This is a genomic window from Acinetobacter sp. YH12208 (assembly GCF_013418055.1).
Classification (GTDB): Bacteria; Pseudomonadota; Gammaproteobacteria; order Pseudomonadales; family Moraxellaceae; genus Acinetobacter; species Acinetobacter pseudolwoffii.
In genome coordinates, this window is the sequence record NZ_VPCT01000011.1 from 1 (window position 1) to 57,671 (window position 57,671).

At 42.8% G+C, this 57,671-nt stretch carries 53 protein-coding genes and 1 pseudogene (1 of these 54 running past the window's edge); 30 read left to right on the forward strand and 24 right to left on the reverse strand.

The window, feature by feature from the left end:
* Nucleotides 1-129: 129 nt before the first annotated feature.
* Nucleotides 130-1,152 carry an AraC family transcriptional regulator gene (locus FTU95_RS10940; RefSeq protein WP_180078523.1) on the reverse strand — a complete coding sequence of 341 codons (1,023 nt, stop codon included), beginning with the start codon at nucleotides 1,150-1,152 and terminating at the stop codon, nucleotides 130-132.
* 137 nt (nucleotides 1,153-1,289) lie between these two features.
* Between FTU95_RS10940 and FTU95_RS10945 the strand changes: the two genes are divergently transcribed.
* The 3 genes from FTU95_RS10945 (at nucleotide 1,290) to FTU95_RS10955 (ending at nucleotide 5,358) form a co-directional block, all read left to right on the forward strand.
* Nucleotides 1,290-2,060, forward strand: coding sequence for a 3-hydroxyacyl-CoA dehydrogenase (locus tag FTU95_RS10945; protein WP_005097220.1), 771 nt, complete (start codon nucleotides 1,290-1,292; stop codon nucleotides 2,058-2,060).
* Nucleotides 2,061-2,307: 247 nt separating this feature from the next.
* Entirely contained in the window at nucleotides 2,308-3,444 is a 1,137-nt protein-coding gene (locus FTU95_RS10950; protein ID WP_100355343.1) for an acyl-CoA dehydrogenase family protein, read from the forward strand.
* Nucleotides 3,445-3,711: 267 nt separating this feature from the next.
* Nucleotides 3,712-5,358, forward strand: coding sequence for an AMP-binding protein (locus FTU95_RS10955; RefSeq protein WP_180078526.1), 1,647 nt, complete (start codon nucleotides 3,712-3,714; stop codon nucleotides 5,356-5,358).
* Nucleotides 5,359-5,613: 255 nt separating this feature from the next.
* Here FTU95_RS10955 and FTU95_RS10960 read toward each other — a convergent pair whose 3' ends face one another.
* A complete protein-coding gene (locus FTU95_RS10960) occupies nucleotides 5,614-6,144 on the reverse strand; it encodes a pyridoxamine 5'-phosphate oxidase family protein (protein WP_005097216.1) in 531 nt (176 codons plus the stop codon).
* Between the two features lie 481 nt (nucleotides 6,145-6,625).
* On the opposite strand from FTU95_RS10960, the gene FTU95_RS10965 reads away from it, so the two are divergent.
* The 4 genes from FTU95_RS10965 (at nucleotide 6,626) to FTU95_RS10980 (ending at nucleotide 9,664) form a co-directional block, all read left to right on the forward strand.
* Nucleotides 6,626-7,396 carry a HesA/MoeB/ThiF family protein gene (locus tag FTU95_RS10965; RefSeq protein ID WP_035337718.1) on the forward strand — a complete coding sequence of 257 codons (771 nt, stop codon included), beginning with the start codon at nucleotides 6,626-6,628 and terminating at the stop codon, nucleotides 7,394-7,396.
* Nucleotides 7,397-7,454: 58 nt separating this feature from the next.
* Nucleotides 7,455-8,753: an AarF/ABC1/UbiB kinase family protein gene (locus FTU95_RS10970; protein WP_100355340.1), complete on the forward strand. Its 1,299-nt coding sequence runs from the start codon at nucleotides 7,455-7,457 to the stop codon at nucleotides 8,751-8,753.
* Nucleotides 8,754-8,889: 136 nt separating this feature from the next.
* Nucleotides 8,890-9,270 (forward strand): dihydroneopterin aldolase, encoded by a 381-nt coding sequence (gene folB / locus FTU95_RS10975; RefSeq protein WP_180078528.1) that lies wholly within the window; start codon nucleotides 8,890-8,892, stop codon nucleotides 9,268-9,270.
* Entirely contained in the window at nucleotides 9,227-9,664 is a 438-nt protein-coding gene (locus FTU95_RS10980) for a 2-amino-4-hydroxy-6-hydroxymethyldihydropteridine diphosphokinase (RefSeq protein WP_100355339.1), read from the forward strand. Before folB ends, FTU95_RS10980 begins: the two co-directional genes overlap by 44 nt.
* Before the next feature lie 593 nt (nucleotides 9,665-10,257).
* Here FTU95_RS10980 and FTU95_RS10985 read toward each other — a convergent pair.
* On the reverse strand, nucleotides 10,258-10,959 hold the full coding sequence (locus FTU95_RS10985) for a VIT family protein (protein ID WP_005097209.1): 702 nt from the start codon (nucleotides 10,957-10,959) through the stop codon (nucleotides 10,258-10,260).
* Nucleotides 10,960-11,236: 277 nt separating this feature from the next.
* Between FTU95_RS10985 and FTU95_RS10990 the strand changes: the two genes are divergently transcribed.
* Complete coding sequence (locus tag FTU95_RS10990; RefSeq protein WP_180078530.1) at nucleotides 11,237-11,938, forward strand: DUF1003 domain-containing protein; 702 nt, start codon at nucleotides 11,237-11,239, stop codon at nucleotides 11,936-11,938.
* A gap of 142 nt (nucleotides 11,939-12,080) precedes the next feature.
* Here the strand turns inward: FTU95_RS10990 and coq7 are convergent, their stop codons facing one another.
* Both coq7 and FTU95_RS11000 read right to left on the reverse strand, forming a co-directional pair.
* Nucleotides 12,081-12,716, reverse strand: a complete 636-nt coding sequence (gene coq7, locus FTU95_RS10995) for a 2-polyprenyl-3-methyl-6-methoxy-1,4-benzoquinone monooxygenase (RefSeq protein WP_074383217.1) — start codon at nucleotides 12,714-12,716, stop codon at nucleotides 12,081-12,083.
* 3 nt (nucleotides 12,717-12,719) lie between these two features.
* A complete protein-coding gene (locus tag FTU95_RS11000) occupies nucleotides 12,720-14,039 on the reverse strand; it encodes an MFS transporter (protein ID WP_180078532.1) in 1,320 nt (439 codons plus the stop codon).
* Between the two features lie 174 nt (nucleotides 14,040-14,213).
* On the opposite strand from FTU95_RS11000, the gene FTU95_RS11005 reads away from it, so the two are divergent.
* The 4 genes from FTU95_RS11005 to FTU95_RS11020 all read left to right on the forward strand — a co-directional run bounded on the left by FTU95_RS11005 (nucleotide 14,214) and on the right by FTU95_RS11020 (nucleotide 22,583).
* A complete protein-coding gene (locus FTU95_RS11005) occupies nucleotides 14,214-16,970 on the forward strand; it encodes an autotransporter assembly complex family protein (protein ID WP_180078534.1) in 2,757 nt (918 codons plus the stop codon).
* A 36-nt stretch (nucleotides 16,971-17,006) separates the two neighbouring features.
* Nucleotides 17,007-21,530: a translocation/assembly module TamB domain-containing protein gene (locus tag FTU95_RS11010; protein ID WP_159515993.1), complete on the forward strand. Its 4,524-nt coding sequence runs from the start codon at nucleotides 17,007-17,009 to the stop codon at nucleotides 21,528-21,530.
* A gap of 335 nt (nucleotides 21,531-21,865) precedes the next feature.
* Nucleotides 21,866-22,066, forward strand: a complete 201-nt coding sequence (locus FTU95_RS11015; protein WP_180078536.1) for a hypothetical protein — start codon at nucleotides 21,866-21,868, stop codon at nucleotides 22,064-22,066.
* Nucleotides 22,067-22,379: 313 nt separating this feature from the next.
* Entirely contained in the window at nucleotides 22,380-22,583 is a 204-nt protein-coding gene (locus tag FTU95_RS11020; protein WP_005097198.1) for a hypothetical protein, read from the forward strand.
* 88 nt (nucleotides 22,584-22,671) lie between these two features.
* On the opposite strand, the gene xseB is transcribed toward FTU95_RS11020, so the two are convergent.
* Entirely contained in the window at nucleotides 22,672-22,866 is a 195-nt protein-coding gene (gene xseB, locus FTU95_RS11025; RefSeq protein WP_005170556.1) for an exodeoxyribonuclease VII small subunit, read from the reverse strand.
* Nucleotides 22,856-24,127 (reverse strand): exodeoxyribonuclease VII large subunit, encoded by a 1,272-nt coding sequence (gene xseA / locus FTU95_RS11030; RefSeq protein WP_180078538.1) that lies wholly within the window; start codon nucleotides 24,125-24,127, stop codon nucleotides 22,856-22,858. The genes xseB and xseA overlap by 11 nt, the downstream gene beginning before the upstream one ends.
* Before the next feature lie 350 nt (nucleotides 24,128-24,477).
* Here xseA and FTU95_RS11035 point away from each other — a divergent pair, with 350 nt between their 5' ends.
* From FTU95_RS11035 to gltS, 6 genes are all read left to right on the forward strand, one after another.
* On the forward strand, nucleotides 24,478-24,912 hold the full coding sequence (locus FTU95_RS11035; protein ID WP_005170565.1) for an I78 family peptidase inhibitor: 435 nt from the start codon (nucleotides 24,478-24,480) through the stop codon (nucleotides 24,910-24,912).
* A gap of 112 nt (nucleotides 24,913-25,024) precedes the next feature.
* Complete coding sequence (locus FTU95_RS11040) at nucleotides 25,025-25,384, forward strand: hypothetical protein (protein WP_004278748.1); 360 nt, start codon at nucleotides 25,025-25,027, stop codon at nucleotides 25,382-25,384.
* A 208-nt stretch (nucleotides 25,385-25,592) separates the two neighbouring features.
* Nucleotides 25,593-25,862 (forward strand): hypothetical protein, encoded by a 270-nt coding sequence (locus tag FTU95_RS11045; protein WP_005097192.1) that lies wholly within the window; start codon nucleotides 25,593-25,595, stop codon nucleotides 25,860-25,862.
* 297 nt (nucleotides 25,863-26,159) lie between these two features.
* Complete coding sequence (locus FTU95_RS11050) at nucleotides 26,160-28,799, forward strand: bifunctional aconitate hydratase 2/2-methylisocitrate dehydratase (RefSeq protein ID WP_074383209.1); 2,640 nt, start codon at nucleotides 26,160-26,162, stop codon at nucleotides 28,797-28,799.
* Nucleotides 28,800-29,261: 462 nt separating this feature from the next.
* Nucleotides 29,262-29,483, forward strand: coding sequence for a hypothetical protein (locus FTU95_RS11055; RefSeq protein WP_159138305.1), 222 nt, complete (start codon nucleotides 29,262-29,264; stop codon nucleotides 29,481-29,483).
* 124 nt (nucleotides 29,484-29,607) lie between these two features.
* Entirely contained in the window at nucleotides 29,608-30,831 is a 1,224-nt protein-coding gene (gene gltS / locus FTU95_RS11060; RefSeq protein WP_159138304.1) for a sodium/glutamate symporter, read from the forward strand.
* Between the two features lie 152 nt (nucleotides 30,832-30,983).
* On the opposite strand, the gene FTU95_RS11065 is transcribed toward gltS, so the two are convergent.
* Complete coding sequence (locus tag FTU95_RS11065; RefSeq protein WP_100355333.1) at nucleotides 30,984-31,847, reverse strand: alpha/beta fold hydrolase; 864 nt, start codon at nucleotides 31,845-31,847, stop codon at nucleotides 30,984-30,986.
* Between the two features lie 117 nt (nucleotides 31,848-31,964).
* Between FTU95_RS11065 and FTU95_RS11070 the strand changes: the two genes are divergently transcribed.
* The gene (locus FTU95_RS11070; protein WP_005097113.1) at nucleotides 31,965-32,423 is read left to right on the forward strand and encodes a hypothetical protein; all 459 of its coding nucleotides are present in this window, start codon (nucleotides 31,965-31,967) and stop codon (nucleotides 32,421-32,423) included.
* A gap of 82 nt (nucleotides 32,424-32,505) precedes the next feature.
* On the opposite strand, the gene FTU95_RS11075 is transcribed toward FTU95_RS11070, so the two are convergent.
* Nucleotides 32,506-32,724, reverse strand: coding sequence for a hypothetical protein (locus FTU95_RS11075; protein WP_005097112.1), 219 nt, complete (start codon nucleotides 32,722-32,724; stop codon nucleotides 32,506-32,508).
* 584 nt (nucleotides 32,725-33,308) lie between these two features.
* On the reverse strand, nucleotides 33,309-34,595 hold the full coding sequence (gene brnQ / locus FTU95_RS11080; RefSeq protein WP_180078541.1) for a branched-chain amino acid transport system II carrier protein: 1,287 nt from the start codon (nucleotides 34,593-34,595) through the stop codon (nucleotides 33,309-33,311).
* 350 nt (nucleotides 34,596-34,945) lie between these two features.
* Between brnQ and map the strand changes: the two genes are divergently transcribed.
* Entirely contained in the window at nucleotides 34,946-35,740 is a 795-nt protein-coding gene (map, locus tag FTU95_RS11085; protein ID WP_180078543.1) for a type I methionyl aminopeptidase, read from the forward strand.
* 248 nt (nucleotides 35,741-35,988) lie between these two features.
* On the opposite strand, the gene FTU95_RS11090 is transcribed toward map, so the two are convergent.
* Nucleotides 35,989-36,888 (reverse strand): LysR family transcriptional regulator, encoded by a 900-nt coding sequence (locus FTU95_RS11090; protein WP_180078545.1) that lies wholly within the window; start codon nucleotides 36,886-36,888, stop codon nucleotides 35,989-35,991.
* Between the two features lie 312 nt (nucleotides 36,889-37,200).
* Between FTU95_RS11090 and FTU95_RS11095 the strand changes: the two are divergent.
* Nucleotides 37,201-38,110, forward strand: a pseudogene (locus FTU95_RS11095) (polysaccharide deacetylase family protein).
* A gap of 159 nt (nucleotides 38,111-38,269) precedes the next feature.
* On the opposite strand, the gene FTU95_RS11100 reads toward FTU95_RS11095, so the two are convergent.
* The 3 genes from FTU95_RS11100 to FTU95_RS11110 are packed head-to-tail and all read right to left on the reverse strand — an operon-like array spanning nucleotide 38,270 to nucleotide 40,486.
* The gene (locus FTU95_RS11100) at nucleotides 38,270-38,968 is read right to left on the reverse strand and encodes an NAD-dependent deacylase (protein WP_180078547.1); all 699 of its coding nucleotides are present in this window, start codon (nucleotides 38,966-38,968) and stop codon (nucleotides 38,270-38,272) included.
* An 18-nt stretch (nucleotides 38,969-38,986) separates the two neighbouring features.
* Nucleotides 38,987-39,919 carry an alpha/beta fold hydrolase gene (locus FTU95_RS11105; RefSeq protein ID WP_180078549.1) on the reverse strand — a complete coding sequence of 311 codons (933 nt, stop codon included), beginning with the start codon at nucleotides 39,917-39,919 and terminating at the stop codon, nucleotides 38,987-38,989.
* Nucleotides 39,920-39,949: 30 nt separating this feature from the next.
* Nucleotides 39,950-40,486: a PadR family transcriptional regulator gene (locus FTU95_RS11110; protein WP_100329579.1), complete on the reverse strand. Its 537-nt coding sequence runs from the start codon at nucleotides 40,484-40,486 to the stop codon at nucleotides 39,950-39,952.
* A gap of 164 nt (nucleotides 40,487-40,650) precedes the next feature.
* Here FTU95_RS11110 and FTU95_RS11115 point away from each other — a divergent pair, with 164 nt between their 5' ends.
* From FTU95_RS11115 to FTU95_RS11125, 3 genes are all read left to right on the forward strand, one after another.
* On the forward strand, nucleotides 40,651-42,675 hold the full coding sequence (locus FTU95_RS11115; protein WP_005097099.1) for an NADPH-dependent 2,4-dienoyl-CoA reductase: 2,025 nt from the start codon (nucleotides 40,651-40,653) through the stop codon (nucleotides 42,673-42,675).
* 146 nt (nucleotides 42,676-42,821) lie between these two features.
* The gene (locus tag FTU95_RS11120) at nucleotides 42,822-43,232 is read left to right on the forward strand and encodes a nuclear transport factor 2 family protein (protein ID WP_005097098.1); all 411 of its coding nucleotides are present in this window, start codon (nucleotides 42,822-42,824) and stop codon (nucleotides 43,230-43,232) included.
* Between the two features lie 69 nt (nucleotides 43,233-43,301).
* Nucleotides 43,302-44,414, forward strand: a complete 1,113-nt coding sequence (locus tag FTU95_RS11125) for a YheT family hydrolase (RefSeq protein WP_005097097.1) — start codon at nucleotides 43,302-43,304, stop codon at nucleotides 44,412-44,414.
* A gap of 56 nt (nucleotides 44,415-44,470) precedes the next feature.
* Here the strand turns inward: FTU95_RS11125 and FTU95_RS11130 are convergent, their stop codons facing one another.
* Nucleotides 44,471-44,905, reverse strand: coding sequence for a hypothetical protein (locus FTU95_RS11130; protein ID WP_005097096.1), 435 nt, complete (start codon nucleotides 44,903-44,905; stop codon nucleotides 44,471-44,473).
* Nucleotides 44,906-45,131: 226 nt separating this feature from the next.
* Between FTU95_RS11130 and FTU95_RS11135 the strand changes: the two genes are divergently transcribed.
* The 6 genes from FTU95_RS11135 to rodA all read left to right on the forward strand — a co-directional run bounded on the left by FTU95_RS11135 (nucleotide 45,132) and on the right by rodA (nucleotide 51,343).
* The gene (locus tag FTU95_RS11135; RefSeq protein ID WP_005097095.1) at nucleotides 45,132-46,772 is read left to right on the forward strand and encodes a CTP synthase; all 1,641 of its coding nucleotides are present in this window, start codon (nucleotides 45,132-45,134) and stop codon (nucleotides 46,770-46,772) included.
* 31 nt (nucleotides 46,773-46,803) lie between these two features.
* On the forward strand, nucleotides 46,804-47,661 hold the full coding sequence (kdsA, locus tag FTU95_RS11140; protein ID WP_005106657.1) for a 3-deoxy-8-phosphooctulonate synthase: 858 nt from the start codon (nucleotides 46,804-46,806) through the stop codon (nucleotides 47,659-47,661).
* Nucleotides 47,662-47,720: 59 nt separating this feature from the next.
* Nucleotides 47,721-49,010: a phosphopyruvate hydratase gene (gene eno / locus FTU95_RS11145; RefSeq protein WP_005097093.1), complete on the forward strand. Its 1,290-nt coding sequence runs from the start codon at nucleotides 47,721-47,723 to the stop codon at nucleotides 49,008-49,010.
* Between the two features lie 7 nt (nucleotides 49,011-49,017).
* Nucleotides 49,018-49,410 (forward strand): septum formation initiator family protein, encoded by a 393-nt coding sequence (locus tag FTU95_RS11150; protein WP_005097092.1) that lies wholly within the window; start codon nucleotides 49,018-49,020, stop codon nucleotides 49,408-49,410.
* Nucleotides 49,379-50,092 (forward strand): 2-C-methyl-D-erythritol 4-phosphate cytidylyltransferase, encoded by a 714-nt coding sequence (ispD, locus tag FTU95_RS11155; RefSeq protein WP_005097091.1) that lies wholly within the window; start codon nucleotides 49,379-49,381, stop codon nucleotides 50,090-50,092. Before FTU95_RS11150 ends, ispD begins: the two co-directional genes overlap by 32 nt.
* A 111-nt stretch (nucleotides 50,093-50,203) precedes the next feature.
* Entirely contained in the window at nucleotides 50,204-51,343 is a 1,140-nt protein-coding gene (rodA, locus tag FTU95_RS11160; RefSeq protein ID WP_074383200.1) for a rod shape-determining protein RodA, read from the forward strand.
* Nucleotides 51,344-51,541: 198 nt separating this feature from the next.
* Here rodA and FTU95_RS11165 read toward each other — a convergent pair whose 3' ends face one another.
* From FTU95_RS11165 to FTU95_RS11205, 9 genes are all read right to left on the reverse strand, one after another.
* Nucleotides 51,542-51,844 carry a cyd operon YbgE family protein gene (locus FTU95_RS11165; RefSeq protein ID WP_005170606.1) on the reverse strand — a complete coding sequence of 101 codons (303 nt, stop codon included), beginning with the start codon at nucleotides 51,842-51,844 and terminating at the stop codon, nucleotides 51,542-51,544.
* Nucleotides 51,845-51,847: 3 nt separating this feature from the next.
* Nucleotides 51,848-51,949 (reverse strand): cytochrome bd-I oxidase subunit CydX, encoded by a 102-nt coding sequence (gene cydX / locus FTU95_RS11170; RefSeq protein WP_004278713.1) that lies wholly within the window; start codon nucleotides 51,947-51,949, stop codon nucleotides 51,848-51,850.
* 25 nt (nucleotides 51,950-51,974) lie between these two features.
* Nucleotides 51,975-53,120: a cytochrome d ubiquinol oxidase subunit II gene (gene cydB / locus FTU95_RS11175; RefSeq protein WP_159138296.1), complete on the reverse strand. Its 1,146-nt coding sequence runs from the start codon at nucleotides 53,118-53,120 to the stop codon at nucleotides 51,975-51,977.
* Nucleotides 53,117-54,700: a cytochrome ubiquinol oxidase subunit I gene (locus tag FTU95_RS11180; RefSeq protein WP_100535321.1), complete on the reverse strand. Its 1,584-nt coding sequence runs from the start codon at nucleotides 54,698-54,700 to the stop codon at nucleotides 53,117-53,119. Before FTU95_RS11180 ends, cydB begins: the two co-directional genes overlap by 4 nt.
* Nucleotides 54,700-54,891, reverse strand: a complete 192-nt coding sequence (gene cydP, locus FTU95_RS11185; protein WP_004645265.1) for a cytochrome oxidase putative small subunit CydP — start codon at nucleotides 54,889-54,891, stop codon at nucleotides 54,700-54,702. Before cydP ends, FTU95_RS11180 begins: the two co-directional genes overlap by 1 nt.
* 435 nt (nucleotides 54,892-55,326) lie before the next feature.
* A complete protein-coding gene (locus FTU95_RS11190) occupies nucleotides 55,327-56,460 on the reverse strand; it encodes a porin (RefSeq protein WP_100329573.1) in 1,134 nt (377 codons plus the stop codon).
* Between the two features lie 303 nt (nucleotides 56,461-56,763).
* Nucleotides 56,764-57,177: an HIT family protein gene (locus tag FTU95_RS11195; protein ID WP_005170623.1), complete on the reverse strand. Its 414-nt coding sequence runs from the start codon at nucleotides 57,175-57,177 to the stop codon at nucleotides 56,764-56,766.
* 31 nt (nucleotides 57,178-57,208) lie between these two features.
* Entirely contained in the window at nucleotides 57,209-57,478 is a 270-nt protein-coding gene (locus FTU95_RS11200; RefSeq protein WP_005170626.1) for a YARHG domain-containing protein, read from the reverse strand.
* Nucleotides 57,479-57,564: 86 nt separating this feature from the next.
* Nucleotides 57,565-57,671 carry the end of an NAD(P)-dependent oxidoreductase gene (locus FTU95_RS11205; RefSeq protein ID WP_005097081.1) on the reverse strand. The gene runs 766 nt beyond the window's last position, so the window shows 107 of its 873 coding nt (coding positions 767-873); its start codon lies off the right edge, out of view; the stop codon is at nucleotides 57,565-57,567.

The window sequence follows — 57,671 nt, forward strand, 5'->3', positions numbered from 1 at the left end:
TATAATTAAATAGACAAAGATGATAAATTCTTCAATGGACATAACTGTAATTTTATTTTCTTGGTCGAAATTAAAGTGAGGTTATGTCCTTCTCATTTCAATGACTTAAAAAGTTGAGATTGGCGTAAATTATCTAATATTGTTTTGACGATAAGCTCCCGGACTGACTCCAGTCCATTTCTTAAAGGCACGATGAAAGGCGCTGGATTCCTGGAAGTTGAGCTGGTCACTGATGTCTTGCAAGCTTTGCTCAGTACGCGTCAATAATTCGATTGCGGTATCCCGGCGTATTTCATTTTTTAATTGCTGGTAGCTGACCCCTTCGCTTTTTAAACGCCGTTGCATGGTCGCCTCGGACATATTCATTTTTGAGGCAAGATCATTCAGTTCTAGCCATTCTGACGGTGAAACTTGCAGAAGCTGTCTGCGAATCTGGGTGCTGAGTGCATAAGGATTTTTAAAACGCACCAATAAATTGTGAGGCGTTTGTTGAATAAACTGATACCAGGATTGAGCATCCTGCTTAATCGGCAGTTGCAGATAGCTTGCATCAAACTGCACATAGTTTTCACTGGCCTGATATTCAATCTGTTCACAAAAACGGACTTTATAATCAAAATCATCGACTGGTGCAGTACATTTTAATTGAATCTGATTCAGTAAGATCCGTTGTCCACTTAACCAGCAGATCAAGGTATGAATCAGCATCAGATAGGTCGCATAACTAAACATGCGTTTTGTAGATTTTAAATCATAAATCACGATATAGGCATAGTGTTCCTCAACGAGAAGCGTGCTTTGCAGATCGTCCAGAATCAAGTTGAGAAATTGCAAAATGTGTTGTAGCGCCTTTTCCAATGTATCTGCCTGCATAAGCATTTTTGAAAGCAATTTAAAGCTGCCACGGCGCATGGCATGACTGTCCATGCCAAAAAATTCGTCATTCATGCTGTCTGCAAGCACTGTCCATAATTGGGCAAACTGGCTTACCGACACGCGCGCTTGAGGTGCATTGAGTACTTCGGCTGGAATATTGGCTTTTTTCAGAATAGTAGAGATATCAAATTCTAATCGTTTGGCATCGAGCAAGGCTTCCTTGACCAAGTCGATCGAAATAGTCCCTTTGCTATATTCCAGTGCAGGCTTATGCATGTTCAGTGTGACATCCTCATTTTTATTGTCCAAATACCTCAGGCAAGATGCAATATTTGGAAATTGTACAGAATAAAAACTCTGTTTACTCTGCATATTAAGTCGTATCTCAAATAGAAAATTATCAGGGAAGAAATATGAAAATTCAGGGAAAAGTCGTTGTGATTACCGGGGGAGCATCGGGTTTGGGTGCAGCGACAGCCACGCATCTGGTTGCACACGGTGCCAAAGTGATTCTGGTCGATATGAATCAAGAGCAGGGTGAGGCATTACAGCAACAACTGGGTGAGCAGGCTGAATTTGTACAGCTAGATGTCACCGATGAGCAGGCCGTAGAAACGTTCTTTGCACATGTCGAAAATGCGTATGCTCAACTGAATGGTTTGATCAACTGCGCAGGTATTGCACCTTCTGCCAAAGTGCTGGGGCGTAACGGTATTCATGAATTGGCGATGTTCCAAAAAGTGCTGAATATTAACGTGAATGGCACATTTAATATGCTACGTCATGCAGCGGCGTTAATTGCAAAATATGAACTGCAATCTGGTGAAGAAGAGCGTGGCGTGATTGTAAATACCGCTTCGGTCGCCGCTTATGATGGTCAAATTGGCCAGACCGCTTATGCTGCTTCCAAAGGTGCAGTGGTGGCGATGACTTTACCTTTGGCTCGTGAACTGGCACGTGAAGCCATTCGAGTGATGACCATCGCCCCGGGCATTATGGAAACCCCGATGCTAAAAGGTATGCCGCAAAATGTTCAGGATGCTTTGGGACAAATGGTGCCATTTCCATCACGTTTGGCTAAACCTCAGGAATTTGCCCAGCTGGTGGGGCATATTTTTGAAAATAGCTATTTAAATGGTGAAGTGATTCGTCTGGATGGCGCGATTCGCATGCAGCCTAAATAAGTCTTCGATTTATATAGGACATGATGATTTGCACAGCTGCCAGTTTCTCATTGAATTTAAATGACTTTGTTTAAGCATGCATTTTCTTTTGAAGGATCAAAAGAAACAAAAATCCTTTGCGAAACTGAAGATACATCCCTGTATCTCAGTTTCGCAGGCGACATCCATGCCGCCTTAACTGACGTTCCAACGATCTCAATAGTAAAAAGCTTGAAGTAAATAAAATAGATATAGAAAGGGAAGTTCAATGATTTTAAATGATGAACAAAAAATGATTCAGGACATGATGCGCAATTATTCGCAGCAGAAACTGAAACCAACAGCGGCCTTACGCGATAAAACAGCACAATTTCCTGCACAAGAACTCAAAGAACTGGGTGAGCTTGGCGCACTGGGTATGACCGTTGCTGAAGAATGGGGCGGTGCAGGTCTGGATTATGTTTCTCTGGTTTTGGCACTTGAGGAAATTGCCGCAGGAGATGGGGCAATTTCGACTATTATTAGTGTGCAGAATTCTTTGCCTTGTGGGATTACCCAGCGTTATGGCACCGAAGCACAGAAACAGCAGTATTTAACTAAACTGGCCACCGGTGAATGGCTGGGTTGTTTCTGCTTGACAGAACCTCAGGCCGGTTCAGATGCCAGTTCTTTAGAATGTAGGGCCGAACGTGATGGCGATGAATGGGTACTTAATGGCACCAAGCAGTTTATTACCACGGGCAAACATGCACAGATCGCATTAGTCTTTGCTGTGACAGATAAATTGGCAGGGAAAAAAGGCATTTCATGTTTTCTGGTACCGACCGATGCACCGGGTTATATCGTGTCACGCCTAGAGGAGAAAATGGGTCAGCATTGTTCCGATACCGCGACGATTGTTCTGGATAACTGCCGGATTCCGGTGGAAAACCTGCTGGGTCAGGAAGGTGAAGGCTACAAAATTGCCTTGTCCAATCTTGAATCTGGTCGTATTGGTATTGCAGCACAATCAGTCGGGATGGCTCGGGCTGCGCTGGATGCAGCGGTGGAATATGCCAATGAACGTAAAGCCTTTGGTGTAGAAATTGTGCAGCATCAGGCAGTGGCTTTCAGGCTGGCAGATATGGCGACACAAATTGAAGCGGCACGTCAGCTGACCTTGCATGCGGCAACTTTAAAAGATGCTGGTTTAGCCTGCTTAAAAGAAGCCTCAATGGCAAAACTGTTTGCATCAACCATTGCAGAACGGGTCTGTTCCGATGCGATTCAGATTCATGGTGGCTACGGTTATGTCTCTGATTTTCCAGTAGAGCGTATTTACCGTGATGTGCGCGTGAGCCAAATTTATGAAGGTGCATCGGATATTCAACGTTTGGTGATTGCGCGTGAAGTCTGTCAACGTTGATTTTGATTAAAAAATAGATTTTGGTCGATATTCAAATCTGGCATTTCGGTTGATGGATATGGAAATTGCCAGGATCAAGCAACCCTGATTAGCTAAAGACAGACAGTACGCAGAAGATAAATAAAGCAGCATGATTCATGTCTTAGTCATCAGGCATGAATTAGATGTGAAGAAACTATGCTGATGGAATCAGCAGGAACAACAACGATAAGTGGACACACTCAGGCAAGGTCGCCTGAAAAATACAACAGGATAGAGGTTGTCGTCATGAAGACACTAGAACAAGCATATGTTGATTTCAATTTTGAAAATATGGTTCAGGAACATCTGGCTGGAAATGCAGAGTCCATCAATGCCTATACTGAATGTTGTGGACGTTACCTTGGCCAAAACCGAACCGCACTGATCTGGGAAGGCAAAAATGGTCAAACAGAGCAGTGGACATTTGAACAATTGGCAACTGCTTCAGGACAGCTGGCCAATTATATGCATTCTCTGGGTTTAAAAGCAGGAGATTGTATAGCTGGACTACTGCCAAGAACACCTGCACTCTTAATTACTATTTTGGCCACCTGGCGGATCGGTGCTATCTATCAGCCTTTGTTCACTGCCTTTGAAAGTAAAGCAATTGAGCATCGTATGAGTACAGCCGCTACTCAACTGATTGTCACCGATCAAGAGCAGCGCTTGAAACTGCATGATCTGAATATTCCAAATATTCTGACCGTACATCAGGCAGTGGCAGATCATTATCCGGATGCTGACTTTTGGACCGAGTTAAAGCAGCAGTCAGAAGAGTTTGAGCCAGTGAGTGGCCAATTTAATGATATTTTTCTGATGATGTTTACTTCAGGCACCACAGGCTTGGCAAAATCGGTTCCTGTACCTTTAAAAGCGTTGTTGGCCTTTAAAGGCTATATGCTGCACGCCGTAGATCTGCGAGAAGAAGATTCCTTCTGGAATCTGGCCGACCCAGGCTGGGCGTATGGACTGTATTATGGCATTGCAGGGCCGTTGAGTTTAGGGCACAGCATTATCATGGATGAACGTGGCTTTAGTGTCGATAACGCCGTACAAATCATTCAAAAATATCAGGTCAGCAACCTGACTGGCTCGCCAACTGCATTCCGGATGTTCTTTGGCTTTAAAGAAAAATTTGATGCAGGCATCAGTTCGCATTTGCGTGTGGTCAGTAGTGCAGGTGAACCGCTTACGCCTGAAGTGATCCAGTGGTTCAATCATGATTTAAATGTGAATATTTATGATCAATATGGACAGACTGAACTCGGTATGGTGATCGCCAATCATCATGGCTTGGAGCATCATAAAAAAGTGGGTTCAGCTGGATTTGCGATTCCGGGGCATCGCTTTGCGGTATTGAACGCAGAACATCAGGAAGTCGAAAAAGGCGGGATTGGAATCTTGGCAATTGACTGTTCGGCTTCACCCTTGATGTGGTTTAAAGGCTATGCCGGTCATAATCGAAAGTCTTTTGTCGGGCAGTATTATTTAACCGGTGACACTGTAAAACTGAATGAATATGGCGGTATTGATTTTATTGGGCGTGCGGACGATGTCATTACAACTTCGGGCTATCGTGTAGGGCCTTTTGATGTGGAAAGTACCTTGCTGGAATGTGAAGAAGTGCTTGAATCTGCAGTCGTCGGTAAACCAGATCCAGAACGAACAGAAATTGTAAAAGCCTTTGTGGTACTTAAATTAGCCTATCCAGCCACTGAGGAACTCATGCTGAAGCTGCAAAGCTATGTGCGTTCACGCCTATCCAAGCATGCCTACCCAAAAGAGATTGAATTTGTCGAGTGTTTACCTAAAACGTCGAGTGGAAAAATTCAGCGAAATTTACTCAAACAGCAGGAAATTGCCAAACTTCAAGAAATCAAACAAGTTAGTTAGTTTTTAAAATTAATCTGTTAAGTAAGTGCCAAAAGGCTGCCATGGCAGCCTGTGGTTTTTTGACAAAATACAGCATTTTCTAGTTAAATTTTAAATTAGAGATAGGACTGATTTTTACAAGATTTTATTTTCAAAAGTACGAATTAAATTAAGCGAAATACATGGTTGATGTAATTACATTGAAATTATGACAAGGTTTAAGATTAAATATATCAAAAATTTAGCCTCTTAATCTTAAGAGGCTAAATGTATCCATTACCAAATATTGGTTTGTAAATTTACTTTTTGGTGTTCCGCATGTGGCTCACCCGCTTCACCGGTAACGCCACCTTTTAAAGCTTTAAAGAGCTGGGTGACTTTGTTGTCGGTCACATTCCAGTATTCAGCGCTGACCGCTTCAGCAATCAGTACCCGTACAGTCGGATCATCCTTGCCATCAAACCAGTTTTCTGCCCATGGATTCCACAACTGTTCAATCAGAATACGATCGGTACTAATCTGGGCATGGGCACTGATTGACACATAAATACCATCTGATGGTTTTGCAAAAGACAATCCAATTTGACCACGGCCTGTTTCTGCTGCTTTGACCAGATCATTGGTATTACGCAGGATGAAATATAAATTTTGACGTTCATTCATCTGTTCGGAGTTCAGCATGGTCATTGGCTGGGAATGGATTTCATGGGTGTCAGTTAAATGGCTGATCATGGTGTAACGGACATCCTTGATCAATTCCCATAATTTTTCACGATTATCATGTTGAGTATTGTTATGCTCGGTCATGTATGTTCTCCATACGATTTTATGAAAACTTGAAAAGATTGCTTGGTATTTTCAGATTAATCATATTTAGAGACAGATGCCTGAGGTCTCACTGAACTCATACATTTTTATACGCAAATGCAGGCAGAGACTACAGAATCGCTAAACAAGACAACTTAATGTACAGGGTAATTTAATAGCAAAGATTTTAATAACAGCAGGTCTGACGCCTTTTATAAACTGGAGAGCCATTTGCCGGAACTGTTTAATTGAGGTGATTCAAAAAAATCATGCCAAGCCCTAGTGGCTGCAGCTTGATACCGAGCGTTTAGCTGATATGCTATTTGGCTCAGCGATGGCCAAACCATTTATTGATGTGCTGTGAATTGACTGTGAAATTGATCTTCCAAAGATTTTTAGCCTTTAGAAACATCAGTAAAGCCAATTTTGCGATCATTGTTAAAAATTTTCGAAACAAGGAAAGACGTTGTCTACATTTAATATGGATGCCATATCCCCAGAATTCGAACTCACCGATGCTGAATTACATTTGTATAGCCGTCAGATTCTCTTAGATGACTGGGATATTGACGCTCAAGAACGGTTAAAATTTTCTAATGTCTGCATTGTTGGTTGTGGTGGAATTGGCTGTGCACTGGCAGAACTTTTGGCACGTGCCGGTGTAGGAAAAATTACCCTAATCGATCCAGATACGATCGAGATGAGCAATTTACAGCGACAACTTGCATTTACACCGCAGGATCTTGGACTTTACAAAGCAGAAATTCTGGCGAAACGACTGGGCCAAATTAATCCAAACGTACAGGTTGAATATATTAATCAGGCCTTAACGGCTGAAAATGCAGTCAGTGTGATTCGGCATCAGGACTTGGTGCTGGATGGTTGCGACCAGTTTGCGACACGTTATCTGGTTAATCAGCGCTGTGTAGAACTGAATGTACCTTTGTTGAGTGCCTCGGCGATTGGCCTGCAAGGGCAACTTTTTATGCTCGAAGGGGATTCGGCCTGCTATGCCTGCCTGTTCCCACCCGAGAATCAGGCCGATGAAAGTCTGCGCTGTGCAGATTCCGGAGTACTGGCGACCACGCCTAACGTGATGGCCAGCTTGCAAGCCCATCATGCCTTGTTATATCTGGGTTTGGGATTGATGCCACTCAGACAAAAACTGCTGTTATGGGATGGATTGAGTTTTAAGCAGCGGATTCTCACTTTCGAAAAAGATACAGATTGTCCGATCTGTCAGGCAAGATAAGCCTGCAAATTAATATTTTTTTGCTACACTGCATGTAATTAATTTTTCCTAAGACATTATGAAAAACAATATCTGGTTAGATGGAATACGTTCAGTTGCCCGCATGGGAGAAACAGCGGTCGTTGCGGCAAAGGCGGGCTTTAAATATGCTACTGAAAAGCCAAGCAATGCCAAACTCATGCGGGAGACTTTTGAATCTCTGGGTTCAACTTATATCAAGCTGGGGCAGTTTATTGCCAGTACGCCGTCTCTATTTCCGCGTGAATATGTAGAAGAATTTCAGGGCTGTCTGGATCAGACTCCACGCTTGCCGTTCAGTTATATCCAGCAAGTGTTGGCCTCTGAATTTGAAGGGCGTAATCTGGATGAGATCTTTGCCTCGATTGATGAAACGCCATTGGCCTCTGCGTCTATTGCACAGGTGCATGCGGCCAAGCTGGTGTCTGGCGAAGATGTCGTGATTAAGGTACAAAAACCGGGTGTGGAAACCATTTTATACACCGATTTAAATGTACTGCACTGGGCGACCAAAGTGCTGGAAAAAGCCGTGCCCAAAGTCAAATTCGCTTCGCTGGCCGATATTGTTGATGAAATCAAAACCCGGATGGTACGTGAAGTTGATTTTATCGAAGAAGCACAGAATCTGGATGATTTTGTCAATTATCTGAATATCACCAATAATAAGGCAGCGACTGCACCTAAGGTTTATCATCAGTATTCGACCCGTCGTGTGCTGACCATGCAACGCTTGTATGGTGTGCCATTGACCGATTTTGAAGTGGTCAAAAAAGTATCCAAAGATCCATCTCAAGTACTCATTACCGCAATGAACACCTGGTTTGGCAGCCTGATGATGTGTAACAGTTTCCATGCCGATCTGCATGCAGGCAACCTGATGCTGCTCGAAGATGGCCGTGTCGGTTTTATCGATTTTGGCATTGTTGGCCAGCTCAAACCTGAGGTATGGACGGCATGTATGGCATTTATGGATTCATTGCAACATACCAATTATGAGTTGATGGCACAGAACATGCTGAAAATGGGTATGACTGCTGTGCAGATTGATACCAAAGTTCTGGCAGCGGATCTTGAGCGTTTATTCAGTGGCGTATTGATGGCAGACCCTCAGGAGCTGTTAACATCAAATCCGGCTGATCTGAACGATATCATGATGGATATGGTGGCTGTGGGTGAGCGTCACGGGATCCGGTTCCCGCGTGACTTTGCCTTGTTGTTCAAGCAAATGCTGTATTTCGACCGTTTCATGCGTATTCTGGCGCCATATACCGATATCTATGCCGATCAGCGTTTGCAGATGGTGCAGAGCATGGATCCGAATCTGCTGTTAAAGCATTAATTTAATCCCTCCCGACCTCCCTTTCTAAAGGGAGGAGTTTCTCATTGCTTGATAAAGTAGAAGCGATAAAAGTCCCTCTTTATAAAAGAGGGATTTAGGGAGATTAGTTGTAAATATCATATTCTCGAGCAATCCAATGGACGCCATTATTATTGAAGGTTTAAAAGTTGAGACAGTCGTTGGCTGCTTTAACTGGGAGCGTCAAATTATTCAGCCTTTAATGCTGGATTTGATCATTCAAACCGATTTAGAACAGGCATCAAATTCAGATGCTCTTGCAGATACGCTGAATTATGCAGAAATTTGTGAGATTTCAGCCAAGGTCATTCAAGAAGCTCAGCCTGAATTGATTGAACATGCAGCAAAGTTAGTGCTGAATGCACTTTTTACTACCTTTACAGCAATTGAATCGATTAATATTACGATCCGTAAGCCTGCCATTATCGCGCAAGCCAATTCTGTAGGGATACGTCTTGAACGCCACCGAAACGATTTTCGCTCTAGCATTAGCGAGTAATTGTCATCCTCAGCAACATTTTCAAGCTGCACAGCAAGGTATTTCTGAATGGGGAGAAGTCCAGTTCTCTCCCATTTATAGGATTCCTTGCCGGGATGGCATTGGAGCTGACTACTGGAATGCGGCATGTCTATTAAAAAGTTCGGTGTCGAGTGCAGAAATTATTGAGCTGCTTAAACAGCTGGAACAGGCATCAGGGCGGACACGTCCATCGCATCAAATTACCCTGGATGTAGATCTGATTGCCTGGGGATCAGATCTTCGACATATGCAGTTTAATGAAAAAAAATTGCCCCTGGCTTTGGATGTAAAAGTTCCCATGTTTGATATCTGGCAAGACCCTGTATTCGAGCATGAGTTACATTGTTTCCCAAGAGTTGAACAGCTGATTTAAATCAAATCACCTAATTTTTTGCTGATGTAATTTATGCAATACGAATGTTTAAAAGCCTGATCAAGCAAGATCAGGCTTTGTTATGATTTAGTTTTTGTATTTAGATCAAAAGAAAAATTCAGCGAAGATGGGGCAGATGAGATTAGAAAAAATTTAAACATAAAAATATGAGAAATCTTGGCTTATGTCATTTTAATCCTCGTGATTCTTTATATCATCCAATGGGGATTTCATGGTTTTCCGACAGGTAATTCATATGTGATTGATTTGAAGCCATAGAATTTATTTTAAGTTCGGTAAAAATCCTCAAAGCAGTAAAAATGCATCATCGCGCTTTTACTTTTTCTTGTTATAAAAAATAATCAGCAATACGATAATGATCACCAAGATGGCAAGAATGATCGCAGTTTCCATAACAATACCTCTCAGACATAGATCTTAAGGTTTAAGCGTCTAAATTAAAACTGAACGTAAATTAAAATAAACTCAAGTTTTGTTAGAGCCGTTAGTTTTTCGAAAAAACATTTTTCAGTGATGTTAATAGAAGAACCACTCAATCCTATTCTGTATTTAACTAAAAAATAAACCCATATTTAGGCAACAGACACATTAAATAATGATCCGATCCAGGCGCTAAATAACATGGCGATAATTCCCCACAGCATCACCCGGACTGCACCTCTCCAGACACTTACTCCACCGGCATAGCTCGCCAGTGCACCCATCATCCCCAAACTTAAAACGCCAATCAGCATGACGCCTTTATCCAGATAGTGTTCCGGTAGAATCATGATTGAAATTAAAGGAAATAATGAACCTACCGTAAATGCCATAGCCGAAGAAAATGCAGCGAGAAAGGGCTGAGCCGAGGTATGTGCTGAAATACCAATTTCATCCCGGGCATGGGCATCCAAGGCATTATGGTCGGTCAGCTGTTCAGCGACCTGTTGTGCCAAAGCGGGTTCCAGACCTCGTTGTATATAAATCGTTTTGAGTTCATTTAATTCATGGGTGGGATGGCGTTGCAGTTCGCGCTCTTCCATGAGTAGATCATTGGTTTCAATATCTTGCTGGGATTTTACTGAAATATATTCACCGGCCGCCATTGATGCGGCGCCAGAAATCAATCCGGCAACACAGGTCACCAATAAAATTTCAGTGGATGCTCCACTGGCTGCGATACCCACCACCAGACTGGTGACCGAAATAATCCCGTCATTTGCCCCCAGTACAGCTGCACGAAGCCAGCCCGCACGTTCGATATAATGTTTTTCAAGATGGTATGAATGGCGCACAATGAAGCCCTTTTTTATTATCATTATGATTATAGTAAATTTAAGTCATGTATAGATAGTAGGATTGAATCGATCTGAAAATTACCTTGAATGATCAGATCATAGTGCGCTTGGTTAAGTATTTTATCAATCCAAAATAAAACCGAGGTGAAATTCATTTATTCAAAAGACCAGACGGACTTGATATATAATTGATATCCAAGGGATCAAACTTATTTAATAAAAACAATTATATAAAAATTATAGCTGAGTGAGCTGGTTTAAAAAGAGAATTATCATGAAAGAAAAAAATGAGAGCCATAAATGTTTGGTGTGCGGCAAGCACTTTCTTCTGAAAGATCTTACTCCGATGGGAACGGTCAGAAAAGTCATTACTGAAGAGATTGCCAAGGATATTCCAGTCTGGACGCCGCAAGATTATATTTGTCAGACAGATCTAACCCGCTATCGCATGCAGTATGTACATTCATTATTAAGTTTGGAAAAGGGTGAGGTCACAGATCTTGAATTTGAAGTCATTAAAAGTATGCATCAGCATGAACTGATTACTAAAAATGTGGAAACAGCATTAGAGCAAAAGTGGACTCTGGGCGAAAAGCTCGCCGATAAAATTGCAACTTTTGGCGGAAGCTGGACATTCTTAATTTGCTTTGCAATTTTTCTGGGTCTGTGGATTACGATTAATACGGTTGTTTTGGTAACTCAGCCTGCCGATCCTTATCCCTTTATCCTGTTAAATTTAATTCTGTCCTGTCTCGCGGCAATTCAGGCACCGGTCATTATGATGAGTCAGAATAGACAAGAGGCAAAAGACCGTCTACGTTCTCAAAATGATTATCAGATCAATTTAAAAGCCGAACTGGAAATCCAGCATTTACATGAAAAACTCGATCATCTATTAATGCATCAATGGGAAAGGCTGGCGCAAATACAGGAAATCCAGCTGGATTTACTCTCGGAAATGAGCAAGAAGTATTGAAATGAAAAGCTGTGGTATTTCTCATATTTTATATGGATTGTAAATAAAGGATGATCGCATATCTTTAGCGAATAAATTTAGATCAAAATTTGAGACACATTAAAAAGCCCACAATGCGTGGGCTGAGATCGGATCGATCTTTTTAAATAAAATAACTGGTCTTGGTCATGAGTTTGGAAATAGCTGTCATGGTGATTTTGACCGGAGCAGGCAGATCTACACCGCCTGCCTTCAAGGCTGTATCCCGATGATGCAGCTCATCTTCATTCATCTGTTCCAGAATGCGCCGAGAACGCTCATCTTGCGGCGGCAACTGACTGATATGATGCTGCAAATGCATGCTCACCTGACGTTCAGTTTCTGCGACAAAACCCAGACTGTATTTATCACCGGCAATTCCGGCCAGCGCGCCCATACCAAAGGACAGGCCGTACCAGACCGGATTGAGCAGACTGGTATGGCTATCCAGTTCTTTCAAGCGGTCTTCACACCAGGCCAGATGATCCTGCTCCTCAATCGCTGCCTGTTCCATTTCACGACGCACATTCGGAAGTTTTGCCGTCATGGCCTGACCATGATAGAGCGCCTGTGCACACACTTCACCACTATGGTTGACCCGCATCAAACCTGCCACATGACGGGCATCGCTCACCGTCAATTGTGTTTCTACCGGTTGGGCTGGATTTTCACGTTGTGCCGATGTCGTGCCCGGGACGAGACTGCGTAATGCCTGATCAAAAGAATGAATCAGCTTGTCGACACCTGTATATTGACGCATGAATTAATCCTCCAAGGGTGTTTTCGCGGTTTTGATCATGGGTTTGAGTCGGAAAAGCAGCCATAGGGTAAACAGGCCGCTCAACACTGCGGTAATACAAAAAAGTACTTTAAGATCAAGCTCTAAAATACTTAAAATAATAATCGAAAATATAGCAGAAGATACCATGAAAACGGCATTCAGAATGTTATTTGCTGCAACCACACGCGCACGATGTGAGCGGGGAGAATGCGCCTGCATCATGGCATACAACGGTACGATATAAAAACCGCCGCTAATTCCGAGTAAGGTAACGGCCAGCATTACATGGTAATAGCTCCAGCCTTGCCGAAAGACATCTGCCAGGCCGATTAATGCACCTGTACGTTCTGGAACAAAGGCCAGACTCGCGGCCAGATATAAGGCAAACACTACTAGACCGATTGCTCCAAAAGGCACCATCTTGATATTGACCTGGCTGCCACCAATTTTACGGCATAAGTATGAGCCTAACCCAATCCCGACAGAAAAAAAGGTTAAGAGCAGACTGGCGACATTTTCAGATGCATGCAGATTTTGTAACGTCAGCTGAGGAATCTGGGTCAGATAGGTTGCACCATAAAACCAGTACCATGAGTTGCCCAGTAAAATGGTAAAAATCAAAGGTAAGCTTTTGGCATATTTCAAGGTCTGCAAGCTGGTGCGAAAAAAATTCCAGTCAACTTGCAGCTCAGGCGCGGGAATACTTTGTTTCAGGATATAGCGACTGGATATATAACCAATCAAGGCGATGCTGATGACGGTTAAACTGATCCAGATCAGGTTGCCGGCGGAAGCTGCAATGACTGCACCGCCCAGAATCATACCGAATAGGATTGCCAGAGAAGTTCCGGACTGAAACAGGGCATTGCCGGACATCAGTTCATTCGGTTTCAGGACTTCAGGTAAAATCGCATATTTGATCGGGCCAAAGAAAGTGGAATGGGTGCCCATCAGGAACAGGGCAAATAACAGAATCCATAAATTGCCCATGAGGAAACCGACAGTTCCCAGCAACATAATGGCAATTTCCAGAAGCTTGAGATAGCGAATCAGCTGTGAACGTTCGTATTTGTCGGCAATTTGTCCGGCGGTGGCTGAAAAAATAAAATAAGGCAGGATAAACAGCAAAGCAGCCAGATTATTCAAGGTGCTGATGCTGGCCGATTGTTGCTGAATCCAGCCGTAGGTGATGACTAGGAGTAACGCTTGTTTAAATACATTATCGTTTAATGCACCAAAAAACTGCGTCAGAAACATCGGTAAAAAGCGCCGAGAAGCTAACAAATGTTCATTTTTGTTCATATAGAGCGTGCTACATTAAGTTTTATTAAGAAATGTCAGTTATGCGTAAACATTGAGAAAAATCATGTAAGATACTTTCAGCCATGTAAAGGTAAAAACCAATCAATTAAGCTCTTTAGCTTATATTTTTCGGTCAAATAATCAATTAAAGAATGTATTCGTTTCGAGTTTGCCATGCCTGCAAAGAAAAAATTTAAAAAAACGATGCTTCATCGCAGTATGGGGTCGCTTATACCACTTCAGAGTGGGGCACAGCTGTGTATGAGCATTTTTTTTATGATGTTATCCCATCAGAGCATGGCACAAACCGAACAGCCTGAAACACCTGTGGCCATTTCTCAGGCAGAAATGGTAGATGAACTGTCCAAAGAAGCGATGCGACAGGGACTGGTCACATCTGAAAATGAAGCCACCGAAAAAATTGAAGAAGCGATACAGCCGGAAGCATCTGTCGACAGCATGTTGATGCTGGAACAACAGCAAAATGCAGGCTCCGGTCTGGACGTATTTACACCGATCCAGTTCGATGATCTGGAAGAGCTGCCGATCCAGTCCATTGACCAGAACATGGCGAATGAAATTTATCGTGAGGCCGAGCAAGCCAAGCAGGAAGCACAAAATTATCGCAATACCCAGACCGCTGAAACAGTCGTAGCAGATATCAGTCAGCAAGAGTTACTTGAAATCAATCAGGCACCTGTAAATGTCGACCAGTTGATGCAATCGATTCAGGCAGACAGCCAGATTATTGTACAAAATAATGAAGCCGGCATGACTTTGCCAGAAGTAACGGGGCCACTTGTTGCTGAAGATGAGAAACGTCCCAATATTTTTAAACGACTATTTTATAAAATCCGTCCGCCACGTCAGATCATGACCGCGAGAGTTCCGCGAATTAGTGCGGATGTGGTGATTATGAACGGCGAAGGTATTGCGCAAAGCAATGGTATGCTGAATCGTAGAGCTGAGCCTGAAGGCTATCTGAATTTAAGAAATAATGTCAAAGCCAAACTGTCCAGTTTTACCCAGGAGTCTTTTGGCGACTTTAATTCCGCTTTGCCACAACTGCGAACCTTGTCCCGACAGGCGGCACAGGCAGTCGGTTATTACAATGCCCAGTTCAGGTTTGAAAAAATCTCTGATAGTCGCGTTCGGGTTTTTGTCACCCCGAATGAACCTGTGCTGATCACTACACAAAATCTGGAATTTAGCGGAGCGGGTGCGGAACAGCCACAATTCCAGGTCATCAGTCTTTTGCCTGAGCAGGAAGAGGGCGATATTTTCAATCACGGCAATTATGAACAGACCAAACAACGGATTAATACTGCCGCCAATAACAACGGTTATTTTGATTCATACTGGCGCTTGCATGATGTCAAGATTGCACAGCCACAAAATACGGCCGATGTAAATCTACGTTTCGAGACAGGCGAGCGTTACAAGCTGGGCAATGTCGAGTTTAGAATGAGTGATCCTGAAAAGGAATTTCCGCTGGATCGTGATGTACTCGAAAGTCTGGTCACCTGGAAAGATGGTGCAGACTATACCTTCTGGCGAGTGAATAGCCTGGCCAATAACCTGACCAACTCGCGCTATTTTAACTATACCCTGGTGGACGTAATTCGCCCTGATCCGGTTGACAGGGAGCTGGAGCTGGCACCGGATATTCAAAGCCTGATAGAAGAACAGAAACTTTCTGAAGATCAGGCGACTGCGACACAGCCTGATCGCTCAGTGGCATCTGCTAAAGAAGTCACTCAAAATGTCGTCGATGAAGACCAGTTTGCCGGTAGCCGCGATCAGGAAAATCCAAATTTAAGAAGCTTGCGGGTCGAGCAGCAGACCAAAGAAAATGAGCAGGAGCGTTTAAAGGCACAAGCGCGGGAAGAGAAGAAAGTTCCAGTGATTGTGACTTTAAATGCAGACCGTTTAAACAGTGCTGAACTGGGTCTGGGTTATGGAACAGATACCAATATCCGTCTACGTGGTCAGTACCGCCGCGCCATTGTAAATAAGCGCGGACATTCTTTTGATGCCAACCTCGAGTTGTCCGGTATCCGGCAGTCCATCGATGGTCGTTATAACATTCCTTATCACCATCCGCTGAATGATTATGTCAGTATTGTCGGTGGTTATGAGCGCGAAGAACGTGATGGCGTGGCTCAAGGTGAAGGTCTGCAAATTGAATCGGCAGTGCTGGGTGTAGACCGGATTATTAAAAACCCGCTGGGTAACTGGCAGCGTACTTTTGGAGCGCGTTACCGTCTGGATCGCTTGAAGCAGAATGGTTCTGTTGATTTTAACCAGATTCCGGAAGCGTTTCGCTTTAATACCGAAGATGAACAGCAGTCGTTACTGGTCGGTTATGAAGTTTCACGTACCGATACCGATCGTCGGGTCAATCCTACCAAGGGTTTCAAGCAGACCTACAAAGTCGAGCTGGGTAGTGAGGCGTTATTGTCTGATGCAGATATGGCGATTGTAAATGCAGGCTGGCGTTTTATCTATTCATTGGGTGAAAATGCAGATCATCAGTTTGTTGGACGTGCCGATGCCGGTTATATCTTCACTGAAGATTTTGCCAAAGTGCCGTATAACCTGAGATATTTCACCGGTGGTGACCAGAGCATTCGTGGTTTTGATTACAAGAGTCTTTCTCCGGAAATTGAAGGCTTTAAAGTCGGTGGTCAGGCCTTAGGGGTTGCTTCCTTAGAGTATAACTATCAGTTTAGGGAAGGCTGGCGTGCTGCGGTTTTTGCAGATGCCGGAAATGCTTATAATAAAGAGTTCAGTAATCCGACCGAATATGGTGCGGGTGTGGGGATACGTTGGGCCTCACCGATTGGACCGATTCGTATCGATGTGGCGACTGGATTGTCTGATGACAATCACCCAATTCGTCTGCATTTCTTTATTGGTTCGCAGTTATAAAACATCATTTTTTAAAAATAGTTATTTGGGTACATCATGGTCGAGAACCAACCACAGCCAGAACAACAACCACAAGATAGCGTTGTGCCGAAAAAGCGCCGTATATTGAGAAGTATCCTGTTGTCGGTACTTTTCTCACTCATTTTCCTGCTCTCTGTGCTGGCGCTGCTGTTTTCGACCAATCAGGGCAGTAAGTTCCTGCTAGATCAGGTATTACAACGCCAGCAAATTATTCATTATGAATATGAAGGCGGAAATTTATGGCGTGGAATTATTCTTAAAAATGTGCTGGTCAGCCTGAAACCGGTCGATGTCAAAATTGATCGTGCTGATGTAAAACTGGGCTGGCGGGCGATCATCAAAAAAGAAATTCATCTGAATGAAGCAGATGTCCGTAACCTGCAAATTATTAATAAAACTCCGTCTAGCAGCGAACCTTTCAAGTTCAATGCCATCCGTTTGCCTTTTGTGCTGCGCGTCGATCATCTGCTGCTTGATCATCTGGTGATTAAAACCCAAACCACGGCAGTTGATTTTTATAATATCGAATTAAATGATGCGCTCTGGTCTGGTACCGAATTAAACTTTGAAGATTCCCGCATGGATATGGGTTATCTCTCGGTGCGTGAAGCGACGGGTAAAATGCAGTTTGAAGGCAAATATCCACTGGATGCCCGCGCAATCGTCAATCTGCCTTCTTTAAGAGACAGCTTGAATATTCATGATATTCAGGTTCGGGCGCGTGGCACGCTGGATACGATTCAGGCAGGCGTAGCGACCAATACACCCGATTTATTAACCGGTTGGGCCATCGTACATCCAATGCGGCCCCAGGTGCCGATGCGTGGCGAGTTAAAATTTAAAGATTATAACTGGCCGATTCTGACTGAGCAGAAACTGTTTACGAAAGACGGGATTGCCGAGTTCAATGGAGATATCGATCGTCTGGACTTGAACGTCCGTACCGACCTGATCGGTGAAAATATTCCACAAGGCCAGTATAACGCGGTGATGTATACCGATCTGGTCAATCAGCTCAATATTACCGATCTGAATGGCCAGCTGATGAAAGGTGCGGTTAGCCTTGCCGGGACAGTGGGCTGGAACGAACAGGTAAGCTGGGATCTGAACGGACGATTAAACGGAATTGATCCTAAGCATGAACGTATCCCGCAAGTCGTACAAGACTTTTTACCACCTAGCCTGGATGGCAATATTGCCTCAAAAGGCAATCTGGAAAATGGCCTGCATCTGACGGCGCTGGTAGATTTTGACCGTTATGAAACTTGGAATATCAAACTGGATCAGAATCCGGTTAAAGACAATAAAGCACAACCGATTCTTCTGGATGTTGCCTGGCAAAATATCGACCGCGCCGTACCCTATGTCGGCTGGCTCAGCAGTCAGTCTGGCGATGTGAAACTGGCACTGGTCGAAGGCCAGCAGAATATTCATGTGGCAACCAAAGTCGAACAGCACGAACAAGGTCTTCTGCCAGCAGGCATGTATCAGGCCAAACTGGATCTGAAAAATAATATTCTAAATGTGCCGAGCTTCAATTATAGCGCCAATGCACAGGCAGGTAGCTTAAGCGGTCATGCGCGAATTGAACTGCCACAAGAAAAACGCCAGTTGAAATGGACTGCATTATTAAACGCCAAGGACTTAAATACCCGAAGTCTGGCTGCGGCTTCACCGATAGACCGTTTAAATGGCCAGATCAAGGCCAATGGCTATGCACAACCCAATCAGCAGATTATTAAACTGTCTAATGTAGACCTGACTGGGCGCCTGGCAGAACAGAACGAAACAGTACGTCTGACCGGTAACAGTACCATTGCTTTATTATTCCATAATGAAAAAGCCGGCGGTGGTTTTAGAGGCTATGCAGTCAATTATGATGGGGCTTTAAATGCCAGTCAGTTGCAAGCCAGTCAGGGAATCCTGAAACTGCGTGTTTCAGGTACACCAGAAGTATTGAGAGTCAATGAATTGCGTCATGATGGTATCGCTGGCAAGATTAATGCCAATGGTCTGGTGAATCTGGCAAATGGTATTGACTGGGATATTAACGCTTCATTAATCCGCTTTAAGCCGCAATATTTTAATGCCAACCTGAAAGGCGAGTTGTCGGGCAATGTAAAAACCCAAGGGGTTTGGTCAGATGCCTTAAAACGCATTCAGATCCAGCGTTTGAATCTGGCCGGTATGTTAAATAACAAGCCGGTACGAGGCACAGGTAATTTATCAGTCATTATTAATTCAAATCAGCGTGGTTTTGTTCCAGAGCAGTTTGAAGCCAATAACCTGTTCCTGTCTTATGCCAGCAACCAGATTCAGGCCACCGGCAATGCGCAGAATCTGCAACTCAAAGTCAACGCACCAGCATTGTATGAGTTATATCCGGGCTTAAGAGGTCGTGCGCAGGGCTATATCAATATGCAGGCGCAGCCACGTTTGCAGGCTTCGGCAAATCTTTCGATTGATAATTTTGCCTTTAAAAACCTGATGAGTGTGCAAAAAATTCGTGTCCGCGGGCAGTTGCCGACCTCGCAGACCACAGCAACCTTATTAACTGCCACAATGGATCGCTTGCGTAGCGGTTCACGGGAAATTGTACGCGGGGAAATATCACTTGCCGGTACTCGTGCGGCGCATATCCTTAAAGTTCAGGCAGAAAATAAACTGTCAAAATTCTTTGTGCAGCTGGCCGGTGGCTTTAATGCACAAAATAACTGGCTGGGTCAGATTCAAAAAGGTGATTTTGACTCTTTGCGTGCTCATTTAGTACAGCGTCAAAATGCGGCAGTGATTTATAATGCGGCCCAGTCTGATCTGTTTGTCGGTGCACATTGCTGGATGAGTCAGCAAAGCCAGTTGTGTTTTGATCAACCGATTCGGGTCAATAAAACCCGTGGCAGCGTATCCTTTGTGACCCAAAACCTGGATCTGGATGATTTCAGTGCATTCCTGCCTGAAGGGCTGGCATTGACCGGTAAAGTGAACGGTTATGCCAAGGCAGCCTGGGCGCAAGGTGCTAAACCAAAAATCGATGCGCGTCTGGTCACCCGAAGTGGTGTGGTCGGCTTATCTTCGGAAGACCCGGATTATTTAGGTTCTACCCTAAAATATGATGAAGTGGGTCTGGTGGCAAAAAGTGTCGCAGAAGGCTTACAAGTTCGACTGGATGTAAAAACTCCGGATATCGGGACAGGGTATGCCAATGTCATTATTGATCCATATCGGGACAGTAAACCGATGCGTGGCGAAATTGCCTTTAATCAGGTGCAGCTTAAAGTCTTTAAACCCTTTATTCAGGACATCCGTAATCTGGATGGCACCTTGTCCTATGCCGGAAAAGTGAGTGGAACCTTAACTGATCCTTTGCTGGAAGGTGAGGTTCGAGTCAAAGATGCTTCGATCAGCATGATCTCCTTGCCGGTGAATCTGACCAATGTGCAGTTGTATTCATCGATACGTCAGAATTCTGCCAGTATTAATGGTGCATTTAACAGTGGTCGTGGCGTGGGTAAATTGACCGGTTCAGTCGACTGGAAAGGTGATCCGCGAGTGCAGTTAAAACTGCAAGGTGAAAATCTGCTGATTCGTCAGGCACCTTTAATTACTGCCGTGGTTACGCCCGATTTAACTTTGGACATGTATCCATTCAATAAAAAGCTGAGTCTAAGTGGTACGGTTGATGTGCCACGTGCACTAATTTCTATGCCTGAAGCCTCAGAACCTGTGGTTGGACTTTCTTCAGATGTACGTGTCGTGCGTGAAGGTGATGACCAGCTGGCTATTCTCAAATCTGCCCGTCCTTGGGATATTCGGGCTGATGTGGCGGTTTCTCTGGGTAATCAAGTGATATTTCAGGGCTTTGATAGCCGTATTCCGCTATTGGGCCGGGTCAATCTGTCACAGCGAGGTCTGGAAACTGCGATGCGTGCCAATGGTGCGATCGGGGTATCACAGCGGGTGAAAATCGAAGCTTATGGTCAGAGTCTGGATCTGAACCGTGCCATTGCCCGTTTTAATGGTGAGTTGACCAATCCGACGCTGGATGTTGATGCCAATAAGTCGGTTCAGGGAAGTACGGTCGGGGTACGGGTGACGGGCACTGCTTCAAGTCCAAATATTCAGATTTATAATGATGCTGGCTTGTCAGAGCAGGAAGCTTTAAATGCCTTGATTACTGGTCGTATCAACGAAGGTGCATCCGGTTTAAGTCAGGCTGAAGGATTCAGATCTGATGTGAATAATACCATTGCCGCAGCAGGTATCAGTCTGGGCCTGGGTGGAACCCGCGCGCTCACCAACCAGATTGGACGGACTTTTGGCTTGAGTGGTTTGGCACTAGATGCACAAGGAACAGGGGATGATACCCAGGTGTCGGTGACCGGCTATATTACCCCTGATTTATATCTTCGTTATGGTGTTGGGGTGTTTACCCCGGTGAACAAGCTGACTTTACGTTATCAGGTGAATCAGCGTCTTTACTTGGAAGCGAGTCAGTCCTTAGAACGTGCAATTGACTTGTTCTATAATTGGCGTTTCTAATCATAAGGACAGATAAATATTTTTAAATGATTGCTAGATTTCATTAGATATCTTTAATTGATCAAGAAATGATCAATTTATTCATATTTAAATAGATGCTGAAAATACCCTCATCCTTCTGGGATGAGAAGCACTGCTTCGCAAGAGGATGAGGGTATTTTATTTATAATGATTAAAAAATGACTTATCAAAGAACGCTATTATTTATTGATATGTATCTGGCTTGAACACCGCAATATAGATCCGGTTACACAAATGATCATGCTTGACCCTTGAATGAAACGATCAAATGTTTGAGCATGATATTTTCTGGGTTATAAAAGTGATGGATCGCCATGATAGATGAAGAAAAGCCGTTAAACTTCGATGATGACAATGAGCCTCAAGATTTCGAAGATGAAGAGTTTATCGATGATAAGAAAGAGGATGAGCTGTACAACACGATTACCAAAGATGGTTCAAGTGTTGATCCTGCAGATGATGGCACGCGGCATATTCACCCTGAAGATGGTAATCCCATAGAAGTTGAAGAGTAAAGAAAAAAGTCCAATTCAATATTGGGCTTTTTATGTTCGTGATTTTCTTTGTCATGAAGTACAGTGCTTTGGGTATACACCTGTAGAAGCAATGAATATCAGAATTTAAGCGCAATGGGCTGCAAAAAAGTTGTGAAATATGGCTGAAATTATGTTTCTGTTACATCCTTAAGAAAAATGAATGAAGCAATAAATCAGCGCTAAAATATAAAAAATCAATCAAATCAGATCATAATAAATTGAAAATCAATAAAGCCTTAATAAAATTAGGTGTATATTGAAAGTACAATTTCACTCATCAGAGTATGTTCGCATGGCGACTAAATTTATAATCCGTTTTGCAATGATTCTATTCGCTGTACTTATTTTGACTGCGCTTTCGATTCAATTTTTCTTTGATCCAGAAGTGACTGTGGTTTTATGGATCTTCGCTGTACCCTTTATTCTGGGGGTGCCAATTTTAGCCTCTGTCGTATTGGCAAGTAATGAGGAACTGGATATTCATAGCGTAAATTAAATTGAAAAAAGCCCTCATTTTTTGAGGGTTTTTTATGATATAAAGATGCTTAAATAGCCTAAGCTACTCAACTAGAGTCATTCAATCACTAATCTTTAAATGTGTCATTTAGCGCACTTTGCACCGCTTCAACACGTGCCTTGCAGGCTTTATAGGCACTCATGGATTCTTCCACGATTTTCATCAGATTATCAATGTCCGGTTCTTGCTGAGATTCGAGCAATTCCGCATTCTTTTTCAAGATGTCATAGCCTTGCTGGAAGCTTAAAGTATCATGAGTCATGGGGAAGTACCTGTATAAGTTGTGCTGAAAAAATGCCATCCTGCAGTTCTACCTGAACCGGATCGCTGGGCTGAATCTGGTTGATAGAACCCACCACATGTTCTTGCTGACGTACGATGGCATAACCTTTCGATAAAACATGTCGTGGGTTTTGCAATAGCGTTTCCCGCATCAGGGCATCTAGCTGCTGATTGATTAGTTGGGTATGTTGCTGAGCCAGACTGGAGGTATTGGCCTTGATCTGTTGCAGACGTTGCAGGGCATCCATAATCTGGCTGTTGGCCAGACTTTGAATGAGTTTTAAGAATTGATCATTCTGATTTTGGTAGGCCTGAATTTGCTGTTGAGATAAACGCTGAATCCGCTGTAAATAATTCAAGACATCTTGTGTGAGTTCGACTATATGATTGCGAATTCCGGCGATGACTTTACTCGGAGTATCAAAGGAGCGATGCGCAATCTCATCCAGAATGGTGCGGTCTTTTTCATGTCCGATGCCCACCCAAATCGGAACCGAGCGTTTACAGAGCAGGGCAGCCAGATCATAATCATTTAAATAAGCCAGATCATTGACTGCTCCGCCACCCCGAATAATGACGATCAAATCTGGCGCAGTGTCATAGGTTTGCGCCCATTGTTTCAGTGCTTGTGCCAGACTCTGCATAATGCTTTGCGGGGCAGAATTTCCCTGAAAAGTCGCAGTGTGATAGATAAACTCGCAAACTTGCGCACGATGTAGTGCATCGGCATCTTTTCTGAAATCTCCGAGACCTGCTGCGTTTTCGGGAGCAATCACCAGAATCCGGTTCAAATCAAAAGGACTGGGCAGGTTTTTATTACGCTGAGTCAGCCCTTCAGTGCTTAGCCTGTCAATAATCTGCTGATAACGCCGGGCAATATCACCCAAGGTATAACCCGAGTCAATCTCAACGATATTTAAAGAAAAACCATATTGTGGATCAAAATTGGCTTTGACTTTAATCAGAACTTTGAGATCACGACTTAATTCAATCCCGCTTTCACGTTCAAATTGAGTGACAATTTTCTGGGCGCTAAATTTCCAGATGGTGGCTCGGCAACTGGCAATGACCTGATCGCTATCAGCCTCTTTTTCTGCCAGTTCCAGATAATAATGACCTGCTTTGATACTAAGGTTACGAATCTCAGCTTTGACCCATACCGGCGTATCGAAAGTGAGTTTGACCACTTCCTGAACTGTCGCAAGATATTCCTTGAGGGAGAGTTGGAGATCGTCTGTCATGCCAGTAGAAAGTTTAAAATTCAATCAAATAGTAAATCAATCTGGCAAAGATCACAAATCTAAAAATGCAGTTATTTAAACTTTATGTAATGACATTGTGTTGATAATGGAATGAAGAATCACTTAATTGAGAACGCTAAATTAGTATTCGTCTCAATTTAAACAGATTCCACGCATCTCTAGCTTCAGCAATCAAATAGTTGGCAAGATAGCAATACTGAATTTAGCAATACTTTTATTCTTAAACTTTATTGAAGGTGTTTGATTAACAATGTACACAGACTTGTGCCTAGAAAAGGTATGGAAATATGCTAAATTAGTGCAGAATTATTGAAGAAGAATACACGCTCATGAAAAAAACAATGCTGTTCGGTTTGCTGGCGGTTGCTTTAAGCGCCTGTACCACTACACCACAATCAGAAACGGAAGCGCCCAAAATAGGTATGCCAAATCCGGCGAGCACTTATTGTGTCAATCAGGGTGGCAAGCTTGAAATACGTAATGAAAGTAATGGCCAGGTTGGATATTGTCATTTAAAGAATGGACAGGTGGTAGAAGAGTGGGAGTTGCTGCATATGAACCAGCCTAAATGTATTGCCGATCAGGCGATGACATTGGTTGGTCAGTCCAACCTGACTGAAGCGCAAATCAAACAGAAAACCCAGGCGCAGATTGTACGTATGGTCGAGCCGGGCCAAGCAGTCACCATGGATTATCGTGAAGAGCGTGTGACAGTAACTGTAGATCCTGCCAGCAAAAAAATTCTTCAGGCTTCATGCGGTTAATCATTTAAAAAACAAAAGCCCATGAGTGGGCTTTTTTAATTCCATACAACTCGCATTTTGAAATGACAAATCTTCCCCGATCTTTTATATTGCCCCTCGGAAGGAGAAATTCATGAAAAAGTTATTGGCTTTATCGTTTATGCTGGCGCTGGCCGGTTGTGCCGAGAAGAAACCCTTAACCCCTGAAGAGCAGTGGCAAGGTTATTGTCGAAGCGTCGGTAATGCGGCGCGTACCATTATGCTGGATCGTCAGAATGCGATTGAGAAAGAAAAAGCAATCGAGCATGCCAACAAGATCGACGACGAAACCACTAAAGGTTTTATCCTGAATATTATTGATGAAGTCTATGCAATTCCAGCCGAAGAGATTAAGGGTGATGTAAAAGCAGCACGTGAAAAAGTCCGTGCTGAATTTACTGCAAAGTGTATTGCGACACCGCATGATGAATTACCAGATTACAAACCGTTCTAAGGAACGGTTTTTTTATATCTGGATAAAATTATCCAACCCATATTTCCCATTAAATGTATTTAAACATACGCATCTTCAAAAGACTGAATAATAAAATAGCCTAAGCAAAATGTACACTTTGTGACAATTTCTAAATCTAAAATATAGAAATACTTATCTTTATATTGAATAATGAATTTAACTCCAATTACCCGAGGAGTAACACAATATGCAAGTCGTCAGATATTTACATCATTCTGATCTGCTCTTAGAAGATGAACATGGTGTAGTCATTATTGCTGGTAGTCGCTATGTCCTGAGCGTAGGCGACAAAGTATTTTTAAAGAAGGTGCTAGAACAAGAAAAAAAGCTGTATCAGGTGGATATTTCCTTTGCCAGCAATAATCACAGCACGATGTGTGAAGATGAATGCGTGGTGAAATTCAAAGGCTGCCGGGATTCATATCAGCAATATTTAAACTCGACCACTGTACACTAAGGTGGAGTATCTTTTTAACTTCAAATCAGGCAACATCATGGTTGCCTTTTTTATGCATTAAATTCAGTTAAAAGGGCCTGCTCATAGGCTTGTTTCTTGAGATCTGATCTAAAAGTGATTATTGAATAATCATTAAGAGCATCATTTAGTTATAAAATAACGAGCATCACAAAGAAACACTTGAGTTGCATTAACTTTTAACTGGAAATTTAGTAAAATTTCGGAGTCCATATTATTTGTGAAGCTTGGAATAAGCAGGAATTCATAAGTAATTTTTTAAAAAAGAGGAATAACACTGTGCTAGAAGCTTACCGCCAACACGTTGAAGAACGTGCCGCACTCGGAGTCCCACCGAAGCCACTTGACGATGCCCAAACCGCTGCATTAGTTGAACTACTAGTTAACCCGCCAGCTGGTGAAGAAGCATACTTGGTAGATTTGCTTGAAAACCGTGTACCAGCAGGTGTTGACCAAGCTGCATATGTAAAAGCTGCGTTCTTGGCTGCATTGGCAAAAGGCGAAGCAACCTCTCCACTTATTTCTAAAGAACGTGCGGTTTACTTGCTAGGTACTATGCTTGGTGGTTATAACGTAGCGCCTTTAGTTGAACTTTTAGACAACGCTGAACTTTCTGAGCTTGCTGCTGAAGCGCTTAAGAAAACGCTTCTTGTATTTGATGCATTCCACGATGTCGCTGATAAAGCAAAAGCGGGTAATGCAAATGCACAAGCTGTTATGCAGTCTTGGGCTGATGCTGAATGGTTTACTTCACGTCCAGACGTTCCTGAAGAAATCAAACTGACAGTTTTCAAAGTCACTGGCGAAACCAACACTGATGACTTGTCACCTGCACAAGATGCTTGGAGCCGCCCGGACATTCCATTGCACGCAAATGCAATGTTGAAAAACGTACGTGACGGAATCAACCCGGAAGTTCCTGGTGAAGTTGGTCCATTAAACCAAATCAAAGAATTGATCGCGAAAGGCAACCAAGTTGCTTACGTAGGTGACGTTGTTGGTACAGGTTCATCTCGTAAATCTGCAACCAACTCTGTGCTTTGGTTCTTTGGTGATGACATTGCTCATATCCCGAACAAAAAAGACGGTGGTTACTGCCTAGGTTCTAAAATTGCGCCAATTTTCTTCAACACGATGGAAGATGCGGGTGCATTACCGATCGAGATCGATGTTGGCAACATGAACATGGGCGATGAAATCGTTCTTAAAATCGATCACGCTGCTGCGAAAGTTTCTGCATCTAAAGACGGTGCTGTAATTGCTGAAGCTGATCTTAAAACACCTGTACTTCTAGACGAAGTTCGTGCGGGCGGTCGTATTAACCTGATCGTTGGTCGTGGTTTGACCACTAAGGCTCGTGAAGCTTTAGGTCTTCCAGTATCTACATTGTTCCGTACTCCGGTTCAACCTGCTGCAACTGGCAAAGGCTTCACTCAAGCACAGAAAATGGTTGGTCGCGCTTGTGGTCTTCCTGAAGGTCAAGGTGTACTTCCAGGTACTTACTGTGAACCTAAGATGACCACAGTTGGTTCGCAAGATACAACAGGTCCAATGACGCGTGACGAATTGAAAGACTTGGCTTGCCTAGGTTTCTCTGCTGACCTTGTTATGCAATCTTTCTGTCATACCGCTGCGTATCCAAAGCCAGTTGACGTTCAAATGCAACACTCGCTTCCTGATTTCATCATGAACCGTGGTGGTGTGTCTTTACGTCCAGGTGACGGTATTATCCACTCTTGGTTAAACCGTATGCTTCTTCCGGATACTGTGGGTACTGGTGGTGACTCGCATACTCGTTTCCCAATCGGTATTTCGTTCCCGGCGGGTTCTGGTCTAGTAGCTTTTGCTGCAGCAACTGGTGTTATGCCACTTGATATGCCTGAATCTGTACTTGTGAAGTTCAAAGGTAAAATGCAGCCTGGTATCACACTACGTGACCTGGTACATGCAATTCCTTACTACGCAATTCAAGCGGGTGACTTAACTGTAGAGAAGAAAGGTAAGAAAAACATCTTCTCTGGTCGTATCCTTGAGATCGATTTGACAGAAATGGAAACTGACCTGACTGTTGAGCAAGCATTCGAATTGTCTGATGCTTCTGCTGAACGTTCAGCTGCTGGTTGTTCGATCACGCTTTCTGAAGAGAAAGTTGCTGAATACCTTCGTTCAAACATCACTATGCTTAAGTGGATGATTTCTGAAGGTTATGGCGATGCGCGTACAATGGCTCGTCGTGTTGAGAACATGGAAAAATGGTTAGCGAATCCATCACTGCTTAAAGCGGATGCGGATGCTGAATACACGAAAGTGTATGAAATCGATCTAGCTGACATTAAAGAACCTGTTCTTTGCTGCCCGAACGATCCAGATGATGCAAAACTTCTTTCTGACGTTCAAGGCGTGAAAATTGACGAAGTATTCGTTGGTTCTTGTATGACAAACATTGGTCACTTCCGTGCGACTGGTAAATTGTTAGAGAAAGTTCCAGGTGGTGCATTGTCAACTCGTTTGTGGATTGCTCCGCCAACGCGTATGGACGAACATCAGTTGATGGAAGAAGGTTTCTATAATATTTATGGTAAAGCTGGCGCGCGTACTGAAATGCCAGGTTGTTCATTATGTATGGGTAACCAGGCACGTGTAGCTCCGAACACAACTTGTGTATCGACGTCTACACGTAACTTCCCGAACCGTTTAGGTCAGGGGGCTAACGTTTACTTGGCTTCTGCTGAACTTGCATCTGTTGCTGCTGTATTGGGTAAATTACCAACTCCAGAAGAATACCAACAATATGCAGCTCAAATTGACAGTATGTCAGCTGACATCTATCAATACTTAAGCTTCGACAAGATGAGCGAATATACTAACGCTGCTGCGAATGTTGATACGAAGAAAATTGCTGCTGCTCAATTGACTTAATGAGCTAGGATTAAGAAAAGCCGAAAGGCTTTTCCCTAGCGCAAGAGCAAATCTATGATTTGCTTTGTTAATTAAGTAATAAGCGGTATAAAATAAGGGCTGATTTTTCAGCCCTTATTTTTTTTATGAAAATAAGAAATTAAAATTAGAACTCAAAAATTAGGTATGGAAAATAATAGAGAATTTTTTAAATATGATGAGGCCTTAGAGTCATTAATAAATAAAAAATTAATACGTGATATTGGTAATAAGGGGGAAATATTTGAATTGACACAGAAAGGGTGGGAGTTGACATCTAATTTAAATTTTGCAGCATGAAATTCTGTATCTTTTCACAACTTCAGAATTAAATTTTTGAGTATGTCCAATATTGAAAAACTTTTATTGGTAATGCTTTACACTTTATCCAATAAATCGTTTAATCCCCACATTGAAAAATGATTTAGCAAGTTGACCTAAAACATGCCTAAACAATCCCGATTCCTCTGTATTGGTGGTTTCCTTAATGGAACTCAAGTCAAAGACCAAGGTGATAGCTTTGAGTGTGTCGAAAACTCAAAGAAAGTCACTTATGTGAAGAAAGAAATTTTACATCCAGATGCTTGGAATCATGATTATTACGTCTGTGAAAGCACCACAGATCAGCAAGCGCGCAACTGGGTTTATGATATTCCATCACGTTAATTGCGTCTATTCAGGCTATAAATTAAACAATTATTAGAAACAATAACTTGCATTACATTTCTGTGATTGATTTTTCATCTCTCTTTCCCAAAACTGTATGAAAATAAAGCCAATAGGGAATGTTATGACTTATGAAATAGATGCCTTTGGCACTCTAGTAATTGCTGTTTTTTTTCTTTTTATTGGGCGGTATCTTGTTAGTAAAATTAGCTTCTTTAGGAACTATAACTTACCTGAACCTGTAATCGGTGGTTTAGTCGCAGCGATTACGGCCTTTATTTTCTATAAATTGTTTAATATCAGTGCCACATTTGACGCACAGATTCAAACCATCCTGATGCTGATGTTCTTTACTTCTGTTGGCTTAAGTGCAGACTTTTTGAAACTGAAAGAAGGCGGAAAATCGCTCCTGATCTTTCTGGTCTGTGTCATTTTATTTGTAGTCGTGCAAAATGCGGTTGGTATGAGTTTAGCCACAGTGCTTGGACTTGACCCATTGATCGGGTTGATTGTTGGTTCTGTCACCTTAACGGGTGGTCATGGTACCGCCGGTGCCTGGGGCGAGGTTCTGGAGACTCAATATGGAATCCAGGGAGCAGTTGTTCTCGGTATGGCAAGTGCCACATTTGGCTTGATTATTGGTGGACTTGTAGGCGGTCCAGTTGCCAAGTTCCTGATTAAACGCAACCAACTGGCTGAAACAGTAGCACAAGAGACCAATGAACAACAGCTCGAATCGCACATTAACACCGCACCCTTTGAGTATCCAAAGAAAACCCGATTGATTACATCCAGTAATGCCGTGTCGACTTTGGGGATGTTTGCCCTGTGTATTTTTGTCGCCAATCAGATGACAGACTTCAGCCAGGGAAGATGGTTTGAATTGCCCACTTTTGTATGGGCTTTAGGCACAGGTGTGATTGTGCGTAATGTCTTGGAGCATGTGCTGAAAGTCGATATCTTCGACCGTGCAATCGATGTATTTGGCAATGCGTCTTTATCCCTGTATTTATCTATGGCTTTACTATCACTGCAACTCTGGTTACTGGCCGATTTGGCAGGTCCGCTCATTACCATTTTATTGGCGCAGACAGCGGTATTGATTTTATTTACCGCAATTGTGACCTTTAGAATCATGGGCAAAAATTACGATGCAGCAGTATTAGTGGCAGGGCATTGTGGTTTTGGTATGGGGGCAACACCGACAGCGATTGCCAATATTCAGGCGGTGACCAATAGCTATGGTCCATCACATAAAGCTTTTTTAATTGTACCGCTGTGTGGTGCATTTTTTATTGATATTGTGAATGCTGTGGTGATCCAAAGCATCATTGCATTTTTCGGCTAAATGTTAATACGTTTTTAAAATCATACATGCAATAAAAAGCCCCATGGTTAGGGGCTAGTCGTATATAGGTCAAGCCCATATACTGTAAGAGGCTCATCTCAAACTGCGTGTATTAGAACACAGCAGCCTGAAAATAACCATCTAAATCTGATTTAAACCGTCAATTGTTGTTCAATCACCGGCCATAAGTTTTGATGTGATTTTTTAAACATCAGCATATGGCCAATGGCTTTATGCGCATATCTTTTAGGTTGAAGCTCAATCATCTGAGTGTCTGCATTGGGGTATAAACGCAGTAAATCTTTTACATTTGCTTCTGTTGCAATTTCATCATCCGATGACCAGATCGAAATAATCGGGCAGGTGATTTGAGCATGAAAATCTGAGCGTGGTAATAGGGTTTTACCCATTGCATTCATGACATAGCCCGGTTTGCTACAGAACTGTGCCCATTCACGCGCCACATCTTTAGGCAGATTTTCGCCCATGCCAATGGCTTGAGTCGGAGCATATCCTTTGCTCATACGGGCCAGTGGGAAAATGAGATTGAACATGACCGGCGCCAGCAGTTTGGTTTTACCTTTAAGTCCTTTGACATGTCCGGTTGAGCCAGCAACAGCCACCACTTTTGCAACTTTGTCATAATTCGGTACGATCCCCAGAAGCTGACCACCAGCACTATGCCCCAGCAAAATCACTTTTTCTGCATGAGTACGTGCTAATAAAGCATCAATCGCGGCGGGAATATCCAGTTGACCCCATTGCACAATGCTGGCTTTGGACTGTTTTAAAGGGCCTGCGAGTGACTCACCAATTCCCCGAAAGTCAAAGACCAGTACCGCATAGCCCTGAGCTTGCAACCAGATGCAGAAATGATGATAAAACTGTTGGGTAATACCTGTGGCAGGACAGACCAATACCGGACGTTTTTCAGATTCTGAAGAAGCCGCATAAAAGCGTGCACTTAAGTGATAGCCATCCTGGCACTGTAGAGTCAATGTTTCAAATTCAGACATACGATACACTATGATTTTAGCTTCCTGATGAAGCTTTAACTTTATACAGTTTTTGAAGGGATGCTTGCGCAAAGCATGACTTAAAAGTCAGTAAAATAATAGATATGGAATGAGCTTATGCTATCAATGGAACTTGCACTGGCCGTTAAAATCGCCATTATTTTTAGTGGAATATTCTTGTGGATTGGGATGTTTACCGGGGTCTGGAAGTATTGGCAGATCCGTCAATCACCACAGTCACGCGCACATTATTATGTCGATATTGCCCATCGTAGCAGTCTGCTATATGCACCAGCGACGCTAATTCTGGCAGTTCTGGCATATTATTCCGATTTATCCAGTGCCATGAATTTGATCTGCGTACTGGTGAATATCGTATTTTTTAGTTTTTCGATTGCAGCTTATATGCTGCATGGTTTCCTGCAAGATACCACCAATCAGTTTAAGCAACCGCATCAACTGGGTCGGTTTCATCTACCTGGCAGTCTGATGAGCTTGGCAATGCTGGGATTAATTATTGCAGAACTTGGAGGAACGGGGATTTTACTCTATGGCGCATTTGGTGGGCTATTTTAATTATTCTTAAAAGTAATATTTTGGTTTTTTTACCAGATGGATGACTGGCCACATCATCCATCTGGGCTAATTTAAAATTTGATTATCGGTATTTCTGGTCTATGGCAGCCCATAGGAAGAAAGCAGCTGAGACGATCAGCGCATAACCAAAGTATTCAAGTTTTAAATTACCTTGAATTAAGCAATGGACGGTTAAAGTCAGCATAAGTGCAAAAGTGGTGCATATAAATGTCACCAGATTGGTGTCGTTGGCTTTAAGAGCGTCAATGAAGACTTGCTTGTTGAAATGTAATGATAACATCTCCATCCCTCCCATTTATTTATGTTATTGAAGACTAAAGCAGATTAAGTTAGTCAGAATTGAACATACAGTTGTACTGTTTAATATCAGCCTTTGCAACCATCGGGCTGCACTTTCAGGGTCAAAATGGCCTTCTTTAGTCGTAAAAATACATAATCAATTGATTAGTAAAGCATTATATATTCAGATTACACCTCCATATCGTCATGAAAACAATAGCTAGCAATTGTTTGATGTGAGCAGATAGAAAATGCAAATTCTACGCCAAAGATATGTAGTGTTAATCAATAGAATGTAAGACTGTGTATAAGTCAGGGGGCAAGATGGTTTAAGTCAGCAACAACATGTATCTAAAAGCTAAAATTCAAAAAATTATTTATATTTGTATTAAAAATAGGATCATTCGAGCCTAATTATGAATCACACTTTCTGGAAAAAGCACGAGTAAATAGACACACAGCGATGATTTGATATTGTCTGTAAGAAACAATAAAAGTCCGTTTGGGTAAAACCTGACAATTATTGATCACGCTAAAACCGGATTTTGGGTAAAAATACGATCTTTATCAGACAGCCTAGAAAGATTAGTTTCTAATACGATCAATCACAGCTGCAATCAGCAATACAATCATGGATGGAATAAACCAGGCCAGATTCTGTTCTGAGAGCGGCAAATTTTGTAGTACGGCAGGCAATTCAAAACCAGCAACTTTTATTCCATCAAAAATACCGAAGATAAAGGCCACTAGCGTCACTGGTGCAATCACATGGGACAGTTTTTTGAAGAAGCTAGCGCAGAAGCTCAATAAAATCACACTAATTGCAGGTGGATAAATCGCGCTCAATACGGGCACCGAAACGGCAATCAGTTTGGTTAAACCCAGATTTGAAATAAGCAGTGAGAAACCGACCAGAATAAATACAAAAATCTTGTATGGGATTTTAGTCAAACTGGAGAAATATTCGGCACAGGCGCAGGTCAGGCCAATCGCAGTCACCATACAGGCAATAAAAATCATGCCAGACAGGAAATAAGCACCCATATCACCAAAGGCATGTTGTACATAGGCATGCAGGATAATGGCACCATTGGCTGCATTCGGTGCAATCTCATGGCTACCCAGTCCAAGTTTAAACAGACTTAAATACACTAGAGTTAAACCAATACCAGAAATAATGCCGGCATTCACTGCATATTTGGTAATCAGTTTTTTATCGGTTACACCACGTGAAGTAATGGCTTTAACAATCACAATACCGAAAACTAAAGCGCCCAAAGTATCCATGGTTAAATAACCATTTACGAAGCCTTCAGTCACTGGACTGGTAACGTAATTATCGATCGCTGCAGGCGGATTGCTGGCAGGAATCATCACGGCTGCTACACCCAAAATGATCAAAGAAATAATTTTAAGTGGCGACAGGAAATAGCCGACGGTATCCAGAATCTTGTTTGGATATAAAGACACGATGGTCACCACAGCAAAATAGATAATGCTGTAAATGAGCAGGCTGCCAGATTCATTGCCAAAGTAAGATGAAAAACCGATTTCATAAGAAACGGTTGCGGTACGTGGTGTCGCAAATAAAGGGCCAACAGCTAAGTAACAGATTACAGTCAGTAAAATGCTGGCTGCTTTGCCAAGAGGCGAGCTTAGTGCCTGAATGGAGCCTTCAACGCGAGACAACGCAATAATGGTAATCACGGGTAAGCCGACTGCTGTAATAAGGAAGCCTAAAGCAGCGAGCCATACGTGTTCACCGGCTTGTTGAGCCACAATCGGTGGGAAGATAATGTTGCCCGCACCAATAAATAGTGCAAAGGTCATAAAACCTAGGGCGACAATATCCCGGGTACGCAGACTTGTCATAAAGGGAGATCAATAGAACAAAAGAAAGCGATTTTAGTGTATATGTCCAATTTTTTGGAGTTTATTTTAAGGCTGGAAGCCTTGATTCTAGTGAGTTTGCGGATCACATAACCGGTCATTCAAATCTTGGTAGAAATATATGTTTGATAATTCGCTGAAAAATATATTTTTCCTTATAAGCTCAAAAAATATCTGCACTTGGTATCAAAATATGTCAGTTATTGTTTGTGCAAATAAGCAGCAGTGAAAATTCCTATTTCAAGGAAAATTGCTGTGCTGAAACTCAACAACTGCGACATATTTCGCAAAAAAGGGACTATAATTCAGGGATTCATAGTGAGGATAGGTATATGCGCGCTCCAGCGATTAGTCTTAAAACTGAGCAAGATGTTGAAAAATTGCGGATATCTGGGCGTTTGGCTGCAGAGGTTTTAGCGATGATCGGGGGGCATGTCAAGTCAGGTGTCACGACTGAATATCTGGATGATCTCTGTCATGATTTTATTGTCAATACATTAAAAGTGACGCCAGCCAATATTGGCTATTATGGCTATACCAAAACCACCTGTATTTCACCGAATGAAGTGGTTTGTCACGGCATTCCATCATCAAAAGTTGTTCTGCAGGATGGCGATATTATCAATATTGATGTTGCCATTATTAAAGATGGTTATTTTGGTGATACCAGCCGGATGTACTATGTTGGAACACCATCTCCAGAAGCCAAGCGACTGGTCAATACCACTTATGAAGCCATGGTGGCCGGGATTCATGCGGTGAAGCCGGGCGCGACCCTGGGTGATATTGGTTATGCGATTCAAACGGTCGCACAACGTGAAGGCTATTCCATTGTGCGTGAATATTGCGGTCATGGCATCGGCAAGGTCTATCACGAACAGCCAAACATTCTGCATTATGGTCAGCCGGGTCAGGGCATTAAACTGGTTCCGGGCATGGTGTTTACTATTGAGCCAATGGTGAATATGGGCAAAGCCCGCGTCAAAGAGCTAAAAGATGGCTGGACGGTGGTCACCACGGATAAATCCTGGTCTGCCCAATGGGAACATATGGTCTATGTCACCGAAACCGGATTTGAAGTCTTGTCTCCTTGGCCTGAAGGCACAGGTGAGTATCCGGAGATTTAAAATATTGATTGAATGATCTTTATTAAGCTAATCCACTTACATAAATTACAACTCACTTGTGCTTGTTGACGAAAAAATACAAAACACTACATTAAACAGTGGTTTAGGATTTTATATCTGATTAAACTAAGAATCAGATACATAGGTTCCCTTTTTTTCGCTTACTATGCTGTAGTGAAAGTTTCTCTAGCTCATTTTTCCCCAAGAATGAGCTATTTTTTTGTCCATTTTTCTCAAAAGCGTATTACTTAGCGCTGATTTAATTCAGCAACCAGATAATCAATAAAGACCCGGACTGCGGGCAATAAGCCGCGACGGGAAGGATAAACCACATGGAAAATACCATGCGGTGCTTTCCAGTCAGGAAGCACTCGAACCAGTTCACCACTTGCCACGTACTGCTCGACCACGTTATCTGGTAACAAAGTGATGCCTGAGCCTGACGCGGCCAGTTGTGCCAGCATATTTAAATCAGACCCCATGACCGTTGGACTGACACGGATTTTTTTCTGTTCCTGCTGTTCATTTTGTAAGGTCAGAAACTGTTCGGTATGGTCTTCAGCCATACTCAGGATTTTATGCTCAGCCAGTTGCTCAGGGGTTTTCAGTTCACCAAATTCATTTAAGTAACCTTGACTTGCGAATAAGTGCTGCTCAATTTTTTCAAACTGGCGAATCACCAGATTTGGGTCATCATCCAGGCTGGAACGAACACGTAAGGCAAGATCAAAGCCTTCATTGATAATATCGACCCGGCGATTGGTGATCATCATCTGAACTTTAATTTCAGGATATTTTTTCAAAAAATCTGGCAGAATTTTTGCCAGTTCATTCTGGGCAATAGACACTGGTAAACTGACTTTAATGGTTCCACGCGGTTCGGTACTAAGATGATCGACCAGATCATGTGCTGCCTGTGCTGCATTTAACATGACCTGTGCATGGCGGTAAACGTTCATGCCAATATCGGTAACCGCAAAATGACGCGAGCTGCGTTGAATCAGGCGGACACCTAGACGTTCTTCCAAGTTATGGACACGACGGCTAAGCTTGGATTTAGGGATGTCTGTTGCACGTTCAGCTGCGCTAAAGCCGCCATGTTCCACCACCTGTGCAAAGCAGTAAAAATCATCAAGATCAGTCAGCATTCCAAAATTCCATTTATGCAACAATCTGCTGATTAAAAATTGATTGTTACGTTCTGTCACTTAAAAAAATATTGAAGTTACTAAAATTTAAAAGCCAACACACTCGATAATGTGATACATAGGCGCTCATTTATAATGTCTGGAATCTCATTACACCACAGCTAAGTGGTGATTCATTAAAAAAATTGCCATTCAATATATAAGCTTAGATAATAAATAAATTTCGTATTAGCCGTCGATGTAAAGTTCAATCAGTTTGAATAATTATGCTAGGTTAAAAGGTATTTATTTTCTAAGCTCTAGCACTCATTTATGATTAAAAAAATTGTCTTAAGCCTATGTCTCTGTGTTTCTCATGTGGCTTTTGCTCAACAGATCGCCCTCAGTTTCGATGATGGACTAGACCCAGCCAATAACCCAGATGCTTGTCATATCAATAATGACATTCTAAATACCCTAAAACAAAAGCGAATTTTGGCTATTGTCTATCCAAGCGTCAGTAAAATTAGCACAGAAAAAGGGTTGCAGATGATTTCAGAGTGGGGGAAACAGGGGCATCGAATAGGCAATCATGGAAATTTACATCTTAACCTAAATAAAGATGACATTAGCTTGAAAAATTATTTAAAAGACATAGAGCAAGGACATCAAATATTTTCTACATTACCCGGATTTGTACCACGTTACCGATTTCCATTTCTTAAAGAGGGAAATACGCTAGAAAAAAGGGAAGGAGTACGACAATGGCTGGTAACCCATCATTATCAATCGGGAACTGTTAGCATCGATGCGAGTGATTGGTATTACAATCAACTGTTTTTGCAGTATCAGCAAGCACAAGATCAAGAAAACCTGAATAAATTAAAACAAGCCTATCTGTTTCATTTGCTTGATCGAGCACAGTATTACGATAATTTAGCACAACAAACATTAGGACGTTCCCCCAAGCATGTGCTTTTACTTCATGTAAGAGCCATTAATGCGGCTTGGCTAGAAGACATTATTGACTCGTTTAAGCAACAGGGCTGGAAATTTGTTGATAGTGATAGCGCTTATCAGGATTCAATTTATAAAATTCAGCCACAAACTCTACCTGCGGGTGAAAGTATTTTATGGAATATTGCACAAATTTATGGGCTCGAGTCATTACGTTATCCAGCTGAAGATGCCCCCATATGAATATCCAAATTTGAAGAAATTTGGTTTAAGTGTGGCGCCTTAGATACGGTTATTTCACTTTAGAAAATCACGAGGTGTATGCTATAGACAGTAAGAGTTAGATGTATTTAGGCTGTAACCAATATGATTAAGTGTCGCTACGTTTTCTAAATACCTGAATAATCATCATTGAACATGACACAGCATATGTCTTGTGATGAAATTATTTTTCTAGGAGCTGGATCAACTGTTGCATACCGTGAGTGGCCGTTTGGGTGATCTTGTGAAATTGTACCGGCAATTGTTGTTGGTCTGCTTTGGGGTCAATATAATAGGCCTGGCAAGATGCCGGAATGTCATGAATCAATCCCGCCACTGGATAAACTTGCAGACTGGTGCCAATCACCACAAAAATATCGGCATCTTGTACACAATTTTGGGCTTCTGCATAGGCAGGAACGGCTTCGCCAAACCAGACCACGTGTGGACGCAGTGGATAACCTGCTGTGCAAAAGTGCTTGTTTAAATCTAATTCAGTTTCTTCAACCGGATAGAATTCGGTCGTACTTTGTGCATCTGGACCTGAGGTTTTAGCCAGTCGGATATTGCCATGAAGATGAATCACTTTGCTGCTGCCGGCACGTTCATGCAGATCATCGATATTCTGGGTAATGACATGCACATCATAATCTTGTTGCAGTTGCGCAATCTGGAGATGTGCAGTATTTGGCTCTGCCTCCAGAATATTTTTTCGGCGTGCATTGTAAAAGCGCTGTACCAGTTGCGGATCTCTGGCCCAGGCCTGCGGAGTGGCGACATCTTCAATCCGATACTGTTCCCAAAGACCATCGCTGTCACGGAAGGTATTGATGCCACTTTCTGCGCTCATACCCGCACCTGAAAAGACCACCAGTTTTTTCATTATTTTTCTCCTGAATATTTAAACTGCCGAAGTACTCGATTGTGAATTCTCTTTCAAGAAGACACCGAGTTCTCTGGAAAATTTTAGCGGTTCAGTCAGCAAGGGCGTATGACCGGATTTTTTAAAAATCACCTGTTTGGCTTGAGGCAGGCTTTCTGCAATCAGACGCTGTCCTTCAAAAGGATAGAGCCGGGATTGCGCGCCGCTAAAGAAAGTCACCGGACATTGAAGTTTGGTTAATACTTCACTGTAATCTTCTCGATGATACAGATAATTGTTGATATACCAGGCCATGTAGTCCACACGGCTGGATGGCAGTAATAAACTTTGAAAGCGAGGTTGATGCAGTAAAAACTCAAATGCTTTAAGACTATAGGGATGACTGTTTTGCAGCTGGATAAAGCGCAGCCATAATGCGCCAATCTGTTGGCGTACTGTTTGATCTAGATCGCGAATAAATTGAATTTGCGGATGTGCAGCGAGGAGAACAGACAGTTGCTGCAAAATCTCCCTAAATTCGTCATGTTTTGGTCCAAACAGACCAAAAGCCCAAGTATCATCTACCGGTATTTTGGGTGTCTGATCAATATGCAAATAAGCCGTGATCCGTTTAGCGAAATGATCAGAGTGCAGACCATGCATAAGTGTGGTTGCCCCCATAGAGTAGGCAATGACTATGACTCGATCGAACTTGAGCTGATCTACCACTGAGCGCACATCCTGCCAATGACAGTTAATTGCATCCAGATTTGCTGGAATTTTACAGTCTTTGGATGCACCGAAACCACGCCATTCTGGAATAATAAAACGAAACCTGTTTTTATGCGGATATAAAAAGGCCGCCCATTGCCAGCTCAACATGCCCAGACCAGACAACACTAAAACCGGTTGACCCTGACCGTATTCACGTACAAACAGCTGTTCGCCGTCTGGCATGCGATAAAAGGGCATGAATATTCTCCTTATTTTTATCCCGATCGTTTATTTAAACTGTTTGAGTCGCGGAATAACGGTTTCCAGCCAGTGAATCCAGCCAAGTTCTTGATCAATGCCGAGTTGTAAAATCATTTTATGAATATACAGGGTGCGATCATTTTCATCAGCTTGGGCAAAGTCTTTGGCAAAAATTTGCTGATAGGTGTTGAGTTTTTCTTTGTGCAGGACTAAATGCCGTTCCAGTTCCGCTAATGTGTTGTTGCCACCAAGCTGCGCTTCGGCACGTAAGCGTACCATCAATTCTTCGCGCAACTGTGCCGGTGGACTTTGCTGTATCATCCAGTGAGCCAATTCTTCACGACCGGGCAGTTCAACCTGATAGGTTTTTTTACGTGAATGTGCATCTTCTTCTTCGAGTGTTGAAATCCAGCCCTGTTTTGACATGGCATTTAGCTCTCGATAGATTTGCTGGTGGGTCGCATTCCAGAAGAATCCCATTGAGCGGTCAAAGCGCCGCGCCAGTTCTATTCCGGTACTGGGTTTTTCAATCAGGCTGGTCAGTAGCACATGCGATAAAGACATAAACGTCTCAAAAAAATGACTCGGGATTATTATGCAACATGTTGCATAAAAATCAATTCTGATTTATATATTAGTGCAACAAGTTGCATAATTCTGATCGATAAATGCAATATCTGATCAGCTGAATAAAAATAGCCAGCACATCAGCACGCTAAGGAGTTGAAATGTCTAAATATCCGAATTTACTTGCCCCGCTTGATTTAGGGTTTACCACACTCAAAAACCGGGTGCTGATGGGGTCAATGCACGTGGGGCTTGAAGAAGCACCCGGCGGATATGAGCGGATGGCAGCTTTTTATGCAGAGCGTGCCAAAGGTGGCGTGGCCTTAATCGTGACGGGTGGTATTTCACCCAATGATCATGGGGTGACGTTTCAGGGCGGCTCCAAGCTTGACAGTGTCGAAGAAGCTGAAAAGCATAAAGTGATTACCCAAGCGGTGCATGATGCAGGCGGGAAAATTGCCCTGCAAATTTTGCACACGGGCCGTTATTCCTATCAGGCAGAAAATGTTGCACCCTCTCCGATTCAGGCACCCATTAACCCGGTCAAGCCGCATGCCTTGAGTTCAGCTGAGGTTCAGCAAACTATTGATGACTTCGCCAATTGTGCCAAGCTGGCACAGTATGCCGGTTATGATGGCGTAGAAATTATGGGGTCGGAAGGTTATTTGATTAACGAGTTTATTGCAGCGCGAACCAATCATCGTGATGATGAATGGGGCGGCAGCTATGAAAACCGCATTCGTTTCCCGATCGAGATCGTGCGCCGTACCCGTGAAATGGTCGGTGAAAACTTTATTATTATCTATCGTCTGTCTATGCTGGATCTGGTGGAAGGTGGCTCAACTTTAGATGAAGTGGTACAACTGGCTAAAGCCATTGAAAAAGCCGGTGCCACGATTATCAATACCGGCATCGGCTGGCATGAAGCACGTATTCCGACAATTGCCACCAAGGTTCCTCGTGCAGCCTTTACCTGGGTTACCCGCAAGCTCAAAGGTCTGGTAAAAGTTCCTCTCATTACTTCTAACCGCATCAATACACCTGAGATGGCTGAGTATGTACTGGCTTCTGGTGATGCCGATATGATTTCCATGGCGCGTCCAATGCTGGCTGACTCTGAGTTTGTGCTTAAAGCTGAACAGGGTCGTAGCGATGAGATCAATACGTGTATCGGTTGTAATCAGGCCTGTCTGGATCATATTTTCTCGATGAAAATTGCCACCTGTCTGGTCAATCCACGGGCCTGTTATGAAACCGAACTCATCTTCAAAGACGTTGGAGAAGCGAAAAATATTGCCGTGATTGGGGCAGGTCCTGCCGGTTTAAGTTTTGCAGTCTATGCAGCGAATCGTGGTCATCAGGTCACGGTATTTGATGCGGCTGCACAGATTGGGGGACAATTTAATATTGCCAAAACCATTCCGGGCAAGGAAGAATTTTATGAAACCTTGCGCTACTTTAAACGTCAAATCGAGTTGCAGCCACGCATCAAGTTAAAGTTAAATCATACTGCCAGTTTTGCAGAACTTGAAGCGTCAGCATTTGATGAGATTGTCGTGGCAACAGGGGTAACCCCGCGTCAACTGGATATTCCGGGGATTGATCATCCAAAAGTCTTATCTTATCTCGAGGTGTTAAAAGAGCGTAAAGCTGTGGGACAGCGTGTGGCGATTATTGGTGCGGGGGGTATTGGTTTTGATACCGCGGAACTTCTGAGCCATGAAGGGGAAAGTGGCAGTATCAATCCAGAAAAATTCTATGATGAATGGGGCATCGATACCAAATATGATCAGGTCGGTGGTTTAAAAACTCCAGTTCTGGAAAAATCATCCCGTGAAATTTACTTATTGCAACGAAAAGCTGCTTCTGTGGGTTCTAGTCTGGGTAAAACCACGGGCTGGATTCACCGCACAGGGCTTAAACATCGTGACGTGAAAATGATTGCGGGTGCCAGCTATGACAGGATTGATGATCAGGGCTTGCATATCACCGTCAATGATAAGCAAATGGTGTTGGAAGTGGATAATGTCATTATTTGTGCTGGTCAGGAATCTTATACCGCCATGTTTGATGAGTTAAAATCTGCTGGTAAAAGTGTACACCTGATTGGTGGCGCCAAAGAAGCGGGTGAGTTAGATGCTAAACGTGCCATTCGTCAGGGGGCTGAATTGGCAGCGGTGATCTAAAAATATTAAAACCTACTTTTTTTCCTCTCCTTTATTAAAGGAGAGGATTTATAAGAAAGAATCTCCCTTGTGAAGCAGTACTTCTCACCTTTAATAAAGGGGGAGCGCTCTATATTTAAAATATCAAAACAAAAAAGGAACCTCAAATGAGCATCGAAACTACAAAAAAATCCATTGATCGTTGGCACGAGATGTTAGCAACCCGCGATATGTCGATCTTGAATGAGTTACTTGCTGAGGATGTTGTATTTCGCTCACCTGTGGCTTTTCATCCTTATCCTGGCAAACAGGTGGTCTTTTTTATTCTGAGCAATGTGATCCAAGTCTTTGAAAACTTCACTTATCACCGTGAATTTATAAGTGAAGATGGTAACAATGTCGTACTTGAGTTTTCTGCTCAGGTAAGCGATAAAAAACTCAAGGGAGTTGACATGATTCAGTTTAATGAAGAAGGTCAGATCATTGATTTTGAAGTGATGATCCGGCCTAAGTCTGGACTTGAAGCCTTAGCGGTACAAATGGGCCAACGGATGCAGTCATTCCAAGTTAAAACTTAATTCGAATTATTGATTCAAGTCGGCATGAAGTTTGTAAATCACAGCTAGTCGAACTAGAGAGGATGACAGATGAAAATGTTGCTTAAAAAATTGGGTCAGCTGTCCAGTGAATATCTGGATCGCTTCAGTGGCGCAGATGAACCGACCCTGTATTACCATCCAAATGGTGTTTTTTCAGGACTCATTGAACGCTTACCGCAGCTGCAACAAAAATATCGTCCTACGCCGTGGTTAGCCAATGCACACGCACATATTCTATATTTGGATCTTATTAAAAAACATACGATTAAACTTAAATATGATGTACTTGAACAGCTAAAAATGTCGGATGGCGGGATTACCGGTATTGCCTGGTATGGGCTGGATTTGCCAGCAAATACACCGACCATTGTCTTATTACATACCATCACCGGCTCTCCAGAGTCGATGCGTGAACTGGTACAGGATCTGCATAAACATACCGGTTGGCGAGTGGCCTTGTGTTTGCGCCGTGGGCATGCAGACCTGCCCATGCCTGTAGCTAAAATGAACCTGTTCGGCTCGACCCAAGATCTACGTGAACAACTGCTGTATATACAGGATAGATTTCCTCAGTCTGAGCTGTATGGGGTCGGATCTTCTGCGGGTACAGGCTTGCTGGTGCGTTATCTCGGAGAAGAGGGATCACAAACACCGTTAAAAGCGGCTTTTGCCTTATGTCCAGGCTATAACACCGAAACTGGATTTGCCCATGTACATCCGTTTTATAGCAAAGTCATGGCCAAAAAACTAATCAAACGCTTTATTCATCCTTATCAGGAAACCTGGCAAATTTATCCTTCCTGGAAGCAATTGCTGGAGGTAAAAGACTTATCGGAGTTTGAACAGCGTTATTATCAACTGGCCGGTTTTTCAGACTATGAGAGTTATAGTAAGGCCACGAATCCAATTTATGTATTTGAAAACATTAAAGTTCCATTAATGATTTTAAATGCGGAAGATGATCCGGTGTGTCATATCCAGAATCTGGAACCTTATAAAGAAAAAATTCGGGCAATGTCGAATATCATGGTGATTACCACCAAAAAAGGCAGTCATTGCGGATTTTATCAAGGTCTGATGCAAACAGAATCGTGGGCTACGCGATTAATGGCAGACTATTTGATGCACTTGTCTCGTAATTCTGCACCGACATCTGCTTAAAAAAGAGTAATAAAAAAACCCAGCAAAAGCTGGGTTTTTTTGATGAATTCTCTTGATTAATCAAGCGCTGGCATCGCTGCTGCAATGGCATCAGCCACAGCGTCTTCTTCAGATTTGTTTGAATCAGAGTTTGATTTAGGCGTTGCTGCAGGTTTTGAAGGCTCTGGAGCTGGATTGTTTTCTGACGGCGTTCTTGTTGGAGCTGGTGTAGCTTCAACAGGTTCAGGCTTCTTCACTTCACGACGAATTTCAGTCGTCGTGTTAGCTGTCTGTTCACGTTGAATTTCCACAGTTGTCTCTGGAACTTCTTCAATTACCGCTTCTTCTACCGGCTCAAGCGGTTCAAATTGTGCTGGTTCAGGCGTTACAACTTCAGGTGCTGGATTAACCTCAACTTGTTCTTCTTCTTTAGGTGCTTCTTTTTTTACACACGCAGTCAAGCTCAGGCCAGTCAGGATTACGGTACAGAGTAAAAATTTCTTCATCATCATTGCATCAAACAGAAAAGTGTGGAGGGGATTACACTATTATAGCAGCAAATTACAAGATAGAAATCATATGAACTTACAGTAATTTTTTATTGGAATTGCTGTTAGAATAGTCAATTGTTTATTGTTCTTTGAATTGATGCGGATTGACTTTGCTTTCTAGGTACAAGGTAAAGTAAAATTGCGCAACATTGCAGGCCGATTTAGGCTCGATTGTACGAGAAACCCAATGACCCATTTTATTTTCGTTACTGGTGGTGTAGTTTCATCACTAGGTAAAGGTATTTCAGCTGCTTCTGTTGCTGCACTTTTAGAAGCTCGTGGTTTAAAAGTGACCATGGTAAAAATGGATCCATACATTAATGTCGATCCAGGGACGATGAGCCCATTCCAACATGGTGAAGTTTTTGTTACAGAAGACGGTGCTGAAACAGACTTAGATTTGGGTTACTACGAACGTTTCTTGCGTCGTGCGAAAATGACCAAACTGAATAACTTCACATCAGGTCGTGTTTACCAAGATGTTCTGAACAAAGAACGCCGTGGTGACTATCTGGGTGGTACTGTGCAAGTTATTCCACACATTACTGACAATATCAAAGAGCGTGTCCTGCGTGCAGGCGAAGGCTATGATGTTGCGATTGTAGAGATCGGCGGTACAGTAGGTGACATTGAATCTCTCCCATTCATGGAATCTGTACGTCAGCTAATGGTTGAACTTGGTCATAAACGTACCATGTTAATGCACTTAACGTTACTCCCATACATTAAGTCTGCAGCAGAATTAAAAACCAAACCAACACAGCACTCTGTTAAAGAACTTCTGTCGATTGGTATTCAGCCAGACATTCTCATCTGCCGTACCGAGTACGATGTAGATGCAGATACTATCCGTAAAATTGCATTATTTACCAACGTTGAAGCACGTGCCGTTGTGGTATGTAAAGATGCACGTTCGATCTATCAGATTCCACGTACTTTCTACGAACAGAATGTTGATGATTTAATCTGCGAACGTTTTGGTTATAACGACCTTCCTGAAGCGGATTTAACCGATTGGGATAACGTGGTAGAAGCATTATTGAACCCAGAATACACCGTTCGTGTAGCGATGGTCGGTAAATATGTAGAACTTCCAGATGCGTATAAATCTGTGAACGAAGCACTTTTACATGCCGGGGTGAAAAACCGCGTTAAAGTCCAAATTGACTATGTCAATGCAGAAGAACTTGAAAGCCAGGACGTGAACGAAGTATTGAAAGATGCCGATGCGATTCTGGTTCCAGGTGGTTTTGGTGAACGTGGTACTGAAGGCAAAATGCAGGCGATTCAATTCGCACGTGAAAACGGTGTACCTTTCCTTGGTATTTGCTTAGGTATGCAGTTGGCTGTAATCGAATATGCACGTAATGTTGTGGGCATTAGCGATGCAACGTCGACTGAATTTAACCGTTCGACCAAATCTCCATTGATTGGCTTGATCACTGAATGGTTAGATGAGCGCGGTGAAGTTCAGCAACGTTCTGCTGACTCTGATTTGGGTGGCACCATGCGTCTAGGGGCTCAAAAATCTGAACTGGTTGCAGGCACAAAAACAGCTGAAATCTATGGTTCTGAAGAAATCATTGAGCGTCACCGTCACCGTTACGAAATGAACAACCGTTATATCCCATTGCTTGAAGAAAAAGGCATGAAGATTTCTGGTTATTCACCGGTACAGCATCTGGTAGAAACAGTTGAAATTCCTCAACATCCTTGGTTTATTGCGGTACAATTCCACCCGGAATTTACCAGCTCACCACGTGAAGGTCATCCATTATTTGCCGGTTTCATTGATGCTGCGAAAAAGCAGTACCAAAAAACTCAATAATCGGTGTGTAGGACACAACTAGGAAGTTTAAATGTCGCAATTAAAACCACAAGAAATTGTACGTTTGGGCGATATACAAATGGCAAATCATTTGCCATTTGTATTATTCGGCGGAATGAATGTACTTGAATCTAAAGACTTGGCTTTTGAGATCGCTGAGACTTATGTCGATATTTGTACACGTTTGGGTATTCCCTATGTGTTCAAGGCCAGCTTTGATAAAGCCAACCGTTCAAGCTTGAACTCGTTCCGTGGCCCAGGCCTCGACAAAGGTCTCGAGTGGTTAGCTGACATTAAAAAACACTTTAATGTGCCAATCATCACTGATGTACACGAGCCGTACCAGGCGGCGCCTGTTGCAGAAGTGGCGGACATTATCCAGCTGCCGGCTTTCTTGAGTCGTCAGACGGATCTGGTGGAAGCCATGGCAAAAACCGATGCCATCATCAACATCAAAAAAGCACAATTCCTTGCACCACACGAAATGCGTCATATTTTGCATAAGTGTCTGGAAGCAGGAAATGACAAACTGATCATTTGTGAGCGTGGTTCAGCATTTGGCTATAACAATCTGGTTGTAGACATGCTGGGCTTCGATATCATGAAAGAAATGAATGTGCCTGTGTTCTTTGATGTGACGCATGCCTTGCAAACTCCAGGTGGCCGTGCCGATTCTGCTGGCGGACGCCGCGCCCAGATTACCACATTGGCGCGTGCAGGTATGGCAACCGGTCTTGCAGGTTTGTTCCTGGAAGCACATCCTGATCCAGAGAAAGCCAAGTGTGATGGCCCATGTGCATTGCGCATGTCTCAACTTGAGCCTTTCTTGGCACAGCTAAAAGAATTGGATACCTTGGTCAAAGGTTTCGAAAAGTTAGATACACACTGAGTTTATCACTCTTGCGCTGCCCTAAAGGCAGCTCATATTAATCAACTGAGGAATAGTTCATGAGCCAAATCGTTGACATTCGTGCACGTGAAATTTTGGACTCTCGTGGTAACCCTACCATCGAAGCAGACGTAATCTTAGCATCTGGCGTAGTTGGCCGTGCATGTGCACCATCTGGTGCTTCAACTGGTTCTCGTGAAGCTTTAGAACTTCGTGATGGCGATAAAGCACGTTACTTAGGTAAAGGTGTTAAAACTGCGGTAAATAATGTAAACACCTTAATCCGTGATGCTTTGCTTGGTAAATCTGTATTCGAACAAAAAGACATCGATAACACGATGATTGCTTTAGACGGTACTGAAAACAAAGAAAAACTGGGTGCAAACGCAACTTTAGCTGTATCTTTGGCTGCTGCACGCGCTGCTGCTGATGAAAAGAAAATTCCTCTTTTTCAATATATTGCAGACCTTCGCAACAACTCGATTTTGACCATGCCTGTACCAATGATGAACATCATCAATGGTGGTTCACATGCAGACAATAACGTTGATATTCAAGAATTCATGATTGAGCCAGTGGGCTTCACTTCATTCTCTGAAGCTTTACGCGCTGGCGCTGAAATCTTCCATTCTTTAAAATCAGTTTTAAACAAAAAAGGTTTAAACACTGCTGTGGGTGATGAAGGTGGTTTCGCACCAAACCTTCGTTCTAACGAAGAAGCAATCACGGTTATTCTTGAAGCAATTGGTCAAACTGGCTACAAAGCAGGTTCTGACATTATGCTGGCGCTGGATTGTGCATCTTCAGAATTCTACAAAAATGGTCAGTACATTCTTGCGGGCGAAGGCAACAAAGCGTTCACCAGCAACCAGTTCTCTGACTATTTGGCTGGCCTTGTAAACCAATACCCAATTATTTCAATTGAAGATGGTTTGGATGAGTCGGATTGGGAAGGCTGGTCTTACCTGACTTCGATTCTTGGCGACAAGATCCAGTTGGTAGGTGATGACCTGTTCGTAACGAATCCTAAAATCCTGCAACGTGGTATCAACGAAAAAGTAGGTAACTCGATCCTGATCAAATATAACCAGATCGGTACCTTGACTGAAACTTTAGATGCGATCTATCTTGCCAAAGAAAATGGTTACTCTACTGTGATTTCACACCGTTCAGGTGAAACTGAAGATTCAACCATTGCGGATCTTGCAGTAGGTACAGCAGCAGGTCAAATCAAAACCGGTTCACTTTGCCGTTCTGACCGTGTAGCGAAATATAATCAGTTACTTCGTATTGAAGAATTGACTAATGCTGCATATCGCGGTAAAGCTGAGTTTAAAGGTTTGAACTAAGCGACTTATGTCAATGTTAAATGTATTCGACTCGACTGCGAGTAAAGTACTGTTGGGCCTTGCGATCATTTTGATCGCAGGGTTTCAATATTTATACTGGTTTGGTGAAGGTGGTTATCATGATCATCAGCAGCTGACCCAGAAAATCCAGCAGCAAATGGAATTGAATGATGAGCTGAAAGAACGTAATCGCGTTCTGGCGGCAGAAGTCTACGATTTAAAGAATGGTATTGAAGCCATCGAAGAACATGCGCGTTTAGATCTTGGCCTGATTAAGCCACGTGAAACTTTTATTCAAATGAGCACGATCAGTACTCAATATAAACCCATCTATCTTAATCCAAATTCTAAAGTAGATCTGCGAACCAATGAGTCACCTGAGCCAACAAATACCCCGTAAATTATGGGTCATTCTTCCTGCTGCAGGTTCAGGTAGCCGTTTTTCTAAAACAGAACTCAAGCAATATCAGACGCTTCAACAACGAACTGTTCTTGAACATACCGTTGCACGTCTGAATCAATTGCCTTTGACTGGTTATGTATTGGCGATTGGTACACAGGACAATGTCGCAAAAACTCTGCCATTTTCCGATCTGGAAAAAGCACATTTTTGTTTGGGCGGCGCAGAGCGAGTGAATTCGGTGCTGAATGCATTAAATTATTTATCTGCAATGGCCTCTGAAGATGACTGGATCATGGTGCATGATGCGGCACGCCCTTGTGTCAGTCTGGATTGTCTTCAACAGTTGGTCAATACGGCAATTGCACAGGATCGGGCTGCGATTCTGGCGATTCCGGTACGAGATACACTTAAGCGTGTAGTCACCGGTTCTGATATTGAGGAAACGGTGGATCGCTCCATGCTCTGGCAGGCACAAACGCCGCAAATGGCCAAGCTGGGCACATTAAAACGGGCGATTGAACAGGCTTTGCAGGATGGTGCTAACATTACCGATGAAGCCAGCGCACTGGAACATATCGGTGAGCAGGTGAGTGTGGTGCAAGGGCGTTCCGATAATATTAAAATTACCTATCCGGATGATCTGGAACTGGCCAAGCTGATTTTACAAGCTCAGGCTTAAAAATATATTCGATAAAATTTAAATAAAAGCAGAATAAATCTGGCTATAGCGATCTATTCCCTATAGCTTTCACTTATAATTTTGCCATCATTCTTTTTCACCTTTTGGCCAATGATACCTTCACAGCAGTATCGGTTTTTACGTCATTCTTTGCGTGATGGACGTAGTATTAACCCGCAAGATTCCTCCCGGTGGACCAAGTTGCACCTTGATCCCTGGTTGTTGTGCTTTCTGGTTCTCAATGCAATTCTGGGGTTGATGGTGGTGTATAGCGCGACCTCTGAAGATTCCGGGATGGTTGTTCGTCAGGCGATCAGTTTCGGGATTGGTTTTGTGCTGCTATTTATCTGTGCGCAGATTCCACCGAAAGTCTATCAGGCGATCAGTCCCTACCTGTATGCCTTTGGCATATTCATGCTGCTCTTGGTGTTTGTGATTGGTGAAAAACGCCTGGGTGCAACGCGTTGGATTACTTTGCCTGGTATTGGGAGTATGCAACCGAGTGAGGTGATGAAATTTGCCATGCCTTTGATGATGGCCTGGTATTTTGCACGTAAGCCATTTCCTCCCAAATTTGTACATATTGTCGGTGCATTAATTTTACTGGCTATACCATTTGTTTTGGTTGCACTCCAACCTGATTTGAATATTGGTTTGGTGGTTCCGGGTGTTTTTGTCTTGTTTTTAAGCGGGATGTCGTGGCGTCTGATTGTTGGTGCGGCAGCAGCACTGGCTGTGGCAGCACCAGTTTTATGGATGTTCGTACTACAAGAGTATCAAAAGAAACGTATTACCACGATGTTTGATCCGGAGTCGGATGCATTGGGTGCAGGCTGGAATATCATTCAGTCCAAAATCGCCATTGGTTCAGGTGGTTCCACAGGCAAAGGTTATACTGAAGGGACACAATCGCATTTGGGTTATCTGCCCGAGCATCATACCGACTTTATTATGTCGACCTATGCCGAAGAATTCGGTTTTATTGGTGTTTTTCTGCTGTTCAGTTTATTTACTGCCATTATTATTCGTTGTTTGATGATTGGCTTAAACAGTTTTCATAATTTTGGACGTTTATATGCCGGAGCTATTGGACTGACCTTTTTCTTCTTTGTATTTTTAAACTCGGGCATGGTGAGTGGTATCTTGCCGGTGACTGGAGACCCATTGCCGCTCATGAGTTATGGCGGAACGGCGGTGATTTCTATGCTCGCAGGTATGGGAATTGTGATGTCGATTCATACCCATCGATAAATTATTCTAAAAGTCGGATGTGTTCCGGTTTTACAAATATTGTTAAGACATGCGGGTAAAGAAAAGTATCTTCATTACATTCATGCTCAATGTGGAAATTGCTTCCAAATGCAGAGTGATATAAGCGTACAACAAAAAGCAGAAATGGATAAACGATATAAAGAAGCCCTCAATCGAGGGCTTCTTTCGTCTTAAAACTTAACTGAAAAACCAGGTGTAATAGCCCCAGATCATCAAAGGCCAAGCCAAAAATGGACTAAATAGCCATTTCCAGAACCAGTGGCGAGGTACGAAACCGACACCATGTACAAAGCCTCCAGAAATACCAATCATGATATACATCATGGCACTATGGCTATATTCACCGTTGGCATCCAGCATTGCAGAGGGATGAACCAATAACACTGCGGCGAGAGGAAAAGCCAGCAGGCAGGAAATCATCATCGCAAATTTGTTTGGTTTCTTGTCTACAACGGTTTTCTCAAGCGCAGCTTCGGTCATATTTTATTCCTCATCCAGGTCTTGGTGTTGTTCCATATAAATTGCGGCAATCACACTGGCAAAACACGCCATCAGTACACCCAGAATCCAGGCAAAATACCACATAATTTTGTCTCCTTAGTGCACAGCCTTAATACAGGCTGTGTGAATTGTCTTCAATATGTTTGTTGGTAATCACGGCCCACATCTTGTAGTAACACCATGTGGTATAGATCAGGATCAGTGGAACAAAGATACCTGCCGCAACGGTCATGACAGTTAAGGTATTTTTACTGGATACTGCATCCCACATGGTCAGACTGACTGTCGGATTCAAACTAGATGGCATCAGGAACGGGAACAGGGCAAAACCGGCAGTTAAGATTGCACCGACGATTGCCAGAGAAGAACCCAGGAAGCTCAAGCCAGCCTTGTTTTTACCTGCAGCCAGTACAATGATGAATCCCCCTAGAATGCCGGCAATTGGAGCTGCCATTGTAATTGGATAAGTCGAATAGTTGTTCATCCAGCCCGGATTGGCATTGGTCAGTACTTCTTTTGCTAATGGGTTGGCAACACCATTGGTGTCAAAAGGCATCACCAGGCTATAACCCTGGATGTTTCCAAAATACAACCATGCACCCGCAGCAAGGAAAGTCGCCAAGTAGACCAGACCCATGATTTGTGTCGCTTTGGCAGAACGTTGACGCAGGTCGCCATCAGTACGCAGCATCAGCCATGCACCACCATGTGCGCATAACATCGATAAACTGACCAGACCACACACAATCGCAAATGGATTCAGCAGGGCAAAGAAGCTACCTGTGTAGGTAGAGCGCACAGTTTCATCCAGGGTAAAAGGCACACCGAGGAACATATTACCAAACGCTACACCAAAGACTAATGCCGGAACTGCACCACCAATCGCCAAGCCCCAGTCCCAGGAAGTACGCCATTTGGTATTTTCCAGTTTAGAGCGGTAATCGAAGCCGACCGGACGTAAGAATAAGGCAAACAGTACCAGTAATAATGCCCAGTACATGCCAGAGAAGGCTGTTGCATAAACCATTGGCCAGGCAGCAAATAAAGCCCCCCCGGCAGTAATGAACCAGACCTGGTTACCATCCCAATGCGGGGCAATGGTATTGATTGCAGCACGGCGCTCGTTATCATTTTTGCCCACAAATGGCATGATCGCCATAGAGCCCATATCGAAGCCATCGGTGAGGGCGAAGCCAATCAGCAATACGCCGACCAGCACCCACCAAATTATTTTGAGTAATTCATATTCGATCATGCTTGAGTCTCCCCATTTGCCTTTTCTGCTGCAAGCTTTTCAAAGTGGTATTTACCGGTATGCAGGGAACTTGGACCAAGGCGTGAGAATTTGATCATCAGATACATCTCGATAATCAATAACACCGTGTAGAAGGCTGCCAATGCCAGGATTGAACCCCATACATCGCCAGTACTTAAGCTGGAGGCTGAAAGATGCGTCGGTAAGACTTCACCAATCGTCCAAGGCTGACGACCGACTTCTGCTACATACCAGCCAGTTTGTGCAGCCACCCAAGGTAAAGGCAGTGCAAATAAGGCAAATTTTAATAACCAAGGTTTGTTTTCAGCATTGCGTTTTGCGACTGCAACAGTTGCCAGAATGAAGAGAAGCAGCATCAAGAAACCAGAACCCACCATGGCGCGGAATGCCCAGAACAGGCTTGGTACATGTGGAATGGTGTCTGCCGCCGCAGCTTTAATTTGTGCTTCAGTCGCATCCACCACATTTGGCGTATATTTCTTCAGCAGCAAGCCATAACCGAGGTCTTTTTGTGATTCATCAAAAGCCGCTTTAAGCTCAGGTGATTTATCTCCTGCACGGAGCAGCTCTAACTGTTCATACGCCACCATACCGTTACGGATCCGCTGTTCGTGCTGAGTAATCAGATCTTTAATTCCGGTCACTTGTTCAGTGGTGGAACGGGTTGCAATCAGACCCATCGCATAAGGAATCTTGATCGCATAGTCAGTGGTTTGGGTTTCTGCATTTGGAATCCCAAATAAGGTGAATGCTGCTGGTGCAGGATGCGTATCCCATTCTGCTTCAATCGCCGCAAGTTTGGTTTTTTGGACATCGCCCAGCTCATAACCTGATTCATCACCCAGTAAAATCACTGAAAGTGTAGACGCAAGCCCGAAGATGGCTGCAATGGCAAAAGAACGGCGTGCAAACGGCAAGTCACGTTTTTTCAGCATGTAATAACTTGAAATGGCCAGTACAAAAATAGCACCTGTGACATAACCTGCAGACACTGTATGTACGAATTTTACCTGAGCAACCGGGTTAAAGATCAGTGCGGCAAAGTCCACCATTTCCATACGCATGGTTTCGTAGTTGAATACAGAACCAACCGGGTTTTGCATCCAGCCATTGGCGATCAGAATCCACAGCGCAGACATGTTCGAACCTAAAGCTACCAGCCAGGTAACTGCCAGATGTTGCACTTTGGACAGGCGATCCCAGCCAAAGAAGAACAAGCCAATAAAGGTCGATTCAAGGAAGAAGGCCATCAAACCTTCAATCGCCAGCGGTGCACCAAAAATATCACCGACATAATGCGAGTAATAAGCCCAGTTGGTTCCGAACTGGAACTCCATGGTCAGGCCTGTGGTTACCCCTAAGGCAAAGTTAATACCAAACAGTTTTCCCCAGAACTTGGTCATGTCTTTATAGATTTCTTTGCCGGAAATCACATAGGTGGTTTCCATAATGGCAAGCAGAAAAGCCAGGCCTAAAGTCAGTGGAACAAAAATAAAGTGATACATCGCGGTCATGGCGAACTGGAACCGCGAGAGATCGACCACGCTTTCAGAAATCATCAACGTGTCTCCTGGATTTGGGAAGGATTGCCGGCGATACGCTCGGCGACTTGGTTATCAAAATTTTTAGGAATCGTAGGCGCATCAAACCAGATATTTTTAATGATCATCAGTAAAATAACTTTGATAATTAAAATAGCGGTTATTTCTCTCACCACTCTCTGGTTTAGATTTTTGGGAACTAAGCTCATTCGACTAAGCCTGTCTGTGACTTGTTGTATATTATTAATCTATTGTAACTAAAAAATAAATAGACGATACAATTTAAATAAATATATATTTTTAAATGTATGATAATAAAAGGTATATATTTTTATTAGTTAAAATTTATTCTAAATATTTTTTATTATTTTATGTAATTTTATTGTTTTTTTAAATCCGACTAAAATGCTTATATTTATATATTTGAATGTAGATTGTTTTAGTTGGATTAATGCTTTTTAATCTGATTAAAATGCTTGGTTTTAAAATAAAGAATAAAATTAATCAAACTATTTTGGTTGGTTTTATAAGGGTTGAATATCAGTGTCACAATCTTTCTCATCATTTTATATTGATAAAAAACACGCCAAAAAAAGAACATGCTGGAAACATGTTCTTTTTAAGCTTGGTGAGGGTGGCTAGACTTAGAAGTCGTAACGCATGCCTAGAGATAGGCCAGTTGCATCTTCACCGCGTGTACCACCTACGTTATTTGTACGTGCTTGTGCCCATGGTGTAACATTTGAATTTTCATCATTTAGGACAGTTGCCAGGTTTGCATATACACGTACTGTTTTGTCTAAACGATGTTCTACACCAAGTGCCAATAATGTTGCATTTGCATCATCTGCATCGACATCGCGGTGGAACACTTGACCACGTAGATACGTTTTTGGTGCAAATTTATAGTCAGCTGCTACTCCAAATACTTGAGCATCTGGGTTTGCTTCAGAATTATCATGTTGAAGGAATTGGTATAAACCGCCCAAGTTGAACTCAGGTGTGATTTTGTAAGCACCTGCGATACGGAAACCATCGCGCTCACCACGACCTGCATCTTCTTCATAATGTTCATAGGCAGCAGCAAAATCAACTTTACCTTCTTTATAGGTTAAAGCGAGGTCGTATGCTTTATCATCGCGATTATCTTTATTGGTAGTAGTTGTGGTTCCCGGTACGACTACTGTTACTGGACCATTCACAGTTTCAATTACAGTAGTTTTTGGTGAAGATGTTGACACGCTATCAGGGCTATTACCTTCGTGTAAAGAAAGTGCTGCTAAAACATTAAAGCCGCCGCCAAACTTAGGTGATTTATATTCAATGGTATTGTTATTACGTTCATCAAAACGTAAGTTGCCAGCACGCGTGACATTACGAACATCACCAACCATATCGCCAAAGAAGTTGACCGGGCCACGTGCTACTTTGAATGGGCTGTCAAAACGGCCGATACGCGCTTGACCGAAATCACCTTTTAAACCAACAAAAGTATCACGAGTTGCAAATTCAACATCATCATTTGCAGAACCGCTAGCAAAGTTAATTTCTTGTTCGATTTGACCAAAAACAGTCATGCCATTTTCTAGTTTTTGTTCAGCTTTGAAGCCTAGGCGTGAAGAGTTTGAAGAAAGTCCAACTTCATTATAATCTGCACCATCATCCAGATAATCTAAAGAAACGTGTGCACGACCATAAATTTTAACGTCAGCAGCAGCTGCCATGACTGGTGTTAAAATTGTTGCCCCAATTGCTAATGCAGATAACGTTTTTTTCATGTGTTGCTCCAATAAAGACTTTTTATTCATCGTCTTAAAACAAGTTTCAGTCATGTGTTGAAACATGTACCGCTCTATTGGTGCCAAGTATCGATTACAAATAAGACAGTAAGATTAAGGAAATATTTCAAATCTGTTAAATGTTGTATTTTGTAAGTTTTGTAATATTACACATTCAATTTTTTGTATTTAAAGATAATTTGGTTGCTATTATCTTAATGATTCGCATTTATTTCTAAAGTTTTATGCTTTAAGTAGAATAAAAAAATGGAGCCAAAGCTCCATTTTTTTATTCAGTTAAACTTAAAGTGCAGCTTTGATTTTTTCAGCCAGCGCTTTAATTTTTTCCTGATCACCCATCTGGGCAGCATGTTTACCCAAGTTGTGCAGAGAAGTCGGCACTAGATGAAAATGAATATGCGGTACAGTCTGACCAGCAGCAGCACCTGATAATTGCATCAGGACAATGCCGTCAACGCCCAAACCTTTTTCAATTGCTTTCGCAACCTTCTGTACAATTTGAATCGTATAGGCCGCAGCTTCAGGATCTAGATCCAGTAAAGTGATGGCTGGTGCTTTCGGAACGACCAGAGTATGACCATCTGCTTGCGGCATGATGTCCATAAATGCAAGAACCTGGTCATCTTCATACACTTTAATCGCAGGAAGTTCACCGCGTAGAATTCGTGCAAAAATATTCTGATCATCATAAGTCATAAGTACATTCCTTGAGCGTTATTGAATTGAATTATTTACAGTTCAATTCTTTCTGACGATCTTTGATCACGTCAAGACGCTGTTGCTCTTTTTCCGAGAATTTTGGCTTGGTTGTATAGCAATTGTCATTGCCGAACTTCGCTTTTGCTTCTGGATCTTTAAAACAGAATCCTTTAGACGCATAAATCACGTCATGATCATTTTTCAATTTTTTGCATTCCTGTTCAGATGCAAGAACCGATGTTGAAGCCCCGAACAAAGTTGCTAAGCCAATTAATGCTGCAACAGAAAATTTCTTCATGCGAGTTTCCTCTGGGTTATCCACTATATGTGCCTGCCTACTAGTCACAATATGAGGTTTTGTTATCATTATTCAATGGCGAGATATTACTCGATGGTAATATTACTCCATGATTCATACATTTTCACGGCACTGGAAAAATCACTGTTTTTATCCGATAGATCACTGGCCGCCTGAATTAGATTCTGGGTTA

Excerpts from the sequence above, each read along its gene's own strand:
- FTU95_RS10940 (WP_180078523.1), bottom strand. The coding sequence starts at position 1,152 with ATGCATAAGCCTGCACTGGAATATAGCAAAGGGACTATTTCGATCGAC.
- FTU95_RS10945 (WP_005097220.1), top strand. The coding sequence starts at position 1,290 with ATGAAAATTCAGGGAAAAGTCGTTGTGATTACCGGGGGAGCATCGGGT.
- FTU95_RS10950 (WP_100355343.1), top strand. The coding sequence starts at position 2,308 with ATGATTTTAAATGATGAACAAAAAATGATTCAGGACATGATGCGCAAT.
- FTU95_RS10955 (WP_180078526.1), top strand. The coding sequence starts at position 3,712 with ATGAAGACACTAGAACAAGCATATGTTGATTTCAATTTTGAAAATATG.
- FTU95_RS10960 (WP_005097216.1), bottom strand. The coding sequence starts at position 6,144 with ATGACCGAGCATAACAATACTCAACATGATAATCGTGAAAAATTATGG.
- FTU95_RS10965 (WP_035337718.1), top strand. The coding sequence starts at position 6,626 with ATGGATGCCATATCCCCAGAATTCGAACTCACCGATGCTGAATTACAT.
- FTU95_RS10970 (WP_100355340.1), top strand. The coding sequence starts at position 7,455 with ATGAAAAACAATATCTGGTTAGATGGAATACGTTCAGTTGCCCGCATG.
- folB (WP_180078528.1), top strand. The coding sequence starts at position 8,890 with ATGGACGCCATTATTATTGAAGGTTTAAAAGTTGAGACAGTCGTTGGC.
- FTU95_RS10990 (WP_180078530.1), top strand. The coding sequence starts at position 11,237 with ATGAAAGAAAAAAATGAGAGCCATAAATGTTTGGTGTGCGGCAAGCAC.
- coq7 (WP_074383217.1), bottom strand. The coding sequence starts at position 12,716 with ATGCGTCAATATACAGGTGTCGACAAGCTGATTCATTCTTTTGATCAG.
- FTU95_RS11000 (WP_180078532.1), bottom strand. The coding sequence starts at position 14,039 with ATGAACAAAAATGAACATTTGTTAGCTTCTCGGCGCTTTTTACCGATG.
- FTU95_RS11005 (WP_180078534.1), top strand. The coding sequence starts at position 14,214 with ATGCCTGCAAAGAAAAAATTTAAAAAAACGATGCTTCATCGCAGTATG.
- FTU95_RS11010 (WP_159515993.1), top strand. The coding sequence starts at position 17,007 with ATGGTCGAGAACCAACCACAGCCAGAACAACAACCACAAGATAGCGTT.
- FTU95_RS11015 (WP_180078536.1), top strand. The coding sequence starts at position 21,866 with ATGATAGATGAAGAAAAGCCGTTAAACTTCGATGATGACAATGAGCCT.
- FTU95_RS11020 (WP_005097198.1), top strand. The coding sequence starts at position 22,380 with ATGGCGACTAAATTTATAATCCGTTTTGCAATGATTCTATTCGCTGTA.
- xseB (WP_005170556.1), bottom strand. The coding sequence starts at position 22,866 with ATGACTCATGATACTTTAAGCTTCCAGCAAGGCTATGACATCTTGAAA.
- xseA (WP_180078538.1), bottom strand. The coding sequence starts at position 24,127 with ATGACAGACGATCTCCAACTCTCCCTCAAGGAATATCTTGCGACAGTT.
- FTU95_RS11035 (WP_005170565.1), top strand. The coding sequence starts at position 24,478 with ATGAAAAAAACAATGCTGTTCGGTTTGCTGGCGGTTGCTTTAAGCGCC.
- FTU95_RS11040 (WP_004278748.1), top strand. The coding sequence starts at position 25,025 with ATGAAAAAGTTATTGGCTTTATCGTTTATGCTGGCGCTGGCCGGTTGT.
- FTU95_RS11045 (WP_005097192.1), top strand. The coding sequence starts at position 25,593 with ATGCAAGTCGTCAGATATTTACATCATTCTGATCTGCTCTTAGAAGAT.
- FTU95_RS11055 (WP_159138305.1), top strand. The coding sequence starts at position 29,262 with ATGCCTAAACAATCCCGATTCCTCTGTATTGGTGGTTTCCTTAATGGA.
- gltS (WP_159138304.1), top strand. The coding sequence starts at position 29,608 with ATGACTTATGAAATAGATGCCTTTGGCACTCTAGTAATTGCTGTTTTT.
- FTU95_RS11065 (WP_100355333.1), bottom strand. The coding sequence starts at position 31,847 with ATGTCTGAATTTGAAACATTGACTCTACAGTGCCAGGATGGCTATCAC.
- FTU95_RS11070 (WP_005097113.1), top strand. The coding sequence starts at position 31,965 with ATGCTATCAATGGAACTTGCACTGGCCGTTAAAATCGCCATTATTTTT.
- FTU95_RS11075 (WP_005097112.1), bottom strand. The coding sequence starts at position 32,724 with ATGTTATCATTACATTTCAACAAGCAAGTCTTCATTGACGCTCTTAAA.
- brnQ (WP_180078541.1), bottom strand. The coding sequence starts at position 34,595 with ATGACAAGTCTGCGTACCCGGGATATTGTCGCCCTAGGTTTTATGACC.
- map (WP_180078543.1), top strand. The coding sequence starts at position 34,946 with ATGCGCGCTCCAGCGATTAGTCTTAAAACTGAGCAAGATGTTGAAAAA.
- FTU95_RS11090 (WP_180078545.1), bottom strand. The coding sequence starts at position 36,888 with ATGCTGACTGATCTTGATGATTTTTACTGCTTTGCACAGGTGGTGGAA.
- FTU95_RS11100 (WP_180078547.1), bottom strand. The coding sequence starts at position 38,968 with ATGAAAAAACTGGTGGTCTTTTCAGGTGCGGGTATGAGCGCAGAAAGT.
- FTU95_RS11105 (WP_180078549.1), bottom strand. The coding sequence starts at position 39,919 with ATGCCCTTTTATCGCATGCCAGACGGCGAACAGCTGTTTGTACGTGAA.
- FTU95_RS11110 (WP_100329579.1), bottom strand. The coding sequence starts at position 40,486 with ATGTCTTTATCGCATGTGCTACTGACCAGCCTGATTGAAAAACCCAGT.
- FTU95_RS11115 (WP_005097099.1), top strand. The coding sequence starts at position 40,651 with ATGTCTAAATATCCGAATTTACTTGCCCCGCTTGATTTAGGGTTTACC.
- FTU95_RS11120 (WP_005097098.1), top strand. The coding sequence starts at position 42,822 with ATGAGCATCGAAACTACAAAAAAATCCATTGATCGTTGGCACGAGATG.
- FTU95_RS11125 (WP_005097097.1), top strand. The coding sequence starts at position 43,302 with ATGAAAATGTTGCTTAAAAAATTGGGTCAGCTGTCCAGTGAATATCTG.
- FTU95_RS11130 (WP_005097096.1), bottom strand. The coding sequence starts at position 44,905 with ATGATGATGAAGAAATTTTTACTCTGTACCGTAATCCTGACTGGCCTG.
- FTU95_RS11135 (WP_005097095.1), top strand. The coding sequence starts at position 45,132 with ATGACCCATTTTATTTTCGTTACTGGTGGTGTAGTTTCATCACTAGGT.
- kdsA (WP_005106657.1), top strand. The coding sequence starts at position 46,804 with ATGTCGCAATTAAAACCACAAGAAATTGTACGTTTGGGCGATATACAA.
- eno (WP_005097093.1), top strand. The coding sequence starts at position 47,721 with ATGAGCCAAATCGTTGACATTCGTGCACGTGAAATTTTGGACTCTCGT.
- FTU95_RS11150 (WP_005097092.1), top strand. The coding sequence starts at position 49,018 with ATGTCAATGTTAAATGTATTCGACTCGACTGCGAGTAAAGTACTGTTG.
- ispD (WP_005097091.1), top strand. The coding sequence starts at position 49,379 with ATGAGTCACCTGAGCCAACAAATACCCCGTAAATTATGGGTCATTCTT.
- rodA (WP_074383200.1), top strand. The coding sequence starts at position 50,204 with ATGATACCTTCACAGCAGTATCGGTTTTTACGTCATTCTTTGCGTGAT.
- FTU95_RS11165 (WP_005170606.1), bottom strand. The coding sequence starts at position 51,844 with ATGACCGAAGCTGCGCTTGAGAAAACCGTTGTAGACAAGAAACCAAAC.
- cydX (WP_004278713.1), bottom strand. The coding sequence starts at position 51,949 with ATGTGGTATTTTGCCTGGATTCTGGGTGTACTGATGGCGTGTTTTGCC.
- cydB (WP_159138296.1), bottom strand. The coding sequence starts at position 53,120 with ATGATCGAATATGAATTACTCAAAATAATTTGGTGGGTGCTGGTCGGC.
- FTU95_RS11180 (WP_100535321.1), bottom strand. The coding sequence starts at position 54,700 with ATGATTTCTGAAAGCGTGGTCGATCTCTCGCGGTTCCAGTTCGCCATG.
- cydP (WP_004645265.1), bottom strand. The coding sequence starts at position 54,891 with ATGAGCTTAGTTCCCAAAAATCTAAACCAGAGAGTGGTGAGAGAAATA.
- FTU95_RS11190 (WP_100329573.1), bottom strand. The coding sequence starts at position 56,460 with ATGAAAAAAACGTTATCTGCATTAGCAATTGGGGCAACAATTTTAACA.
- FTU95_RS11195 (WP_005170623.1), bottom strand. The coding sequence starts at position 57,177 with ATGACTTATGATGATCAGAATATTTTTGCACGAATTCTACGCGGTGAA.
- FTU95_RS11200 (WP_005170626.1), bottom strand. The coding sequence starts at position 57,478 with ATGAAGAAATTTTCTGTTGCAGCATTAATTGGCTTAGCAACTTTGTTC.